Source organism: Verrucomicrobiia bacterium, assembly GCA_036268055.1.
Lineage (GTDB): Bacteria > Verrucomicrobiota > Verrucomicrobiia > Limisphaerales > Pedosphaeraceae > DATAUW01.
The window spans coordinates 1-57671 of record DATAUW010000003.1 but is presented as its reverse complement, the minus strand read 5'-3'; the positions used below and the strand labels follow the sequence as shown (position 1 = coordinate 57671).

At 55.1% G+C, this 57671-nt stretch carries 47 protein-coding genes and 1 pseudogene (1 of these 48 running past the window's edge); 17 read left to right on the top strand and 31 right to left on the bottom strand.

Annotated elements, in window-relative coordinates; all coding sequences use genetic code 11:
• The 4 genes in view from VH413_01590 to VH413_01575 are tightly spaced (at most 10 nt apart) and all read right to left on the bottom strand, a layout consistent with a single transcriptional unit that may run on beyond the window.
• Positions 1-300, bottom strand: partial view of a TonB family protein gene (locus VH413_01590; protein HEX3797365.1) — the 5' portion only. Its footprint begins 375 nt before the window's first position; 300 of the gene's 675 nt are visible here — the first part of the coding sequence; the start codon lies at positions 298-300; its stop codon lies beyond the left edge, outside the window.
• On the bottom strand, positions 297-1463 hold the full coding sequence (locus tag VH413_01585; protein ID HEX3797364.1) for a PepSY-associated TM helix domain-containing protein: 1167 nt from the start codon (positions 1461-1463) through the stop codon (positions 297-299). Before VH413_01585 ends, VH413_01590 begins: the two co-directional genes overlap by 4 nt.
• On the bottom strand, positions 1463-2155 hold the full coding sequence (locus VH413_01580; GenBank protein HEX3797363.1) for a Fe2+-dependent dioxygenase: 693 nt from the start codon (positions 2153-2155) through the stop codon (positions 1463-1465). Before VH413_01580 ends, VH413_01585 begins: the two co-directional genes overlap by 1 nt.
• A gap of 10 nt (positions 2156-2165) precedes the next feature.
• The gene (locus tag VH413_01575; protein HEX3797362.1) at positions 2166-4391 is read right to left on the bottom strand and encodes a TonB-dependent siderophore receptor; all 2226 of its coding nucleotides are present in this window, start codon (positions 4389-4391) and stop codon (positions 2166-2168) included.
• Positions 4392-4667: 276 nt separating this feature from the next.
• Here VH413_01575 and VH413_01570 point away from each other — a divergent pair.
• The 3 genes and pseudogenes from VH413_01570 (at position 4668) to VH413_01560 (ending at position 7878) form a co-directional block, all read left to right on the top strand.
• Positions 4668-5300, top strand: a pseudogene (locus tag VH413_01570) (UDP-2,3-diacylglucosamine diphosphatase).
• 133 nt (positions 5301-5433) lie between these two features.
• Positions 5434-6540, top strand: a complete 1107-nt coding sequence (locus tag VH413_01565) for a glycosyltransferase family protein (GenBank protein ID HEX3797361.1) — start codon at positions 5434-5436, stop codon at positions 6538-6540.
• Positions 6541-6618: 78 nt separating this feature from the next.
• Positions 6619-7878, top strand: coding sequence for a family 1 glycosylhydrolase (locus VH413_01560; protein HEX3797360.1), 1260 nt, complete (start codon positions 6619-6621; stop codon positions 7876-7878).
• A 351-nt stretch (positions 7879-8229) separates the two neighbouring features.
• Here the strand turns inward: VH413_01560 and VH413_01555 are convergent, their stop codons facing one another.
• The 3 genes from VH413_01555 to VH413_01545 form a co-directional block, all read right to left on the bottom strand.
• Complete coding sequence (locus tag VH413_01555) at positions 8230-10233, bottom strand: acyltransferase family protein (protein ID HEX3797359.1); 2004 nt, start codon at positions 10231-10233, stop codon at positions 8230-8232.
• 121 nt (positions 10234-10354) lie between these two features.
• Complete coding sequence (locus VH413_01550) at positions 10355-10924, bottom strand: hypothetical protein (protein HEX3797358.1); 570 nt, start codon at positions 10922-10924, stop codon at positions 10355-10357.
• Positions 10921-11736, bottom strand: coding sequence for an AAA family ATPase (locus VH413_01545; protein ID HEX3797357.1), 816 nt, complete (start codon positions 11734-11736; stop codon positions 10921-10923). Before VH413_01545 ends, VH413_01550 begins: the two co-directional genes overlap by 4 nt.
• A 375-nt stretch (positions 11737-12111) precedes the next feature.
• Here VH413_01545 and VH413_01540 point away from each other — a divergent pair, with 375 nt between their 5' ends.
• From VH413_01540 to VH413_01530, 3 genes are all read left to right on the top strand, one after another.
• Complete coding sequence (locus VH413_01540; protein HEX3797356.1) at positions 12112-15258, top strand: FecR domain-containing protein; 3147 nt, start codon at positions 12112-12114, stop codon at positions 15256-15258.
• Between the two features lie 26 nt (positions 15259-15284).
• Entirely contained in the window at positions 15285-16337 is a 1053-nt protein-coding gene (locus VH413_01535) for a hypothetical protein (protein ID HEX3797355.1), read from the top strand.
• Positions 16338-16434: 97 nt separating this feature from the next.
• The gene (locus VH413_01530; protein ID HEX3797354.1) at positions 16435-16854 is read left to right on the top strand and encodes a secondary thiamine-phosphate synthase enzyme YjbQ; all 420 of its coding nucleotides are present in this window, start codon (positions 16435-16437) and stop codon (positions 16852-16854) included.
• 134 nt (positions 16855-16988) lie between these two features.
• Here the strand turns inward: VH413_01530 and VH413_01525 are convergent, their stop codons facing one another.
• From VH413_01525 to VH413_01445, 17 genes are all read right to left on the bottom strand, one after another.
• Positions 16989-17621 carry a universal stress protein gene (locus tag VH413_01525; GenBank protein ID HEX3797353.1) on the bottom strand — a complete coding sequence of 211 codons (633 nt, stop codon included), beginning with the start codon at positions 17619-17621 and terminating at the stop codon, positions 16989-16991.
• Positions 17622-17755: 134 nt separating this feature from the next.
• Positions 17756-19135 carry a sigma-54 dependent transcriptional regulator gene (locus VH413_01520; GenBank protein HEX3797352.1) on the bottom strand — a complete coding sequence of 460 codons (1380 nt, stop codon included), beginning with the start codon at positions 19133-19135 and terminating at the stop codon, positions 17756-17758.
• 3 nt (positions 19136-19138) lie between these two features.
• Complete coding sequence (locus tag VH413_01515; protein HEX3797351.1) at positions 19139-20626, bottom strand: ATP-binding protein; 1488 nt, start codon at positions 20624-20626, stop codon at positions 19139-19141.
• Between the two features lie 103 nt (positions 20627-20729).
• Positions 20730-21968 carry a hypothetical protein gene (locus tag VH413_01510; GenBank protein ID HEX3797350.1) on the bottom strand — a complete coding sequence of 413 codons (1239 nt, stop codon included), beginning with the start codon at positions 21966-21968 and terminating at the stop codon, positions 20730-20732.
• A gap of 39 nt (positions 21969-22007) precedes the next feature.
• The gene (locus VH413_01505; GenBank protein ID HEX3797349.1) at positions 22008-23750 is read right to left on the bottom strand and encodes a secretin N-terminal domain-containing protein; all 1743 of its coding nucleotides are present in this window, start codon (positions 23748-23750) and stop codon (positions 22008-22010) included.
• Positions 23751-23755: 5 nt separating this feature from the next.
• Positions 23756-24409, bottom strand: coding sequence for a hypothetical protein (locus VH413_01500; GenBank protein HEX3797348.1), 654 nt, complete (start codon positions 24407-24409; stop codon positions 23756-23758).
• Positions 24406-24951, bottom strand: coding sequence for a type 4a pilus biogenesis protein PilO (gene pilO / locus VH413_01495; protein ID HEX3797347.1), 546 nt, complete (start codon positions 24949-24951; stop codon positions 24406-24408). Before pilO ends, VH413_01500 begins: the two co-directional genes overlap by 4 nt.
• Entirely contained in the window at positions 24935-26377 is a 1443-nt protein-coding gene (locus tag VH413_01490) for a hypothetical protein (protein ID HEX3797346.1), read from the bottom strand. The genes pilO and VH413_01490 overlap by 17 nt, the downstream gene beginning before the upstream one ends.
• Positions 26374-27744: a type II secretion system protein GspK gene (locus tag VH413_01485; GenBank protein HEX3797345.1), complete on the bottom strand. Its 1371-nt coding sequence runs from the start codon at positions 27742-27744 to the stop codon at positions 26374-26376. Before VH413_01485 ends, VH413_01490 begins: the two co-directional genes overlap by 4 nt.
• The gene (locus VH413_01480) at positions 27744-28676 is read right to left on the bottom strand and encodes a type II secretion system protein GspJ (protein ID HEX3797344.1); all 933 of its coding nucleotides are present in this window, start codon (positions 28674-28676) and stop codon (positions 27744-27746) included. Before VH413_01480 ends, VH413_01485 begins: the two co-directional genes overlap by 1 nt.
• A 68-nt stretch (positions 28677-28744) precedes the next feature.
• Entirely contained in the window at positions 28745-29230 is a 486-nt protein-coding gene (locus VH413_01475) for a prepilin-type N-terminal cleavage/methylation domain-containing protein (protein HEX3797343.1), read from the bottom strand.
• The gene (locus VH413_01470; protein HEX3797342.1) at positions 29214-29735 is read right to left on the bottom strand and encodes a prepilin-type N-terminal cleavage/methylation domain-containing protein; all 522 of its coding nucleotides are present in this window, start codon (positions 29733-29735) and stop codon (positions 29214-29216) included. Before VH413_01470 ends, VH413_01475 begins: the two co-directional genes overlap by 17 nt.
• Positions 29713-29991, bottom strand: coding sequence for a type II secretion system protein GspG (locus VH413_01465; protein HEX3797341.1), 279 nt, complete (start codon positions 29989-29991; stop codon positions 29713-29715). The genes VH413_01470 and VH413_01465 overlap by 23 nt, the downstream gene beginning before the upstream one ends.
• A 109-nt stretch (positions 29992-30100) precedes the next feature.
• Positions 30101-30532 (bottom strand): type II secretion system major pseudopilin GspG, encoded by a 432-nt coding sequence (gene gspG / locus VH413_01460; protein ID HEX3797340.1) that lies wholly within the window; start codon positions 30530-30532, stop codon positions 30101-30103.
• 19 nt (positions 30533-30551) lie between these two features.
• Positions 30552-31823 (bottom strand): type II secretion system F family protein, encoded by a 1272-nt coding sequence (locus tag VH413_01455; GenBank protein ID HEX3797339.1) that lies wholly within the window; start codon positions 31821-31823, stop codon positions 30552-30554.
• A 2-nt stretch (positions 31824-31825) separates the two neighbouring features.
• Positions 31826-33574, bottom strand: a complete 1749-nt coding sequence (locus VH413_01450) for a GspE/PulE family protein (GenBank protein HEX3797338.1) — start codon at positions 33572-33574, stop codon at positions 31826-31828.
• Between the two features lie 24 nt (positions 33575-33598).
• Positions 33599-34141, bottom strand: a complete 543-nt coding sequence (locus VH413_01445; protein HEX3797337.1) for a hypothetical protein — start codon at positions 34139-34141, stop codon at positions 33599-33601.
• A 360-nt stretch (positions 34142-34501) separates the two neighbouring features.
• Here VH413_01445 and VH413_01440 point away from each other — a divergent pair, with 360 nt between their 5' ends.
• Complete coding sequence (locus VH413_01440) at positions 34502-36835, top strand: hypothetical protein (protein HEX3797336.1); 2334 nt, start codon at positions 34502-34504, stop codon at positions 36833-36835.
• Between the two features lie 11 nt (positions 36836-36846).
• On the opposite strand, the gene VH413_01435 is transcribed toward VH413_01440, so the two are convergent.
• Entirely contained in the window at positions 36847-37776 is a 930-nt protein-coding gene (locus VH413_01435) for a sugar phosphate isomerase/epimerase (GenBank protein ID HEX3797335.1), read from the bottom strand.
• Positions 37777-37960: 184 nt separating this feature from the next.
• Between VH413_01435 and VH413_01430 the strand changes: the two genes are divergently transcribed.
• Positions 37961-40039 carry a catalase gene (locus VH413_01430; GenBank protein HEX3797334.1) on the top strand — a complete coding sequence of 693 codons (2079 nt, stop codon included), beginning with the start codon at positions 37961-37963 and terminating at the stop codon, positions 40037-40039.
• Positions 40040-40525: 486 nt separating this feature from the next.
• Here VH413_01430 and VH413_01425 read toward each other — a convergent pair whose 3' ends face one another.
• The 5 genes from VH413_01425 to VH413_01405 form a co-directional block, all read right to left on the bottom strand.
• Complete coding sequence (locus VH413_01425) at positions 40526-40873, bottom strand: hypothetical protein (GenBank protein HEX3797333.1); 348 nt, start codon at positions 40871-40873, stop codon at positions 40526-40528.
• Positions 40874-40884: 11 nt separating this feature from the next.
• Positions 40885-41181 carry a hypothetical protein gene (locus tag VH413_01420; protein HEX3797332.1) on the bottom strand — a complete coding sequence of 99 codons (297 nt, stop codon included), beginning with the start codon at positions 41179-41181 and terminating at the stop codon, positions 40885-40887.
• 625 nt (positions 41182-41806) lie between these two features.
• Positions 41807-42244, bottom strand: coding sequence for a hypothetical protein (locus VH413_01415; protein HEX3797331.1), 438 nt, complete (start codon positions 42242-42244; stop codon positions 41807-41809).
• 3 nt (positions 42245-42247) lie between these two features.
• Positions 42248-48343: an RHS repeat-associated core domain-containing protein gene (locus VH413_01410; protein ID HEX3797330.1), complete on the bottom strand. Its 6096-nt coding sequence runs from the start codon at positions 48341-48343 to the stop codon at positions 42248-42250.
• Positions 48344-48394: 51 nt separating this feature from the next.
• The gene (locus VH413_01405) at positions 48395-49807 is read right to left on the bottom strand and encodes a LamG-like jellyroll fold domain-containing protein (GenBank protein HEX3797329.1); all 1413 of its coding nucleotides are present in this window, start codon (positions 49805-49807) and stop codon (positions 48395-48397) included.
• A gap of 89 nt (positions 49808-49896) precedes the next feature.
• On the opposite strand from VH413_01405, the gene VH413_01400 reads away from it, so the two are divergent.
• The 9 genes from VH413_01400 (at position 49897) to VH413_01360 (ending at position 56777) form a co-directional block, all read left to right on the top strand.
• Positions 49897-50142, top strand: a complete 246-nt coding sequence (locus tag VH413_01400) for a helix-turn-helix transcriptional regulator (protein HEX3797328.1) — start codon at positions 49897-49899, stop codon at positions 50140-50142.
• Positions 50143-50419: 277 nt separating this feature from the next.
• The gene (locus tag VH413_01395) at positions 50420-51163 is read left to right on the top strand and encodes a hypothetical protein (GenBank protein ID HEX3797327.1); all 744 of its coding nucleotides are present in this window, start codon (positions 50420-50422) and stop codon (positions 51161-51163) included.
• Positions 51164-51234: 71 nt separating this feature from the next.
• Positions 51235-51687 carry a hypothetical protein gene (locus VH413_01390; protein HEX3797326.1) on the top strand — a complete coding sequence of 151 codons (453 nt, stop codon included), beginning with the start codon at positions 51235-51237 and terminating at the stop codon, positions 51685-51687.
• Between the two features lie 15 nt (positions 51688-51702).
• A complete protein-coding gene (locus VH413_01385; protein ID HEX3797325.1) occupies positions 51703-52305 on the top strand; it encodes a hypothetical protein in 603 nt (200 codons plus the stop codon).
• Between the two features lie 274 nt (positions 52306-52579).
• On the top strand, positions 52580-52783 hold the full coding sequence (locus VH413_01380; protein HEX3797324.1) for a hypothetical protein: 204 nt from the start codon (positions 52580-52582) through the stop codon (positions 52781-52783).
• Between the two features lie 42 nt (positions 52784-52825).
• Positions 52826-52948, top strand: coding sequence for a hypothetical protein (locus tag VH413_01375; protein ID HEX3797323.1), 123 nt, complete (start codon positions 52826-52828; stop codon positions 52946-52948).
• Positions 52949-53067: 119 nt separating this feature from the next.
• A complete protein-coding gene (locus VH413_01370; GenBank protein HEX3797322.1) occupies positions 53068-54774 on the top strand; it encodes a hypothetical protein in 1707 nt (568 codons plus the stop codon).
• Positions 54775-54786: 12 nt separating this feature from the next.
• Positions 54787-55275 carry a hypothetical protein gene (locus VH413_01365; GenBank protein ID HEX3797321.1) on the top strand — a complete coding sequence of 163 codons (489 nt, stop codon included), beginning with the start codon at positions 54787-54789 and terminating at the stop codon, positions 55273-55275.
• A complete protein-coding gene (locus VH413_01360; protein ID HEX3797320.1) occupies positions 55272-56777 on the top strand; it encodes a zonular occludens toxin domain-containing protein in 1506 nt (501 codons plus the stop codon). Before VH413_01365 ends, VH413_01360 begins: the two co-directional genes overlap by 4 nt.
• A gap of 98 nt (positions 56778-56875) precedes the next feature.
• Here VH413_01360 and VH413_01355 read toward each other — a convergent pair whose 3' ends face one another.
• Positions 56876-57337, bottom strand: a complete 462-nt coding sequence (locus tag VH413_01355) for a hypothetical protein (GenBank protein HEX3797319.1) — start codon at positions 57335-57337, stop codon at positions 56876-56878.
• Positions 57338-57671 lie beyond the last annotated feature (334 nt).

Here is a 57671-nt window from a genome sequence, read left to right as displayed (position 1 = left end):
CGCCGGTGATGGCTGCGCAACGGCGACGGGTTGAGGAATCGGCGGCGACGCAGGCGCAGGCTCAATCACTTGCGAATTGGGTGGTGGTTGAATAGTCGGCTCCGGATCGCTCGTGAGTTTGACATCGAGCATCTCGACTTTGATCGGCCCCGGCACTTCATGGCGCGGCTGCGGGCGGGAATATGCTAACACAAATCCCAGTCCGCCCACGACGAGGCAGTCGAGCCACACGACGAGCGTGAAGACGCTGACATCGCTCGCGCGATGCGTGTCGAATGCGGCTGTGCCAGATTTTTTCATTTTGCCGCCGCCGGTTGTTTGCGGCCAAAAAATCGCCGCCACGCCATCGCAAAGCCCGTCCACACCAACAACGCGCCGCCCGCGCAAGCCATCGCCGCGACACATTGGCCGGCGACGCCCAAAGCCTCGCCCGTATGAAGAAATCGCGCCCATATACGAAGCTTGCGTCCGAGATTCTGGCCAGTGAACGGTTCCCATTTCATGACTTCACCCGTCGAGGAATTTAGCGTGAGTTGCGAACGATAGAAAGCAAAAGGCGAACCGGAATTCTGGATGGAAATCGTCACCGGCGCTCCGGCGCGCTGCGGCAAACGCAAATTGATGATGCTCCAATCGGGCATCTGTTCAGCCGCTTTCGCGATCATCCCGGCAAAGCTCGCCGCCTCGTGATGATGATCCGCATCATCGTCTGCATGGCGATTTTTTTCGCGCCGCTGATTTCCACCGGAGCGTTCCGCCTGGGGCGGCGGCGGTTCGTTGCCGGTCATTTTGTAGAGCAAATTATTTGCCCATTGATACGACATGATGACGCCGCTGAGCGTGAGGACGATCAGCACCGGCGCGCACCACAGGCCAATCGTATTATGCCAATTCCAATCCCGCGCTTTGCCGCGCAAGCCATCGGCAAACCATATCGCGGGACGCAACGCGCTCGCGCTCCAGCTTCGCGGCCACCATAAATAAAGACCGCTGGCCGCAAGCATCAGAAAAACCGCGTTGCCCGCGCCCGTCACCGCCCGCGCAGCGGCGCGATGATCATCGCTCGCGCCCAGCCAGCGATGCACATTCTCGATCTGCAACAGCACACCGCGAATTTTTGAACCGTGGCCAAGTATTTGGCCGTCGTACGGATTCAAATAAACCACGTCATCGCGTCCAAAGGTGGCCATGACCGATGCCCGCGGTTCGGAACGCAACGTCACTGCCGTCGGCGAACTCGCCGGATTTTCGTTACGCACTTTGGCGAGCAGCGCGTCCACATCCAACGGCTTCGCATCCGGCCCGGGCGGTGCAACTTCGCGAAGCTCGCGCTCCTGCCAGTTGATAATCTGCGGTTCAAAAGCGAGGCACACGCCCGTCAACGACATCACGAGAATGACGATGCCCGCCAGCAAACCCGCCGTCAGATGCGCCCAAAAAATGATCTTGCGAAATTTCACCATTAGACTTCCGCCCACTGCCGCAGCAAATTGTGATAAACCCCGGTGAGTTGGACGGCTGTTTGCGAAGCAACGGCATTTCCCGCCAATTCCTGGTTCAGCCGCTGGATTCCCAGGTCCAAATCGAACAGCAGCGAGCGCCGGCTGTCTTCGCGAATCATGCTTTGAATCCAAAAAAACGAGCAGATGCGTTCGCCGCGCGTGACGGGCTTCACATGATGCAAACTCGTCGAGGGATACAAAACCATGTGCCCCGGCGGCAGCTTGACGCTGTGAACGCCGTAAGTGTCTTCCACGCACAACTCGCCGCCGTCATATTCTTCCGGCCCGGCGAAAAATAAGGTCGCCGAAAGATCCGTGCGAATCCGATGCCCCGTGCCGGGAATTTGCCGGATGGCATTGTCCACGTGCGTCCCGAATGAATGGCCGCCAGAATAGCGATTGAACAGCGGCGGAAAAACCCGCGCGGGCAACGCCGCCGAACGAAACAGGGGATTTTGCCCCAACGCCGCCAGAATCATTTCTCCCAACTGCCGCGCGGCCGGATGATTCTCGGGAATTTGCAGATTATTTTTTGTCCTCGCGGATTGGTGGCCGGCAGTGACTTTGCCATCCATCCATTCGGCCTGGTCAAGGATCTTCCTGGCCTCGCGAACCTGCTCGCCGGTCAATACGTTGGGAATGGTGATTAACATGTGCGTGCGGCTAAAATTTGAAACTGGTGCTGAACAGCGCCGAGATGGCCGGCCCGGGGATGACGTGCGAAGGATGCAACTGATCGTAATAAAAGTTGTCCGTCAGGTTGTAGATATTCGCCTGCAAGGTGACGTGTTTGTTCAATGTATATTTCGCCATCGCGTTCAAGGTCCAATAACCGCCGACGGTTTCATCGGGAGTTAGGGGGGTCAGCGTCGAGCCATTGGCCGACCGTGGGCCAACATAATTGAAGCCGCCGCCAATTTCAAAGTTCCACGGCAATTCGTAAGTCGTCCACAAGCTGAAGGTATTCTTCGGCACGTTGGAAAGAACATGACCGACGGAACTTGGATAGCCCGCTGAACTGACGGTTTCGCTAGCGAGATAATCGTAGCTCGCGATCACTTGCCATTTTTGAGTGAGGTTGCCGGTCGCCGCCAACTCGACGCCGTCCACGCGCTGTTTGCCGGCGTTGACGGTGAACAAGGTGTTGTTGGGATCGGGTTCGCGGGCATTGCTTTTCTCCGTGCGGAAAATGGAGCCGCGCACCGACAGGCGTTCATCGAGCAAATCCCACTTGGAACCAAGCTCGAAACTTTCATTTTCTTCCGGCGCATCATTGGCCGTGCTGCTGGTCAGTGAAAATGTTTCAGCGGACGGATTGAACGACGTTCCGTAATCGAAATAAATGCTGCCGATGTCTATGGGTTTATAGATCAGCGCGCCGCGCCAGGTGGGCTTGCTCACATCCTGGTTCGCCGTCACCGCGGGCGCGATGTATTGAACATAATCCGCCCCGAAATAATCCCAGCGAACGCCGCCGCTCAACTCCCAATGCTCGCCAAATTTAATCGTATCGAGCGCATAGGCGCCAAAACTATCCGCGGTGCTGCGGATGACCGTGCGATAACCGATGGAAGTCGCGGAGAAAGATTGATTTTCGTTCGGCGTCAAATAACTGGTTCCCGGCACTCCGGCATAAACGAAGCGCGAAGGGTCCGAAGTTTCCTGTCCGCCTTCCACGCCAGCGACGAGCGTGTGCTCGATGAACGACGAAGTATTGAACTTGGCCGTCACGTCGAATTGATCCCAGAGATATGTTTCCGTGCTGAAGCCGCCGAGTTCGTTCCTCGGGTCAATCGTGGTGGGAGTCAGCGCCACGGGCACGGTGCTCTTCATCGGTTCCGTGATTCGAAACACGCGCGAATAATTCGCGTAACGCGCCTGGTCGCGCAACGTCACCGCTTCATTGACGTCCTGCTCCAACTTGACCGTCGCCATGTCCACCCGGGTATTCAGGTAATCATCCTGGAAACCATAATAATTATTTCGCGCCACCGGTGCGGGCGAAGTCGCGATCCACGGCACGCCATAATCGGGAATGTCGTTCTCCGCCTGATGCAGATAACTGATCGTGAGCCGCGTGGATGTATTGATGCCAAATTCCAGCGACGGCGCGATGCCATAACGCTTGTTCTCCGTGACGTCGCGGCCCGCAACTCCCGAATCATTGCCCATCAAATTCAATCGCAACGCCGTGTGTTTTCCGAACTCAGGAACCGGCTCGTTGATGTCCACCGTCCCGCGCCGGGTTTCGTCCGTGCCCAAAGTCAGCGAACCCGCCACGAACGGATTGAGCGTCGGCGTCTTGCTGACCTGATTGATCACGCCGCCCGTCGAACCGCGCCCGAACATGACCGATTGCGGACCGTCCAGCACTTCCACTTCTTCATAATTAAACGGGTCGCGATAATAGCTGCCGTAATCGCGCATCCCATCGAGAAAAATATCGTTGCGCGCCGTGAACCCGCGCAGCGTCAAATTATCCCCCTGCGAACCGCCTTCACCCGCCGCGATGCTGATGCCCGCGACATTTCTCAGCACATCCCGCAACGTCGTCACATTCTGGTCGTCCATCACTTCGCGCGGAACCACCGTGATAGATTGGGGTGTATCGCGCAGTGGCTCGGTCAGTTTCGGCAGCGCGACGGCATCGGTCTTATAACTCTCCTGCGCGCCCTTCACGACGACATCCGGCAGTTGCTGTGCCGGGGCGTTGGTGCCCGCGTTGGTGGTGGGCGGCGTGGCCGGGACGGCATTCGTTGATTGCGCCTGCGCAACCCCCGCCAGATCATGCGCCATGATCAAAGTGGTAAGCTGCACGGCTTTTTTTATCTCTTTGCGAGTAATCTGCTGGCGCAACGGGCGTTCCGAACGATGATTTTTTTGTGTCATGCGGAGGACAGAATAGGATTTCGCGCCTCTAAACGGCTACCGATGGCTTGCTAAAGATTGTCGGTGGCTTGTTGTTTCTCGGCGGGCTTATCATCCAAAGAATGAGCCTTTCCCCGACGAATAAGCCAAGCGGGTATTACAAATTCGCGCCAAATTCGCGCGCAATGCCCCGCAAATATGTCAAACACGTTACAGCCATGCAAAATCACGCCCACCAGCCAGTTTTTGATTGGCTATAACCTGTGAATAAGTTGATGTTGACGCGCGGAGAACTTTATGATCGCCAACTTTGACGAAACCGCCAGCGAACCGAAACAATATCGTTCGATCTGGATCTCCGACGTCCATCTCGGCACCCGCCACGCGCGGGTGGATGCCCTCCTCGAATTTCTCAAGCGTGTCGAATGCCGCTATCTCTATCTCGTCGGCGACATCATTGACGGCTGGCAGTTGCGCAGCAAATGGCATTGGCGCGACAACCACAATCTCCTCATCCAAAAACTGCTGCGCAAGAGCCGCAAGGAAACGCAGATCATTTACATCCCCGGCAATCACGACGAATTTCTCGAGGAATTTCTCAACCTCACTTTCGGCAGCGTCCTGCTCGCGCGCGAGGCGATCCACACCGCCGCTGATGGCAAACGCTACCTCGTCATTCACGGTCATCAATTCGATGGCCTCACCCATTTCAACCGCCTTTTGGAACGCATCGGCACGCGCATGTACGATTGGATTCTCGACATCAATCTTCATTTCAATCGCGTGCGCCGCCGCCTGGGTTTCGGTTATTGGTCGGTCGCCGCGTATTTGAAATACAAGGCCAAGTCCGCCGTGCAATACGTCACCGAATATGAGGAGGCCATGATCCAAATGGCGCGCAAGCACGATGTCCAGGGCGTAATCTGCGGCCACATTCATCGCGCGGAAATCAAGCCGATGGGCGATCTCACCTATCTTAATTGCGGTGATTGGGTTGAGAGTTGCACCGCATTGGTCGAGGATTTTGACGGCAACATTCAACTCATACACTTCCATGAAAATAATGCTGACGATACTCGGAGAGGGCCGCGGTCACATGACGCAGGCGATGGCGGTGAAGCAGATCGTGGAACAGGCGGGACATCAAGTGACGAGCGTGGTGGTGGGCTTGGGCGCGCACCGGCAAATCCCGGCGTTCTTCTCGTCGGCCATGAAGATGCCGATTCACCGCATCGCGACGCTGGATTTCTCATATAACCAGAATCGCGGTGTCAATTTGCCAAAGACACTCGCGGGCATCGTCCGCAAAACTCCCGCGTACCTCGCCGGCCTCCGCAAAATCCGTTCTCTCGTTCGCGAAACGAAGCCCGATGTCATCGTCAATTTTTTCGAGCCGCTCACGGGCATCTATTCTCTCATCTCGCGCAAACGTCCGCCGGTCGTTTCCGTCGCGCATCAGTTCATGTTCGGCCATCCCGATTACGTTCGGCTGCCCGGCAAGCGCGTCGAGCAATTAGGCATGAAATGGTTCGTCGAACTCGTCGGCGCGCGTTCGAGCAAGGTGGCATTGTCGTTTTACGAAGCGCCCAATCAGCCGCGCAAACGGCTGCGCGTTTGTCCGCCCATTTTGCGCCCCCAACTGTTCGATCTCGAATCCCGCCACGGAAATTTCGTCCTCGCGTACCTCTTGAACCACGGTTACGCCGAGCAACTCATCGCCTGGCACAAAAAAAATCCCGGCGTCAAAGTTCATTGCTTTTACGACAAACCCGGCGCGCCGGAGGAATTTCAATTTGACGACACCCTCACCTTCCATCGCCTGGATGGCGATAAATTTCTCCGCCTGATGGCCGAGTGCCGCCACGTCGCCTGCACCGCCGGTTTTGAATCACTCGCCGAGGCCGCATATCTCGGCAAGCCGCTGTTTTTGATGCCCGTGGAAAATCACGTCGAGCAGCAGATCAACGCCATTGACGCCGTCCGCACCGGCTGGGGCGTGAGCGACACCTCGTTCAATCTCGATCGCTTAAAGGAATTGCCCGACGCTTTGGAGAACGGCAAATATCACGCGTGGCTCAACCGCGGAAATACCATTCTGCTGAAAGCGCTCGAAGACGCCGTCACCCGCAAGGCGCAATCGCACGTGGAACTCATCCCTGCGGAAGCGTGACCATCGCGAGGCATCTGAAAACTTTCCTCCGCTCGCTTGCGCAAGCTGGATTAGCCTCTCTTTAGCAAGCCCGCGATCATGCCTCCAACTCACCGAACCGAATTGATTTTTCCCAAAGACTTTTTGTGGGGCACAGCCACGGCTCCCACCCAGGTCGAAGGCCACATCCAAAACGAGTGGACCAATTTCGTCGCGCAGGACGGCAGCACCTGTCACCTCGCCTGCGATAATTATCATCGCTACCCCGAAGACATCGAATGGATGACCCGGCTCGGCGTGAACGCCTACCGCTTCGGCATCGAGTGGTCACGCTTGCAATCCGCGCCGTATGCGCCGCTGAATCAAAACGAACTCGACCGTTACATTGACCTCATAGACCAGCTTCGCGATGCCGGCATCCGCCCAATGGTCGTGCTCCATCATTTCTCCAATCCGCTCTGGATCGTCGAATCGGGAGCATGGACCAACAAAGCCACCATCGGCGCATTCGTGGATTACGTTTCCAAACTCGTCGCCGCATTGAAGGAGCGGATTGATTTGTGGAACACCTTCAACGAGCCGGACACCTACGCTTCACTGGGATATTTGCTCGGCGGATTTCCGCCGCACGAAAAATGGCGTTGGACGAGATTCCGCGCCGTCATCAAGCACATGGCCGCCGCGCATGAGGAAGCCAGCCGCATCATTCAATCCGCCAGTTCCTTTGCCAATCAAATGCAAGTGGGCATCGCGAAAAACTGGACCTTCTTCCACGGCTACCAACGCTTCTCCGCCTGGGATCACGCCCTCGCCCGAGCGTGTCACGAGACCTTCAACAAATTTGTCCTGCGCGCATTCGTCGGCGGTGGACGCCACCGTGCCTCAACCTTTATCGGGCTGAATTATTATGGGCGCGTGCGATTCCATCATCTCAACGCCATGATCCCCGCCGGTGGCGCAACCGAAAATCGTTTGAAAGATTTCGGTTTCGTCTGCGATGACATGGTTGAGCGCTACCCCGCCGGCCTCGGATACGTGCTTCACTATTTGCACAAAAAATTCCGGCTCCCCCTCTACATCACCGAACACGGCGCCGCTTCTGAAAACGAAAACTTCCGCGAAGCCGACTTGATCGGATACTTAAAAGAACTGCACACCGCCATGGAACAAGGCGTGGACGTCCGCGGATTTTTTTATTGGTCGCTCATGGACAATTTTGAATGGCAATTCGGCTACTCCAAAAAATTCGGCCTCATCGAAGTGGATTTCAAAAACCCCCAAATGCCACGAAAGATGAAACCCTTGGGCGAAGCCTACCAAAAAATCTGCCGCGCCAATATTGCTAATGGCAAGTTATAATCGCCATTAGCAAAAAGTCCACAAACCCATTGCATGGCAGGGGCGGAACTGCCGCTCCACCATCCGAAGTCCCGCAGGGACGACCGAACTTAGCCCAGCCATTTATGGCTGGGTAACCACACGATGCGAATCAAGTCCCGCAAGGGACGGAAGAAATTCCCGCATGGAACCACGCTCACACACTCGCCCCACGCTTCTCATTGACCCCCAACTTCAGTTGGGGGAATCCTCATCGAAACCACTCACCTCTCTATCGAGCGCAGCGAGGCGAGCCCGGGCGAGCATCCTTTTATCACCCCGCACGACGGAATGAAAACGGTGCCGCTTTTCAAAAACCAACCCGCATTCCTTCTACCGCCAGATTTTTTCAAGCACCTCTTTAAACGACGGATAAAGTTTTCGCCCGCCGTAATCCGTCAAATGATCTCCATCAAAAAAGAAAGGCTTTGAACCGTCAAACGCCACACAATTTGTCCCCGCACAAAAAGTCTCGAACGGATCCCACACTTGAACACTGGGAATATCCGTCTGCACCTGTTTGATGACTTCCATCGCATGCGCGCGATGAGCCAAAGAAAAATCGCGATCCACGGTGAAGCCCGGAAGGTTCACCGGGTTCATTCGGTCAAACCAATCGCTGCCGCGAAACGGCGACGCTTTATAAACCGGCATTGGCGCGGAAATGATGACCGTCAAATTCATCTGTTGAAGCTGGCGGATCAATTCTTCGCCCTGCCGAAGCGCCAGCGCCTGGTTCGTTTCCGTTTCCATCGCCGCGACTTGCGCGATGTATTCCGGCTTCAATTCGCCCCACGGCTCGCTTAGGCGATGCACCCGCAGGCTCGCCAGCAGCACGACGTCGCCCGGGCGGCTGTATTGTTTGAGATGCGCCAGGGCAAATTGCTTTAGCCCTTCCGTGTTCGCATTTTCCGGATGGACGAGTGACCCCAGATTTTCTCCCACGAACGAATCTATCAGCACCGAGACGCCATCGTTTTCCTCAAGCATCCGGCACAACCCTCCGTCCGCCTCTGCGTGCGAATCGCCGATCACAAACAGCCGTTTATCGCTCCAATGTTTTCCCGCCACGCCTGGAAACAGCGGCCCGCGATTGTGATTCCAACTCGGCTCGGGATACCAATCCTTATAGTTTTTCGTCACCACGCCCAACCCAAGAAAACGCTGGGCCTTCAGGTTGGTGATTCTCGAATAGATAATATGCGTCGTCAGGATCACGCACAGGCCCGTGATCAAAACCTGCGCCGTGCGATTTTTAAACGACCTATGCACGCGCTGGATCGGCGCTTCGAGGAAGAAATACGAGGCCGACGCCAATCCAAATGTCAGCACCAGCCCAACGACATACGACGAAATACTTTCGAGCCCGACCGTCCAGCGCAGCAGAACAAATATCGTCCAGTGCCACAGATAAACCGAATACGAGATGCGCCCGATTCCCACGACCGGCGCAAACGTAAGAATTTTTGCCGCTATGCCACCGGGATTCGGCACCACCAAGCCCGCAATGCACAATGCCGTGCCCAACACTGGCGGTATCGCCAGCGGAAAGGGAAAATCAACCGCGTTGACGCACACCACAGAAACAATCAACACCACCAACCCAACCGTCGTGAGCCAGGCGGATTGTCCGGCAGTTTTCGGCAAAAGTTTTCCCCGATGATGCGCGAGGCACAACAGCGCGCCCACCGCCAACTCCCAAAATCGGCTCGGCAATAAATAATATGCGCGATCATGGTGCGCCGATGTTTCTCGTATGGAATAAAGCACCGACGCGGCGAACAAGACCGGCAAAATCGCGCCGATGGCCCGCCGCGCCGTGGGACTTTTCTCCCGCGCGCGCAGGATCAAAAACAGCACCAGCGGAAAGATGAGATAGTATTGTTCTTCCACGCCCAGCGACCACGTGTGGGCGAACGGATTATAATCATTCGTCGGTGAAAAATAATCCTTGTGGTAAATCACCAGCGCAATATTGCTCAAGCCATACAGCGCCCACCAACCGACCCGCGTATTGCCATCGCTCAGAAACGCCCGCGGAATAAACAGTGATGATAAAATCGCGCCCGCCAGCAACAGCACGAGCAGCGCGGGGTAAATGCGCATGACTCTTCGCGCATAAAACCTCCCGATGAACGGAAGAAAACGGTCGGCGGAATCCCTCAGCAACGAACCGCACACCACGTAGCCCGAAATCACGAAGAAAATATCTACGCCAACAAAACCGCCCGGCAGATATTTGGAATTCAGGTGAAAGAAAATGACCGAAAGCACCGCGAAGGCGCGGAGACCGTCAATGCCGAGGATTCTTTTTTGGTCATGCTTTCCGGGAGCCATTTAATACGGGCGTCCAGCGGCCGAGGATATTACACGTGGATTAAAATCCGGATGTAACCGAAGCTTCGAAGCTGACTGGATTGGTCCGATGGAAACTGTTTATTGCCGGACCCGTTTTTTGTCAAGGCAGTTCAAGGACGCGCCGCTCACCCGTCGGCAGCACAATCGTCGCCGAATCTATGCCGATTGAGACCACATGCGCCTCACCCACGCGGCTGCCCGGGAAAACCGGTTTGCCATTGATCACCGCCGAAGGATGCTTGGAATAAAAAATTCCCTGGAGCTTGTAAACGACCGGTTCCGGCTTCGGCGCAACTACTGGCGAGACCGCAACTGCATTAGTCGTTATTTCCATCACCATCGCCGCCGGTTTTTCCGGAGCGGCGATTGCAGGAGCAGGCGTCGGCGCAGTCATGGCCATTTGAACCGGCTTGGCTGGTTCAACCACCGGAGCCTGCGCTTGCTCAGCGGGAAAAGAATTCGCGCGCACCTTCATCGCGCCGCCGCTTTGCGACCATGCCCAAATCAATAATCCCGCCAAAAGCAAAATCACCACCGCCAGCATCGGCAGCAAAAAATCCGGGCGCGCGTTTCGAGCGCGCATCACCGGTTGCAATGCCGGACCATCGGCGGCCACGTCTTGCGGCTGCGTTTCCTTCGCCCGTTTCAGGGCATCGTTAATCAAACTCATGCGTTAATCTTGCCTTCCAACTCTCGCAACGCCCGGCCGACCAGGCGAAAATCAATCTTGTCCCGCTGCTCCACGAATGCGGCCAGCAGAGCCTTGTCGCACACCGCGTTTATCAACCGCGGAATGCCCTGGCTGTAGCGATACACCCGCCACAACGCCGGCGTCGTGAAGTAAGGCGCGCCTTGCGCACCCGAAACTTGAAGCCGATGCTGCACGTATTGTGCCACTTCCGCACGCGTGAGGGGTGTCAGGTGGTAGCGCACGGTGATGCGTTGCCGCAACTGCCTTAGCGAATGGTCGTTCAAGCGGTCGCGCAATTCCGGTTGTCCCATCAACACGATTTGCAGCAGCTTGCGGTCGTCTGTCTCCAGATTGGACAGTAGCCGCACTTGTTCGAGCAGTTCGTTGGTCAGGTCCTGCGCCTCGTCAATGATCAAAACCGTCTCGCGATTCGCCTCCAACTGATGCAACAGAAAATCATTGATGAGCGCGATGGTTTCCAACCGGTCAAGCCCGCGCGCGTCCAAACCGAACTCGATGGCGACGGCTCTTACGAGTTGATCCATGCCCATCACCGGATTGAGGATGAGCGCTGTGGAAAAATTTTCGCCAAGCTGTTCGAGCAACGCGCGGCATAAGGTCGTCTTGCCCGCGCCGACTTCACCCGTGAGTTGGACGAACCCCTTCCGTTCGCGGATGCCATACAAAAGATGGTTGAGCGCCTCGCGATGCTTGCCGCTGAAAAACAGAAAGCGCGGATTCGGCGTTATCGTGAAGGGCGGCTCGGTCAGGCCGTAATATTCCAAATACACGCTTCATCTGTAGCAAAAAACGCCCCACAAGAAAGAAAAGAAATTTAAGGTCAGGCGTTTTGTAGTTTTGCCGACATGGGACAAGTCAATTTGACGCAGAGGCGCAGAGGTCCTTGCGGACGGCCACGGGGAGAAAGAGTCATGGATGATGAAAAATTTGTTTCCTCCGTACCATCCAATATTTGTTTTTTCTCTGCGCCTCTGCGTCAAAAAAGCCAGCACGACCGTCACCATTCCCGAACGAGTGCCTCATCCATCCTCATAACCCAAACGATTTTTTCAAATCAGTTTTTGTAAAAGGGGACTTTACATTTGGCCCATTGTGCGCTTTTCTAAAGGCACGTCTCAAGCTGCACCGGATTCGACTTACGGGTTATGAAAAAATTATTTGTTATAACAACTACTGGCGTTCTCACGGGCCTCTCATCTTTCGGAGCCATTGACCTCAAGGAATCCAAGTTCACCCAGGTCGTCAATGATGTGGAAATCATCTCCACGTCCGATAATTCCAAGCATGCCGCCTCGGTGGATGGCCTCTTCAAAATGCCGGACGTGCTGCGTACCGGCCCCGGCTCCCGCGCAGAACTCGTCGCCGCCGACAACACCATCACCCGCGTCGGCGCCAACACCATTTTCTCTTTCGATGCCGCCAATCGCAGCATCCATCTCGAGCAAGGCAGCCTCCTTTTCAATTCGCCCAAGGGCAAAGGCGGCGGCTCGATCCACACCGCGGCGGCCACGGCGGCCGTGCTCGGCACGACCATCATCGTGGTCACCACGCCCAGCGGCGGTTTCAAAGTGCTGACGCTCGAAGGCACGGCTGAAGTGAAATTTCAGCAAGGCTTCACCCGCCAGATTCACGCGGGCCAGTTGATCTTTGTATTGCCCGGCGGTTTGCCCGGCCCGGTGCTTTCCTTCCGGCTCGACCAGCAGGTCACCGGCAGCCGCCTCGTTCAAGGTTTCAACAAACCCCTGGGGTCCATCAATAAGGTGAACGCCCAGATCGCCCACCAGATCAAACAAATCGCTTCTGGCAAAGCCACGGACACCGGCCTGCTCGTCGGCTCCGAAGCCAGCTCCACCGGTGTGCAGGTCATCAGCGCCATCGCCGCACTCAACGGCGGCGACCCCGAAAATACCGGCTCCAATCCCTTGCTGACGCCCATGTCTGGCGGCAGCACCAATAGTAATAATGGCCTTCCGCCCGGTTATGTCGTTCCGAACGGCCTGACTTTCCGGAACGGCGGTTTCGTCCAGCCGGATAACTTTGTATTCATCTCGCAGGAAGGCCAGCCGATCACCGATGCCGCCCTTCCAGCCGAAGCCACCGTCGGCGCTGCCAATGACGTCACGATTTCCAGTTCCACTCTCGACAGCACCCGTGTCTTTACCGAACCGGTTACGGTTGAGGTGCCCGAATTCAGTTCCACGCCGTTCCATACCGTCACCGGTTTCATCGCGCGCAATATTACCTTCAGCACGCCATCCGTGGACTTAAGCCCTTATTCGTCGCTATCGCGGTTCACGTTCCTGGCCACCGAAGGGCTGGCTATTTCCGGCTCGCTCGATACCGGTTCGAGCGATGCCTTTTCCGGAGACATTAATTTCGCGGGCGCCACACTCACCATCGCTTCCGGCAGCAAAATCACTTCGGAGTCCGATCTGATAGATTTCGGCACCATCAATGCCCTGAACCTCAACCAGGTCAGCTTCGCCAACAGTGGCGAGGTCGAACTTTCGAGTTCGGATTCAGATGTCACGCTCACCGACTCCCCCATCAACGCTTCTCAGGTTGAAATTGACAGCGGCGGCATTCTCACTCTGACCGGCGAAACGCCAACGACCGGCCAGATCACGACCGGCGGCAATATCATTTTAAATTCCGAAAGCGGAATGACGATCAACGAGAATCTTTCCTCGGACAGTGGCGATATTTCACTGGCAAATACCGCCGGCACCCTGGCGATCAACTCCGGCGTGTCAATCTCCACCTCCGGCGATATTTCGATTGATTCCGATATCGGCGCCATCAACGTCGCCGGCGCGAACATTCAAGGCAGGGATGTCGGGCTGACTTCCGGCAACGGAATGACCCTTAACGGCGCGACCATCGGGGCCGACACCGAAGACGGCGAGTTGGATATCTTCAATGATTCCTTTAATCCGCTGACCGTTAATAACGGAACCATCCTCTCCGCCAGCGTGATTGATGTCGAATCGGATGGCCCCATCAGTTTTGATTCCTCCACCATTGGCGACCCGATGCAGGGCGCGATGAATATTACAGTTGAAGGTGATTCGTCCATTTCCCTGAATTCGACGCCTGTCACCGGCAACAATATCCTTATTTCCGCCAATGATACTCTCACGCTTTCCCAATCGGTTAATGCTCCCGGCACCATCACTGGCGGCGCATCCGTTGATTTGGAATCCGGCGACGGCATGAGTGTCGGCGTAAATATCGTCGCCAATGGAGGCACTGGCCGCCTCACTATTGACAACAGCTTTGATGAACTCCACATCCTTGGCGGCGTTCAAATGGCCGCCGGTCTCATCCAGATTAATTCGGAAGAGGGCTCCATTCTTATTGATCCCGGCGTCACGATCAACGGTTCCGGCGGCATTGGTTTTCAAGCCGATTCGGACATCACGATCGGGGCCAATGTCGCTTCCACTGGCGGCAATATTAATGTCGAAACCTTCGAGGGTAATCTTGACCTCAGCCCCGGCGCCAGCCTCAGCGGCGGAAACGTGGCCCTCATCGCGGATGACGGCAGCATCCTGATTGACGGAACCAGCACCATCGTCGGCAACTCCAGCGTCAGCCTGCATTCCTCCGACGCCATGAGCATCGGTGGCAATATCACCAGCGCGCCTTCCGGCGGCAACATCAGCCTCATCTCGGACAACGGCCCGATCACCATCAATGCGGGCGTTCAGATTTCGGGCGATAACATCGGCATTACTTCCGGCGGGTTTTTGCAAACGGCGTCTTCCACCGTGCTGAGCGGAAATTCCTCCGTCCAACTTTCCTCCATCGGCGGCGCGAATATCGGCGGCACTATCACCGCCAATGCGCAATCCGGTTCCATCTCCGTGGCGAACAGTTCCGGGCAGCTCACAATCAACAACGGCGCCAAATTCACTGCGAGTGTGATCACCTTCAACTCGCCAGACGGCATTTTGATTGATACCCCCGGACAGATCGCCGCCGGCACGCTGAACATTTCTTCCGGCACTCAACTGAGCGCGATGGCTCAAGTCCAAAACGCGGACCTTTCCGGTGTCGGCTCGCTGAACGTCAACGCCCGCACGATTGTGCTTACGGATGTGGCGCTGCCCAACAGCGGCAACACCAGCTTCGGCGTAGCCAATGGCGTCACCGCTCAAGGCGCAAATACGATGAAACAAATCATCCTTGGCGACGTCAATCTGGTCAAAGGTGTGACCTTCCAGGGTACGCTGATCACCGACGCCATGATTCAACAAGGCGCTGCCGGATACACCGTCCATGGTTTGTGAACGCCTTAACCAATAAATTTATTACCATGACAAACCAACTGACCATGCGCGCTAAATTTAAAACCGCAGTCACCGCCGTTGCGTCACTCTATCTCGGCTCGACCGGCCTGCTTTTGGCACAGGCGCCCGCCATTCAAGCCATCAATGGGCAAACCACCCCGGCTCCGGTCCTGCAATACAATCAAAACACGGCCACCCGCCAGCAGGAGGAGATGCTCAATAATCTCACCACCACCAACGCCCCCGAGCTTTATCCTGGTGAAGATGAAGATGTCGGCCCGCAGCACATTCTCAAAATCAAACCGATCCACAATTATTTTGAAGGCGTGGCCGATACGCAATATGCCTTCACCGATAATAACCGCCTCGATAATCATTTCCACGTCTCCACTCTCTACGCGGTCAATACGGTCCAAATCGCGTTTGCGCCCTCCGCTTACGATCTCGGCCCGGGCAAATTCGCGCCGCGCGTCGGATTCCGTAGCCAGTGGTATAATTACGGTCTCGGCGATAATAGCCAGGAATCCGCCCTCGATTTTAACGCGCAAACTTTCTTCGCCTCCGGCCAATATCTTTGGCATGAGAATTGGGAATTCGATACCGAATTGGATTACACCCGCCTCCTCACCCAGGCGAACTACAATCAATTTTACTACGAAGTCATGCCTGCGGTCACCGTGCAGCGGTTCTTCAAAATTCGTGACAACCTGATCGTCTCTTTGATCGGCCAGGAATCGTATCACTTTACGGGTGTCCCGAGCATTTTCGGAAGCTCTGAGGATGTCAATGACCGCCTCGATTCCGTGGTGGGCGTCTCCGCAAGCTGGCAGATCCTGGGTAAGCTGGTTTTGCAGCCGTACTATCGCTTTGACGAAACCTACTATCGGCGCGACTTCGCCGGCGTGGCTCGCAACGATTTCCAGCATATCCTCGGCGCGAGTGCCACCTGGTATTTCACTCCGCAACTTTCCGCGCGCGTCTATGCCAGTGAAAGCATCCGCACCTCGGATGACCAGTTCACTCCCAGCTACGATAAATTGGACACCGGCCTTGGCCTGAATTTGACGCTGCGTTTCTAAAAGACGTCGCTTCTGACACCATCGCCAAGCCATTGCGGCTTGGCCTTTTTGTTTTTGTCACCTTGAAAGTTGAAATTGAACCCGTGAAACATTCCCCGTGAAATCTTTAACCGAACATATGTGGTTTGAAGTTCCTGGGCGGCGCGGTTTTGTCAATATTACCGCGACCGTGGAAAAACTGGTTCGGCAGAGCGGGGTGCAGGAGGGGCTTTGTCTCGTCAATGCCATGCACATCACCGCTTCGGTGTTCATCAATGATGCGGAGTCCGGCTTGCTCGCCGATTACGATCTTTGGCTGGAGAAACTCGCCCCGCACGCGCCCACCGGCCAGTATCAGCACAATCGCACCGGTGAAGACAATGCGGACGCCCACTTGAAACGCCAGATCATGGGCCGCGAAGTGGTGGTGGCGATCACGAAAGGAAAACTCGATTTCGGCCCCTGGGAACAAATTTTCTACGGTGAGTTTGACGGCTCCCGCCGCAAGCGCGTCCTTGTCAAAATTATTGGCGAGTAGAATTAGAATGGATGCGCGCGACGGCGGGCTTCTTTTCCCGCGCCGGACGCGTTCTCAGCCACGCGTCCGAAATAATCGCGATGATCAGCGTGACCACACAAGCCCCCGCGACGAATGGCACCAGCCGGCCCGGATTATGTTCCAGCGCCCGCCCCAGCGTCACGGCCACATATATGATATTGTTCAACGTCATATCCATCTCTAACCTCTACAAAGTTAGACGGCGCGCCCCGTAATTTGTTCGATTCATCCGCCCGATTTTTTTCCGGGCTCAAAACCAGCACCGTGCAGGCGGCATTTCGCGCGACGCATTTGGTCAAATTGTTTCCGAAAAATTCGCGCCACCACCCCGCTTTCCCCGCCATCATGACCATCAAGCTCGCGGAATTTTGCTTCGCTGCATTCAGAATGGCGGCTGCCACCGGCCCTTGCCCGATCAAACATTGCACGGGAACAGCCGCCATCTGCGCAAAGCTCGCGAGTATTTTCACCTTCACGGCCGCTTCGCTCCGCAAATCGGCCATGAGCCTGTCCACATTCGCCGGGCCAAAAGGTGAAAGATTCAGATGAATCGCGTGAAACAAAATCATCCGGGCCTCCAGTTCTTTAGCCAGGTTTATGGCTGCCTTCACAGCGGGCAGCGAATCGGCCGTCACATCAACCGGAACCAAAATGACCGGCGTTTTTTTGGTGGTTTTACGTTCACAATCAGCAAATCCAGCAGTCTCCTCGCCCCGGCGTTTCCACAATCTGGTTCTAATATTCATGGAAAGAATCTCGTTCCCACTACCATGATTGAGGAATCAAAAGACCCTTTGAACCCGTTAAATAATTGTAAAAACTCCTCCGTTCGCTTCCGCAATCGAACCGCTTCGCCCACTGCTACACCGCCATCACTTTCTTAAACCGCGTCCACTTCAAATCCCTGCTCGCGCAGCCGCTGTAATTTATACAGCAGCGCGCGGCGGCTGATGCCCAGCGCCTTCGCGGTTTCCGTGCGGTTGAAATCATTTTTTCGCAATGCTTCGAGCACCGCCGTGCGTTCCACTTCTTCGAGCCGCCGCGCGTCGGCGGGCATTTCATCGGGCGTTTGCGCGCGGGCCGCTCCTGAACGCACGCGCGCCGGCAAGTGCTCCGGCAAAATCAGTTCGCCACCTGAAAGCAGCGCCGCGCGTTCCATCGCGTTCCGCAATTCCCGCACGTTGCCCGGCCAGGAATATCGCTCCAGCGATTCCGCCACGGCTTGCGACAATCTCGCGCGGCCTTTCGTCAGGTCGCCGAGAATTTGCGTCGCCAGCGGCAAAATATCTTCGCGCCGCTCGCGCAACGGCGGGATGTTCAACTCGACGACATTGAGGCGATAAAAAAGGTCTTCGCGAAAACGCCCCGCCTTGACTTCCTCTTCGAGATTGCGATTCGTCGCGGCGAGGATGCGCGCGTTGACGTGGATTTCCGTGTTCGATCCGATGCGCTGGAAACGCCCGTCCTGCGCCACGCGCAGCAGCTTCGCCTGCAACTGCGGTGACATCTCGGCGATCTCATCCAAAAAAATCGTGCCGCCGTTGGCCGTCTCAAAACGGCCGATGCGTTGCGCCACCGCGCCCGTGAACGAGCCTTTTTCGTGACCGAACAATTCGCTTTCCAGCAGCGTCTCGGGAATCGCCGCGCAATTCACCTTCACCAGCGGCCCCGCCGCACGCGGGCTCCACGCGTGGATGACTTCCGCCAAAACTTCCTTGCCCACGCCGCTTTCGCCGGTGATGAGCACGCGGCTTTCGGAAGGCGCGATGAGCGAGGTGTCGCGAAAAATCGCCTGCATCAGCGGGCTTTGCGCGATGACCCGCGGCGGCAGTTGCCGGTTGTCATTGAACTTCAGCGGCGCGGTGCGCGAAAGTCCGGTGGCCTGCCGCACCAGCGCCAGCAACTGGTCGAGGTCAATCGGCTTGGCGAGATAATCCACCGCGCCGTCACGGATCGCGTGCACGGCGTCGCGCACGTCGGTGAACGCGGTGACGAGCAGGATCGGCAGCCGCGCGTGTTCCTGGCGGGCGAGCCGCAGCGTGTCGAGCCCGGAAATTCCCGGCATGCGCACGTCCGAAATCATCATGGCGATTTCTTCGCTGCGCAAAACTTCCAGCGCGCGTTCCCCCGAATCAACGACCACAGTTTTTAATCCCTGGCTGGTGAGAAAAGTGTTGAGCAAACTCCGCTGCCCGGCGTCGTCATCCACAATCAGGATGCGCGGGGTGGTTGCGGACGGCTTGGGAGTTTCGGGGGGCATGACTCACCCTTTCGCCGTGAGCTTCACATGCGTGATGCGGAAATTCGCCCCGGCCGGCTGGTTGGCCACGCATTCAATTTCCCAGCCATGCGCGAGCACGATCTGTTGCACCACCGCGAGGCCGAGGCCGGTGCCTTCCTCGTGGGTCGTGAAGTAAGGTTTGAAAATTTCCTTGCGCTGGTCCGGCGCGACGCCCGGGCCGTTGTCGGCGATCTCGATGAACGCTTCCGCATTGCCTTGTTTTCCCGTGCGAATCTGGATCTCGCCCTTGTCCGCGACCGCTTGAATGGCATTCATCACCAGATTGAACAAGGCTTGCCGCAACAACTGTTCATCCGCCTCGATGACTAATTCCTCGGCCAGGTTCTGCACCTGCACGTGTTTTTCCTCGATGTCGTAATTCAATGCGCGCACCACTTCGCCGACGACAGAGTTCAAGCGCGTCGCCGCCCGGCGCACTTCGCGCGGACGCGAATAATTGATGAACTCGTTCAACTGCGCCGCCACGCGGTCGCTCTCGTCAATGATTTCGCGCGATTTGAGCCGGATCTCCGGCGAGGCGTCTTCCTGCTTCGAGATCATTTGCGCCAGGCCGCGCACGATGTTGAGCGGGTTGCGGGTTTCATGCGCCAAACCGGCGGCGGCCAAATTCATTTCCTTCAGATGCAGATTCGATTCGCTCGCGCGCACCAGGCGGATCTGCAATTCGGAAGTTTTGTTCGCGTTGTTCCACGCTAGTCCGTAACCCACGACTCCCACGGTCGCCAAAATCGCGATGATGAGCCGCAGCCACAAATCCTGTTCCATCACCATCGCCACCGAGCGCGCGGACATGACCATCACGAACCCATGCGCGCCTTTTTTCTCGCGTAACGTCTGCATTTCCGCCGGCGTCAGGCGCGGGCGGCGCGGGCCCCGGCGCATCCCGTTGGTGCCGTCGAAACCATTTGTGCCCGGCGGCATATTCGTCATTCCCGCCAGGTCGGGCGGCGGTGGGGGCGGCGAATTGAAATCTCCCGGAGGGCCGTTGGTATCGCCCGGCGGACGCCCGTCAAAGTCGGGTCGCGGCGGGCGGTTGGTGGGAAAGGTGCTGATGATGTTCGTGCCCAGATCCACCAGATTCTTCAGCGTGACCTTCTGCTCCTCATCATCCCAATATTCTCCATTGGGCAATTCGTCCTTGGGCAATTCGATGGGCGCACCCGCGCCGACGAGTTCCTCGCCCTGCGCGTTATACAATTTGATGGAATAAACCTCGCCCTCCTTCACCAACTCCTCGAGCCACGGTTCGATTCTTTCCTTCGGGGAAAACGGCCCGCGCGCGGTCACGCGCATGATCAAGGCCAGCGTGTTCGAGATGTCCTCCGCGCGATGCCGCAAGAGCCCGCGCGCGGCGCGGCGCACGCGCAGATGCTCCGCACCCTGCCAGCCGAGCAACGCCAGCCAGATCGCCAGCAGCGTTCCGTAAACCAGCCAACTGCGGCGCGTCATAATGAGTTATGGTTTTTCAAATCGCGTACCGCGCACGGGCATTCCTTCGCGAATGCCGGCATGCGTTATACTTGCCTCAGAGAACGCGCCAGTTCAAGGCGCGTTATTTCACCGTTTCGGGCGAACTCCAGACCGTATGAGGTTTCGTGGGCAACCGGTCAAAATATTGATCCAGCTCCTGTTCGCCGAAGGAGCGGCGCGACAAGTCCGCGGCTTTTTCCTCGTGCTTGCTCACGCTCGCGATCTGGTTCGGCATCGAGACAACATGCGGTGTCAGGAAAATCATCAATTCTTTTTTGGTGGTGGCGCTTTGCTTGTGCTTGAACAGATTTCCCAGCAGCGGAATGTCTCCCAGCACCGGAATCTTCGTATCAATGATCGTCTTGTCGTGCTCCATCAAACCGCCGATGACCACCGTCTGGCCGTCGGGCGTCACGACCACCGTGCTGGCCGAACGCAAATCAATGACCGGGGCGTTGACATTGCTGGACACCGCCACCGTCTGCGCCGACAAACTGGAAATCTGCGGCGCGACGATCATTTCCACCAACCCATCCGACGAAATGAACGGCGTGACCTGCAAAATAATTCCCACGCTCTGGTAAGTGATTTCGCTGACCGGTCCGGACGCGATCGTGGCCGCTTCCACGCCGGTAACGAGCGGCACGGATTGGCCGACCGTGATCGTCGCGGGCTGATTGTTGCGAACCATAATGGACGGACGCGACAGCACTTCGACTTTTTGCGCCGAAGCAATCGCGCGAACCGTCGCATTGAAGTCACTCGCCATCACCGAATACAAACCCGCGCCGCCGGGCACCACGGTTTGCCCGATCTGCTCGCCGCTTGCGCCTAATTGGCTAAGGCCGAAAACATTTGAAGTCCCCACGCCCGGCGCTCCCGTGCCGAACAAGGACGGATTGCTGTTGTGGTGATAGCCGCCTTCCACACCGAAATCCAGCGCGTCGTCGTGCTGCACTTCGAGGAAAACCACCTTGATCAACACCTGGGGTTTGGGACGGTCGAGATTGGAAACGACCTCGCTGATGTGCGCGAAGGTCGCGTCATCGGACATCACGACCAGACTATGCGTCTCGGGGTCGTAACTGAACGTGGCATCGCCCGGGAGAGTGGCGTTGGGATAATCGCGCGTCGAGGAACCGCTGCCCGCCGAAGAGGCTGATGATCCCGATGAACTGGTGCGAAATCCAGTGCCACCGCCGCCGCCGAATCCACCACCGCCGCCGCCGCCCCGTTGTTGCGCGTCCACGGCGACCGCCGCCGCGAGCCAAAAGGCAACGACCGCAGCCCAACGGCATTGTTTCAGTATGTTTACGATCATGATATAATTTCTTTCTGGGTTGAAATCCAATGCGGTTGATTAAAAGGCCTTGCCCGTGCCGCCGGTTGCGCCGCTGCCAAAGGCCGAGGACTGGGAGGTATTATTCTGTTGCTGCAAAAGCGTATTGGCGCGGTTCAACAGCGGATTGCTGGTGGAACTGGCCGAACTGCTGCCGATGCGCGAACTGCCGCCCGCCGCGCTCGTCGCCGGATAGATGTCCTGCAAGATCGTCTGCACGTCTATCGGGTCCGCGTAATCCAGCGGGATGATATGCACGGCCATCTTGCGGTCGTTGCGCGCATCCAGGTCGTCAATCATGACCTGGATCTGGTCCATGACGTTCGTGTCCGCAGTCACCACGAGCGACGAAGTGCGCTTGTCCGCGACGGCGCTGACGTGGGCCATTTTTTTCATGCGGTCACTCTCGGCGTTGCTGGAATTTTGCTGTCTTCCTCCCCGGTTGCCAAAGGGAAAACCACCAAAACCGAAGCGTGTTTGGCTGGCATCGGCCGAGCCGGTGTCATCGGGATACAACGCCGTGAGCAAATCCGCCATTTCCGAAGGATCGGCATTCTTGAGATGAAACACTTTCATGATCGTTGAATTTTCGACCGCCGTATCCACCTGGGCCACGAGGTCGTCAATCGTGGCGATCAAACTGTCCGGCACGCTCACGACGAGGGAATTGCTGTGGTCATCCGAAACCGCCGTGACCTTCGCCGTCGGGGTATGGCCATTGTTGACGGCATCATCGCCACCGCCACCACCTCCGCCGCCGAATGGGTTGAACCCGCCGCCACCGCCACCGCGGAAACGTCCAAAAAGCCCGCCACCGCCACCACCGCGACCACCCTGCGAATCGGGAGTCGGAAACAGAGACGTGATCAAAGTCGCCAGCGCTTTTGAATCCGCATATTTCAACGGATACACCTTGACGGTGGCGCTGCTGGAATTTACCGAATCAAGTCCGGCGATGATCTGGGCGAAGCGATGGATGTTGGCTTGCGTGCCGGTGATCACCAGCGAATTGGCGGAGTCATCCGCCGTGATGGTCGTGTCCGGCGGGCGCAACGGGTCGAGGTCTTTGACTAATTGCACGACGTTCAGGCTATGCACCGGAATGATCTGGGTCACGATGTCCGCCGTCGTAGGAATGGTCGCGGGATCGGGATTCACGATGACCGGGATATTATTAAACCTCGCGTCTGAAGTGCGGATGATCGTCAGCGTGCGGCCTTCGGGCAGCAACGTGTAACCGTTATCGTTGAGAATGCGCGTGAGTAATTTCACCGCTTCGTCACTGGTCAGCGGCTGTTCGCTCCAGACGGTGACTTTGCCGCTGATGTCGGTCTTGGGATGAATGATGAAACCCGCCGCCGCGCTCATGTAATTCAACACGGCTTCCAAAGGCGCATTGCGGAAGTTCAAATGCAACCCGCGCACACCGGTCGGCACCGGCACAATGACATTCGTGTCGGGAACATACACCGGCGCGGAGGGCGAGGTCACCGCCGGCGTAAATGACGGAGTGGATGGCGTCGTTGTCGCAGGTGTGGATGGCGTGGACGGCGCGGACACGTCGGCGGGAGCCGGCGGGGCGGCATTGTTGTCGGGCGCGGCGGCATCATCCGGCGGTGGCGGCGGCAGCGGTTGATCGTCGCCGGTCGTGGTCGGGGCGGCGACGGTTGCCGCCTCTGCTGTATTGGTATCATTGGCGGCGCGCAAAGTCGCCGTGGCGCACAACGCGCCGGCCAGTCCGATCAGTAAAAGAGTTTTTTTCATAGGTTTTATTTTTCGCTCATTCGCTTCATCATCATTCGCTTCATCACATCACTCTCCGGGCCGCTCGATTCCGGCGCGCTCGCCGGACTCCCAGTTATCGCTGTGTTGCTGCCGGTGGAATCCGACGGCGTGGAAATGGACGTCTCGTCCGCGTCCGAACCGTCCGCCTTCCGCCACGAGCCGCCTTCCTGCCGCCGCATGCGCATGCCGACGGGCAAATTAAACGTCCGGTTGCTCGACGCCGCCAGCACGATATGGTCGTCGGCGATCTGCGTGATCTTATATCCCGCAATTTTATCCATCGGTTTCAGCGTCTTGCGGTATTCCGAACTGTTGCTATCGAAAAACGCGTACCGCCCCTGCTCATAACTCATCGTGCCCACCAGGGTGAACGAATCCACGCGCGGCGGGCGTTCGGTGCGTCGAATAATTCTCGTCCCCGAACGAGTCGGATCAAAAATATTTCGTTTCGAGATCAAATCGAACGAATGAAAATCCGTCACTGCCATGCTGTTGCTGGCGGCAGTGGCGCTGGAATTGGCATTGGTGGTTGCGACCGCGTTTGTGCCCGCGACCGCATTCGTGTCCTGCGCGCGCGCCGTTGCGCTCGCGGCCAGCAAGCCCGCCAATAAAAATATTTTAAATGATTTGGGCTTCATTGGGGTTGCGGGGGCGGGTTGAGGAGCAGGCCGCTGACTTCGAGGCCGAGCGAGAGCGTGCGCCCGGAATCGTCGCGCGACGAAATTTCCACGTTATCCACTTTCACGCCCATGCGATCATTTTCCACCTCATAAAGAAACCGGGAAATGCGCGACATGTCACCGGTATAATCCACGCGGCATTCGAGCGTCATGTAATCGTCCTCGGGCTGTTTCCATTGCGGCTTGATCGAGATGCGCGTGAGCCCGGCACGGCGTTCCCAGTGGTCGAGCGCGGTCAGCATGTCGGCCTCGGCCTGCGAAACATTCGAGGGCAGCGCGTTCGTTTGCATTTCATCCCAACGCCCGCGAACGAGGTCGGCACGCCGGATCATGCGCTCGCCGTCGTCCACCTGCTTGCGCAAATCGGCGATGCGGTCGGTGCGCGCATGCCAGCTATTGATCAGCGGCGTGAGGATGACCGTGTCGCCGACGTAAAGTCCCACCGCGATCCCGGCGAGGATCATCAGGAGTTTTTGGCGATTTTTAATTTCCAGTGGCATTGTTGGCTTCCCATTGAAAGTTCAGAGTGAATTGCACCGGCGCCTGGCCGCGCACCATTTCTGTTTTTAAATCCGTCACTTCGCTGTCGGCGCGCAATTTCGCCAGCAGCGCGAGATAAGATTGATTGTCCCGCGCCACGCCGGAGCAGGTCACGTTCGACAAATCGTGGATTTCGAGATTCTTCGCGGAGACATAGCCCGCTTCAGGAAACGCCTCGGTGATGGCTTTCATGATGCGCATCGCGCGGAACGAACGGTCGTACCACGGACGAAATCGGCGGATCTGGTCCTGCGCATGGGATAATTCAGCCACTTGCGCCGACATGCCGTGCCAGCGGTTTTCGAGCCGCGAAATTTGCCATTGCTGGATGAGGAAAGCGATGATGACGATCGCCGCCGCGCCGCCCGCCGCCGCGCCGACCCAACCGAATTTCCGCGAGGCCAGATTGTTGTTGATGAATTGCTGCCAGGGATGGACTTTCGGCGGCAAAAATTCCGGCCTGGAAAGCCCGCTGCGAAGGAAATTCGCGGCGAGCGCGAGCGCGGGTGAAAGCGCGATGTCCGGCGAGGGCGCGGTGGAAAATTGCGCGTCGGAAGCGCGGTCCATCAATTCGACTTTGAGGCCCATGCCTTCGAGACGGCGGGCGATGTCGGTATTGAACTGGCGCGCGATTTCGCCGCGGCTATAAATGCGCGCGAGGCGAACATCCTTGCCGAAGGCGGCGGGCAACTGGCCGAGCGTGATGCGGATTTCGCGCGCCACGAGGTCGGCGTCAATGCCCTTGAGCGCGGCATCGGTGTCCAGCGCACCATCGAGCGAGCGCAACGCCGCGATGCCTCCGCCCGCGCTGACTTGCAAATCAATTCCGTGCGGCGCGATGCCGAGGGTCAACAGGCCGGGTTGTGATTCCGTGCCGGCGGCGGCAAGCGCGGTGATGCCGATGGAAAAAGTGAGCGGCTTCAGTTGCGCGGCTTTCAAGGCGCGCTCAAGAATCGCAATATGATTTCGCGGAATGCCCAGCAGCGTGGCGTATTGTTCGCCACCGGCGACGCGCACGCGCGAATCGGCGATGTATAAATTCTCGTGGCCCGAAGGAAAACCGCGTTCGGATTCAAGCGCCAGGAAACTGGCGATGTCTTCTTCCGGCAGGTCGGGCAATTTGGTCTGCACCGTGAGCACCCAGTTCAGCGGGAGGCACACGGCGCAACGGCGCTCGCGGATGCCCGCCTGATCGAGGTGATTGCGGATTTCGCGGCCGACGAGTTCGGGATCGCCGCTCAAGGGCGAGAGCGCCAGCGGCACGGAAAGTGTCTGCTGGATTTGCAGCGAACCATTCCGGCGCATCACGACGGCCTCAAGGCGATTGCCGTCGAGGCTGATGCCCAGCACCGACGAAGCGCGTTTGGTTTTTGGAAGTTTGATCATGGTTTCTGTTTGCCGAGGAGCCATTTGTCCCGCACGTCTTTGCCGAGCGCCCAGCCCAGCTCGCTCAAGTCCTGCCGATGCAGGACAATCGGAATCCCCTGCCGGGTGTCAAAAATAAACCGGGTGCGGCGGTAACCCCGCCCCTCATGCCCGAGGGCCGCGACGTCCGCCATGAACTGATAACTGTGCCCGGTGAGGTACGGCCCGGCGGCGACGGCGTCCTGCTGCGACAACACTTGCGTCACCCAAACCATCGAGGGCGTCTGGCTGATATTATTCGTGTTCTGCTGGCGATATTGCACGAGTTGGGCGGCTTCGCCGTTGGTCAATCCGGGCAGGCACGCGAGCACGGCCTCGCTGGCGGTGTTCACATTGATCAGGCCGACGAGCGATGCGCCGCGCAAACTGCCTTCGATTTTTGGAAATTCCGTCACGGACATTCCGCTGCGATAATAAAATTGCAACACGCTCGTGAAAGTCGTGCCGGTATTGGCAACGCCGGATGCCGCGATGATTTGATCCGCGCGATTGGCAGCGATGCCATTAGTAATCATCATGTTTTTCAGCGTGGTCTCATTGATCGCGCTCGTGACATTGATGCGGGTCGCGCCATTGCTGTCGGTCGCGGGTTCGGCGGAATAGACGGTGCAATATTCCAGCAAGCCCGGATCGAGCGTGCCGTTCATATTGTCGGAAGGTGGCAAGGCGTCGCCGTCATTTTCATTGGGATCAAGCACGCCGTTCAGGTTGGCATCCTCACCGTAGAGAGTGTCCATGTCCATGCCATAAACCAGGCGAAGCTCATCCACGGTTTCAAAGGGCGCATTCTTCGCGGTGTAAGGCGGCTGGAGCGTTTGATAGGTGTCGGACTCCGCACCGCCGGATTGCGTGGTGGTGTTCGTGCTGCGCCATGCCAGAATATTCGCGATCACCTCGGGTGTCATGCGCGGAAGATTAAACAGGACATTGCTCGAAGCGCTGTTGAGGTTGATCTTCGAGGATTCGTCAATCAACCCGAAGTGCGGCGAGGTCACGGGAGTCTGGGTATCGTCACCGCGGCCGATGAGCCAGAAATGGGCGTTGCCGACGGGCACGGCTTCGTTCTGATACGTCGCGGGATCGGGGAGGATGCCGATGGCGTTCACGTTCGAGAGCACACAGGTGATGTAGCGGCGCGCGCCTTCGATGGCTTGCTCGGCTTCCATGCCCGCCACGCGGTTGTCCGCCGTGTGCAACTCGAAGCTCATGGAGTGCGCGAAATAAAGCGTGATGCTGATGAGCCCAAAAATGATCCACAGCACAATAATCAGCACCGAGCCGTATTCCGACCCGGCGATGCTGGCAGCTTTATTTGGGCGCAGATTCATCAGTTGCTGATTTGGTTCGTGATGGAATTGGTATTCGACCACGTGACGATGGGAACCACGAAATTCACGGGCGGCTTGGTGGCCGCATCGCTTTTCGTGGTGGCGAAACTGATCAACACGCGAATGGCGATGGGGATGTTCGAGAGCGTGGTGCTCCAGGTGTCGTTCCAATTCGTGCCGTCGTAAAAGGAAAATTGCAGTGTCTGGACTCCCGGCAGAAGCACCTGCGCATCGGGCGGCAGCGTGCCGGTGGGATCGAGGAGATTGCGCGTCACGCCGCGGACAAGGTCGCGACCGAGGTTGTTACGGCCGGCCGGCGCTTGCAGTGAATAATCAATTTTTTGGACGTCGCCCCACGGCACGTCCGGCGTGATCATCGCGCTGCCGGTAAAAATTTCCAAAAGCGAGGGCTGAACCATGCCGATGCCGACGGCGTCGCTGCCCATCGGACCGGCGAGCTTGCCCACGGGCACGATATTTTCGAGGTCGCGCTTCATGATCGCGATGGCGCGGTCCACCGGCGCCGTGCGGCCCGCGGATTCACTCGCGCGCTCGCGCAAGTTCATCGCGCCGAAAAACAAGGTGCTGATGGAAATGAGCACGATGGCGGAAATGGCCACGGCGATGAGCAGTTCGATCAGGGTAAAGGCATCGCGCTCGCGCGAAAAGCTCCGAGACGATGCAGCACTGTCCCGAGGGGTAAAATTTTCCGAAACTGAACTCCCTCTCCTCCATGACCCTTCATGGAGGAGAGGGCAAGGGGTGAGGAGGGTTTTATCTTCCAACAAAACGATGGTATCTCTCAACGGGCGCACTCTCACAACTGGCGGAACGGAGGGGACCACCTCTCCCCGGCCCTCTCCCCCGCTGGCGGCGGCGGAGAAGGAGAAGAATTCTGTACACGCGTATTGTGTGGATGCGCGCGCCGGCATACACGCCACTTCGCCTCGCTCGCGGAGTCTCGCGTTGTCCGTTGCACTGGATGATTTGAGCGCAGGGTTCACGGTTGCGAGGTGTTGATGAGCGTGCTGAGGTGGACGGAAAAATTCTTGCCTTGCGCGGTGTAAACTACATCCACGGAAAGCTGGTGAATCAGGTTTTCGTTCACGACGCCCTGATTCACGCCGTTGGCATTTTCATTCGCCGCGAGTCCGCCCGCTTGCGTCCACGGTTCGTTTTTCACCGTCCAATGAAATTGAAATGGGCCTTGCTGCTCGGAACCGCTGGTCGCGGTGATTGTCTGGCCGTTGACGATGGTTTCGTTCAACACGCGGTCGGCGATGCGCGCCGCGAGGGCCTTGCGTTCGGAAACTTCACCCGCGAGCGCGGCTGTGTGCAAGCCCTGGACGATGATCGGAATCACCGCCGCCATCAATGCGAGGCAGACGATCAATTCGATCAGCGTGTAGCCAAAATACGGCACGCGCGTCGCCGCGCATTTCTGCGGGCACGCCAGTCTGTTTCGTATTTTAGTTTTGCACTTCATAACTCAACCCGTTCGCCGTCTGACCGATGATCACCGGCGCATGCTTGCCTTCCTGAAAAAACACACTCGCGAGGCTCGTGTCTTTCACCACATTTCCATCCGGCGAAAAATGGATGCCCTGCATCTTGCCGCGCTTGACCGCTTTTATGCCGTTCTTGGGGATGCCGATTTTCACGCCTTCACCCACGCTGTATTCCACGGACTTCGGGTCGGTATCGTTGTAACCCGGTTCCTGTTCCAAACCATACTGGCCCGCGCCGGGGTCCACCCACAGCAACATCGGCACGCCTTCGGACGCCGCCCGACTCTGCCCGTAATGTGTCAACGCCACAAACTGCTGCACTTCCGAATTCAGCGTGCGACCGGCAAAAAATGTTTCCAACTGCGGAACCACCAATGAAATCACAATCGTCAGCAACACCATCACCAGCATCAACTCAATGAGCGTGAATGCGCGGCGATGGCGTGGCCCGCTGTGCTGTTCATGGTTGATAAACAATATCATCTTTGGTTCCTAAACGTCCGTCCGGCCCGGCTGACGAAAGGCCAAACGTGTTGGAATCCTTTTCGCCGGGAAAAATATAGATATATGGATGTCCCCAGGGATCAATCGGAATGGCTTCCATATATTGTGTCCAATTTGTCGCTGCCGCCGGGCGCACCATCAAATCCACGAGGCCATTCGGAAACTGCCCGGTATCGTGGCGATACATTTCCAATACGGCTCCGAAAGTTTTCATTTGGGTTTTCGCGGCCTTCATTAGCGCATTTTTACTGGTATGCGAGATTGGAAAAAATATTGGTGACAATATTCCGCTAATCACAATCAGAAAAAAAATCGCGGCGCAGGTATTAAATGCCAGCCGCCATTTATTTCGTTTGCCAGTTAACGATGTCATCATCGCCTCCCGGTCTTCCATCCGGCCCCATGGACGACAGGTCATAGGAATTCGGGCGGTGCTTGCCCGGAGCCACATAAACGTAAGGATGCTGCCAGGGATCAACGGGGATGGACTCCATATATTGATGCCAGTTTTGGGAATCGCGCGGCTGCACCATAAGGTCGTTCAGCGACTTGGGATAATGGCCGTTGTCCACCTCGAACATATCCAGCGAAGTAGCGAGCGTGCTGATCTGCGTGGCCGCCGCTTTCTTCTGCGCGTTGGCGCTGACGCCGCCGAATCTCGGCACGACGATGGCCGCAAGGATGCCCAGGATGACCAGCACCAACAAAAGTTCGATCAGGGTAAATGCGGAGCGCGCGCCAGTATAGCTACGATAGTTGCTGCGATTTATTTTCATAGTTCGATGGATTTTGAATTTATTTAATATGAGACGACAAGGTAAAGATCGGCACCAGCATGCCGATGAAAATGGTTCCGATGACGGTGGCCATGAAAAACAAAATCAATGGCTCAGCGATGGAAACGGCGGTCTTCAAATTGCGGTCGAGGTCGCTTTCTGTCACCAGCGCGATACGCACCAGTTCCTGATCGAGGCGTCCGCTTTCCTCCGCAACCGCGATCATCTCAACGACGGAACTGCTGAATAGATTGCTGCACTCGGCGAGACTTTTGCCGAGTTGCCCGCCTTCCTTGACGCGGTCAATCGCGTTGGACACGGCATCCACGAGGATTTGGTTGCCGATGGATTTGCGCGCGACGTTGAGCGATTGCACGAGCGGCACGCCCGCGCCGAGCAACGTCCCCAACATGCGGCAGAAACGCGCCATGGCGAATTGCGCCATCAACGGGCCGACAATCGGCGAACGCAACACAATGCCTTCCCATGAACGCCGCCCTTTCTCAGATACGATCCAGCCGCGAATCAGGAAAACCCCGATCGCCACAGCCGCCGCCATCCATACACCATAATGAATCATCACGCGGCTGACGGCGATGATGCCACGCGTGAGCAGCGGAAGTTGCGCGCCGAAACTGACGAAGATGGTTTGAAAGCGCGGAATAAAAAACACCATCAGGAAAATCAGCACGGCGAAGGTCATGCACAGCAGAATCACCGGATAAATCATGGCGGTGGTGACTTTGCCGCGCAGGTCTTTTTCGCGCGCCTGAAAATCCGCGATCTGCGCGAGCACGAGATCGAGGAAACCGCCGGTTTCGCCCGCTTCAACCATCGCGACATACACACGAGGAAAAGTGTCCGGCGATTGGGCCATGGAATCCGCCAGCGACACGCCGTCAATCACGGAGCTGTGGACTTGCTTCCATTGTTCAGCGGCGGCAGGCGACGCGGCTTCCTTGCAAAGAATCACCAGCGCGCGGCTTAGCGGAACGCCGGCGGCGAGCAAGCTTGAGAGCAGGCGGGTGAAATTTTCCAGCATGCGCGGCGAGACTTTGCGCGATTGGAACAGCGGCTTGGATGCGGCCGAAGGCGCGGGCGCCGCGGCCGGAGCGGCGAGGCCGTTGCGCGCGGGTTTGGCGACGGCGCCACCGGATTTTTCCGAGAGGCTGATGGGCTTGAGGCCGCGCTCTTCCATCTGGCGGAAGGCTTCCTGGCGTCCGCCGGCTTCGAGTTCACCCACGGCGGTTTTGCCGTCGGTTTGCAGGGCTTTATATTGGAATACAGCCATGGCTACGCGGCTTTCGGTTCTTCAGCGGCGGCCTTGATCTCTTCCTTCGCGGTCGCGCCGAAAGTCTGGTCCTTGGTGGCGCGCATGACTTCCTCGGGCGTGGTAATGCCCTGGCGCACGAGCCGCCAGCCGTCGTCGCTGAGTGAGCGCAAACCGTTGCGCAAGGCGGCTTCGCGAATTTCGTGGCTCGAACAATTTTTCAAAATCTTTTCCTGGATTTCCGTGTTCATGTCCATCCACTCGAAGATGCCGTGGCGTCCGTGGAAACCGGTGTTGCGGCATTCGCGGCAGCCGACGGCGCGGAATACTTTCAAGTCGCGCGGAAAGCCGAGATGTTCCTTGATCGCGGCGGTGGTCTTGGAGGTGTCTTCGACTTTGCACAACGGGCAAAGGACGCGCACGAGACGTTGTGCGAGGACGGCTTCCAGCGAGGAGGCGACGAGATACGGCTCAACTTTCATGTCAACCAGACGTGTTACCGCGCCGGGAGCGTCGTTGGTGTGCAGCGTGGAGAAAACCAAATGGCCGGTGAGCGAGGCTTGCACGGCGATCTGGGCGGTTTCGGTATCGCGAATTTCCCCGATGAGCACGACGTCGGGGTCATGGCGCAAAATGGAGCGCAAACCCTTGGCGAACGTCAGCCCGGACTTTTCGTTGACCTGGATTTGATTGACGCCTTTAAGCTGATACTCAATCGGGTCTTCAATCGTGATGATCTTGGTCTCGCTGTCGTTGATGGCGCTGAGCGCGATGTAAAGCGTGGTGGTTTTGCCGCTGCCGGTCGGGCCAGTGACCAAAATAATTCCGTGCGGCAGTTGGATGACGCGCTTGAAGCTGGCGAGTTCGCGGGCATCCATGCCGAGCTGGCCCATGCCGAGGTCGGTGTTCTTGGAATTCTGGCGCAGCAAACGCAGCACGACCGCTTCGCCGTGAAGCATCGGAATGACGGACACGCGGATGTCCACTTCATTGTTCGTGAGGCGAATCTTGATGCGGCCGTCCTGCGGCAACCGCTTTTCCGCGATGTTCAAATGACTGAGAATCTTGATGCGCGAAACGATGGCCGGCTGGAAACGCTTGAGTTGTCCGGGCACCGGGACTTCCTGCAAAACACCGTCAATACGATAACGAATGCGAAATTCATCTTCAAAAGGCTCAAGGTGAATATCCGACGCGCGAAGCTCGACGGCATCAGACAAAACCTGGTTCACGAAGCGGATGATCGAGGCGTCTTCAGCGGCATCATCCAGATTGCCGTCCTCGCGATTTTCATCCACCACTTGCAGCGGGGCATCTTCCTCCAGCGTGCCGATGGTATCCGCGCCGACGCCGAGATGCTTCTTCATCTCGCGCTGGATGGATTCGCTCGGGGCGAGCACGGGCTTGACCTTGAGACCGGTCAGCGTCTTGAGCGTGTCGAGGCCTTGCGTGGCGAAAAGGCGGCTGGTGGCGACTTCCACCGTGCCGTTGACGCGCTTGAGCGGGAGGATTTCCTCCTTCAACAACACGCGCGCGGGAAAGAGCGAAAGCAATTCGCGGTCGGGCTCGATGTCATCGAGCGTGGTGTATTCGACCGCGTATTCCTTCGCCAGCCAGCGGAGGATTTCGTCCTCCGACTGGGCAGGCGAATCGGCCCCCGAGCGGTTTTGACGCGCGAGGGTCGAGGCGTCCGTTGACGATAATTGCCGCGCTTCGACCATACGATCGAGAAGCGCCTGCAAGTCACTGGTGGCTGTTTGGGTTTCGCTCATGTGAATCGTCAACGTGCGTGCAACTTACTTCAAGAGACCGCCCAACACGGCGACAGCTTCCTGGCGCGCGGTCAGCAATTTCTTCAAATCATCCTGCGCGGCGGTGAGTTTGGCGTCCTTGGCGGCGTTGGATTGGCGAAGCGCGGAGAGCTTGGCCTTGATTTCGTCAGCGGGAGCTTTGTCATCAATGGCCTTCTGGAGAGCTTCGGCTTCCGGGCTCGGAGTGCCGAAACCACCACGACGGCGCTGCTGGCCGCCATTGTTGTCAGCATTGTTGTTGTCGCCGTTGTTATTGTTATTACGACGACCACCGCGACCGCCGCCGAACTGGCCTTGCATGACTTCAAAACGGGCGTCAATCACTTTGCCGATGGCGTCCTGGAGGACTTTCCATTCGGCGTCGTCGGTGACGTCCATGGATTCCTTATAGCGCTCGACCATGCGTTCGCGCATTTGAGCGGGATCGAAATTGCCGCGTCCGCCACCCTGGGCGAAGACGCTGTTGGAACCGGAAACGAGGAAGGCCGCACAGCCCGCCGCCAGGAGGAGACTCTTAATTTTTGTCATATATATATGTTATTTGGTTAATGGTTGAGTTGACACTGCGGGGCCAAACTGCGTTCCCAACAGTTGTGTTCGACCTATGGATGCAACTGTCGTGCCAATCAGGTGTTATGGCATTTTGCAGCCAAAACCGGGGTGGTGGGAAGGGGAAATTTGAAATTCGCGCAGAAGCTGCGCAGGGAACGGCTCAGGTGCGCAGAAGTTGCGCAGCAGGGGAAGTGGCGAGGTTAAACAGGGAATGACAGGTTTATGGTTCTCGTTTATGCTCGGGCGGTGAATGAAAGTCAGGGTGAGTTGTCGCCGAGTCGCTTGCCGTTTAATAAATGTTCTCACTGGTTAAGGTGTGTTGTAACGCTGGGGGTTTTGCTTTTGAGTTTGGGCGGAGTGGAGGCGTCGCAACCGCTGGACACGTCTTCGCCGCTGAATTTTTTTACAGGCACGGCCAATTTGTTTCTTCAAAACGCGGGATATAATTTCACCGTCACCAACATCCCGATCTACCCGATAAATTTTTATACGCCCGCAGTGCATCGTCTGCTTCAACTCGCCGCGAATCTTTACGACTCGACGACGAATCGCGCGTTCAGCGATGGCATGTCACCGAACGGACCGTTTTATCCTTCGGTGTTTCGCCCGACGTTCAATCGCTCGGGCAACAATATTTTTATTTCCGGTTATGTAGAAGAAGGCGATGGCACGCTGAGTTACAATGCGATTCCGCTGACACTTCCCGATGATTTAGCTTTGGTCAGCAGCACTACCACAAATATTTATGGGATTCCGTGGGTGATCGGCGCGCGCAAAGGGTTTCCAAATTTTAATGAGATTTCGATGGCGTGCATCGCGCAGGTCACGCGCCGAGTGGAGGTGGTGAATCTAAATTTCGGCGGCACGCCACCGATGTTTCAGACGAACGTCCAATACATCGTTGGCATATCGAACACGATTGGAGTTGAAGCATGGAATTCGTATTCGAATTTTTATCCGCGAGCGGTGGATTTATTAGGCGCGTGTGATCTGAGCATGTCAGTGAGCAATGATTCCGTTCTGCTCGCTTCGTCGAACAGAACTGGCGTGAACGGGTTGGATTGGCGTTATACGATTGAATCGAATGCCTGGGCAGGAGCCGCTATCAGCCCGAACTCACCGCATCTATTTAATACTAATTCCTTTCAGGTGCCCATGCTCACAAACACGATCTTCCTTCCGGACATGGTTTATCATACGACTCCCATTCCGCATTTTGGCACAGCCACCAATTTTGATCTTAGCGTTACCATGCCGGCTCCGAATTTCATTTTGAATGCGACGAATACGCTTCGATTTATAATGTTGGATCACATAACGGGACGAGTGATTGATTATGTGCAGTTGGGTGGAATGAATTTCACGCGAAATTTGACTTCCGAACTTCCAGGAACGGACGGCGGTGGAGATGGCGGCGTGTGGCTTACGAATTTAAATCGAGGAATTTTAAATCAAATCTCAATTTCAGAGGGCGTCAACGTCGCTAATTTTTTATCTCCCGCGGATTGGATTGCGGATTCATTACCCGGTAATTCACAAATGAATGCAATCGCAGCCTTTGCCGCTTTTATCAACGGCCAAGGTGGATTAACCAACGCTTTAATCACGCCTTTTACTCCCACCCGCAAAATAGTCTCCACCTACGTGTGGCAAGCGAATGATCCGTTGGTTCATTACATGCTCAGCGATTTGACTCCTTCGCCCATTCAATTGCATCTCACGACTAACTACGTTTTGGTCGGATCTTTACCGGCTCTCACGAATTTTCTTTCGAATGTTGGCAATCCCAATCCACTCTACCGGCCTTGGGATGACATCGGAACTCCAAATGGCACCCGAACAGACCCTCTAACCACATATGCCTTCAGTCCGGCTATCAAAGACCCGCTTGTGCTCAATTCCGATAGTTGGAATTTTCCGACGAACTTGCCGCTGACACTTCAATCCATTGCCAACGTCCATCGCGGCACGCCGTGGCAGACGGTTTATTTGAAATCAACTTCCGTTCCGCTCAACATTTGGGAATCGTGGACGGGTGACACGAATGACGCTGACGCCGTGCTCTCGGAGCCGACGAATGACTGGGGAATCGTTGCGTGTCTATTGCCATATCTCGCGCCGCAGCGAGACCCGCATTTTACTTATGGCTTCAACCAATCACTGGTCAGCGCGTGGTCGCCTGCGTTTCAGGGATTGACGGTGTTTACGAATACCGGGAGTGCTCAAATGCCGCTGGTCATTGATGCCATCACCAACAGTGCAGCGATCGCGCAAATTGTTTCGGGTATTAATGCACAACGCGCGCTCGAACCCGGCGGGCTTTTCACGAATGCCATTTCGCTTTTGGCTGTGCCGCAGTTGACGGTAGCTTCGCCGTTTATTAATACCAGCAATCCCATGCTCGGCCCAGGCGACTCCGCGTACGAGGCATTGCCGGCGCAACTGCTTCCGTTGCTCCGGCCTGATGCAATCGGCTCGCTCGTTTCAACCAATGGCACGACGCAGATTCAATTTACCGGGATGAATGGCTACGCGTATATCGTGCAGGGCTCGGAGAATTTGCAGGACTGGTTTCCGCTTGCGACGAATTTTCCCAACAACGGCTCGTTTGTTTTTTCGGAGGCGGGTGTTTTTCCGCGGCGCTATTATCGCACGGTGCTGGCGCCGTAAAAAAATTTCGCTCAAAGCTCGGCGAACATTTTTTCGAGGATTTCGCGGTTGCGCTTCGCGCCGGCGGTGACGTCTTCGGGCTTTGGGCCTTTTTCGCAGCATTCGACCATTACCGGGCCGTTGAAGCCGGCGTCCTTGAGCATCGCGAAGACGCCGTGGAAGTCCACTTTGCCTTTGCCGAAATCGAGCCAGATTTCGCCTTTTACTCCGGCGCAATCTTTCGCGCAAAAGCCGGTGACGTGCTGGATGATGGGTTTCAACTGTTCCAGCGGGTCTTTGCCGGTGTAATAAATGATGTTGCCGGCGTCGTACCAAATCTTGAAGTTCGGCTGGTTGACCTTGGCCACGCAGCGCATGATTTCCTCCGCCGCGCCGCTGCCGCCGCCGTGCGGTTTTAGCACGAGCTTGAGCCCGCGTTCCTGCGCGTAGGGCGCGGCATCGGCCATCACGCGGTAGTAATCTTCATAGTCCTTGGGATGATCCACGCCGAAGGTGAGAAGATATTCCACTTCAAGAAATTTCGCGTGATCAATTTGTTTGCGCACGTCCTGAACGGAGTCGGGCACAGACAAGCTGGTCTTGGTGTGGACGGCGGCCATGATGGGCTTCAGATCGCGCGCGGCGATTTGTTTTTTGAGCGTGGCCAAATATTCCGGCGTGGCGTCGGCGCCGATGAAGGGTTGTCCCTTGAAGAGCGTGAGCAGGCCCATGATTTTATAGCCGGCGTCCTTGATGCCATCGAGGCCGGTATCGAGCGTCCAGCCGTCTTTGTCATCCACCCACGGGCGATTGTAACAACCGATGGGCCAATGCACACCTTTCTCCGCGGCGCGAAGGCTTGGCAAATTAATGGTGGTGGCAGCAGCAGCGACGGCGGTGGTGCGGATGAATTGGCGGCGGTTCATAGGGTTTTGTGACGCAGGGAAGCGTAGGTGAAGGATGAGGAGAAGGAAATTAAAAATTAAAAATGCAAAATTAAAAATGGGGACTACTAAATCTCTAATGTGGATGCGCTTTTGAATGGCAGAATATTCCTGGTTTGAGATGGCGAATAAAATTTGTGCGGTTGCAAATTGGAATTATGATTCGTTATTGCTTTACCCAACAAAATTGAAATGACTGCTTATGAAAAAAAATAAGAAATCAAATTCGCCAGCCGGGCATCGGGCCGAAACGCACCAAACCACGAGCAGCGCCGCCAATACGCTAAGGACCAACCAGGGAATTCCGATCGCGGACAATCAGAACTCCTTGAAGGCCGGGCCGCGCGGGCCGGTGTTGCTGGAGGATTTTGTTTTACGGGAAAAAATCACCCACTTTGACCATGAACGGATTCCCGAGCGCATCGTGCATGCGCGCGGCACCGGGGCGCACGGTTATTTTAAATGTTATAAATCCTGCGCGGACATTTCCAAGGCGGCCTTTCTTCAAGATCCGAAGGTGAAAACGGAAGTGTTCATCCGCATTTCGACAGTTGCGGGCGGCGCGGGGTCAGGCGATATGCCGCGCGATGTCCGGGGCTTTGCGGTAAAATTTTATACGGCCGAGGGAAATTTTGATTTGGTGGGAAATAATATCCCGGTCTTTTTTATTCAGGATGCGATGAAATTTCCTGACCTGGTTCACGCGGTCAAAATGGAGGCGGACCGGGGCTTTCCCCAATCGGCCACGGCTCACGATACCTTTTGGGATTTTATTTCGCTTACTCCCGAGAGCATGAACATGGTGGCGTGGATCATGTCGGACCGCACGATTCCCCGTTCGCTCAGAATGATTGAAGGGTTCGGAGTGCATACGTATCGCTTGATCAATGCCAGGGGCGAATCGAATTTTGTGAAATTTCATTGGCGGCCCATCATTGGCGCGCAGTCGGTTCTTTGGGATGAAAACGTAAAGATCAATGGCGCGGACCCGGACTTTCAACGCCGCGACATGTGGGAAGCGATTGAGAGCGGCAATTTTCCCGAATGGGAATTAGGCGTGCAGGTGTTCGATCAGAAAACCGCCGATGGTCTGGATTTCGATATTCTCGATCCAACCAAGATCATTCCGGAAGAAATTATTCCGTTGCGGATGATTGGAAAAATGGTGCTGGACCGGAACGTGGATAATTTTTTCGCGGAAACCGAGCAGGTGGCTTTTTGTCCGGCGAACATCGTGCCGGGAATTGGATTTTCCAATGACCCGCTGTTGCAAGGCCGATTGTTCTCTTATCTGGATACGCAAATCACGCGGCTGGGCGGGCCTAACTTTCACCAACTTCCGGTGAATGCGCCGCGCTGTCCTTTTCACAATCAACAGCGGGATGGCATTCATCAGATGGAGGTTCCCAAAGGGCGCGCGAATTACGAACCGAATTCAATCGAGCCAGCCGGACTGCGGGAAAATCCGGCGCTGGGTTATAAAGCGTTTGCCGAAGAAATGATGGGCGAAAAAAGCACTTTGCGAACGGAAACCTTTGCCGACCATTATTCGCAAGCGCGGCAATTTTTTAATTCCATGACCGAAGTGGAACAACGGCACATGATCAGCGCTTTGGGATTTGAATTGGCGAAAGTGGATTTGGTGCCGATACGCACGCGCATGCTGGGCCATCTGGCATTGATTCATCCGGCGCTTCATCAGGGGGTTGAAGAAGCGCTGGGAATGGAAGGGAAGGCGGACAAAATCACGCCGGCGGTGAAGCCGCTCGACTTGAAGCCATCGCCGACACTCAGCTTGTTGAAGAAAGCCAAGACGACGTTGGAAGGCCGGAAAATCGGGGTTTTGATCACCAATGGGTTCGATGCAAATTTATTGGCATCCATTAAAAATGCGGCCAAAGCGGAGAAAGCTGCCGTGGCGATCATTGCTCCCAAAATTGGCGGTGCGAAGGATAGTTTGGGCAAGCTCACGCCTGCTGATACATCTCTTTCGGGCGGGCCTTCCGCATTTTTTGACACGGTCGCGATTTTAACGAACGAAAAGGAAGCGGAAAAACTGGCTGGCGAGGCGGGAGCGGTGGATTGGGTGCGCGACGCTTTCGGCCATCTAAAAGTGATCGCTCACACGGAGGGAGCCAAGGTTTTACTTTCTCGCGCGGGAGTGAATGTGGATGAGGGCGTGGTTTCCATCAGCGACGCTAAATCGGTCAACGCGTTTATCAAATTGGCCAAAGGCGGAAAGATTTGGGAGCGCGAGCCGAAACTGCGTTCGCCGGGTTGAGCCGAATTTTTTCTGACGGAAATAGGTTGTGCTGAAACTTCCTCCCCGAATTGCAACGGGGAGGAAGTTTTTTTAGTTTTTAGTGGAGAGACCATTGAGCGGCAGTTCTGCCGTACACGATGATCCGCCTTTCCTGGCTGACTTGAATGGAAGATGCTCGCCTGGGCTCGCCTCGCTGCGCTCGAGATAGAGTTTGTTTTTGGGAAGATGTGTTCCCCCAACTAAAGTTGGGGGTTAATGAGAAGCGGCGGGCGAGTGCGTGAGCGGTGGTTCCAAGAGGAAAATTCTTTCGTCCCGTGCGGGACTTGAATTGCAACGGATGGAAACCCAGCAATAAATTGCTGGGCTAAGGTCGGTCGTCCCGGCGGGACGTGGTGTTCGTATTGAACATCCATTCGGAAACTGCTTCAAATAAGGAGGTTGAGAATCAAATCGCACTGCAATTATTGGTTAAAATGTTAAGGTCAACTCCGTCACAATCCAAGCCTATTTTGCTGTATTTCCCGTAACCCGGCTTAACTCCGTTGGTGTCCGTTCCGGTGTCCATAAGTGTCCGGCTTCACTTGATAAATGAACCGTAGTTATGAGGCGGTCGGCGGTGGTCAACACTTGCAATTCGATTCCGCCAGTCGCCCGATAAACCGAAAGCAACTCGCCGCCATTGCGGAGCGCACTTTCATTCGCATTGTGAACCGATTCGGAAACATCGCCCCAATCTCCGCAAATGTGCCGGTCAATCGCACGGCAAATTTCATCAACTGAGGCGGTGGAAAGGACGGCTGGCGTGATAACCAACCGTCCAAGTTGAAACTTCATCATCGAGGGTAAAATCATAAATCCTCGAATCAAGCGGCCTTTTGGTCGGCGGCGAAATAACTGCCGTAACGGTCGCGGGGGTCGTAGGTCGCTCCTTTAAGGGGTATCGTGCCGCAAGGGTGCTGCCACGTCTGACGGGTGTTGTTCCAATGGAAACCAAGCTCGGCCAAAACGCTTGTAATCTCGCTCGGCTGCTTTTCAGTGAATTGAATCCAAACCCACTTGCCTACTACTTCGGCCAATTCAAAGAATCGAGGCGTTTCCTCTCGAAGCAACGCCAGCAATTTCTCGGTTTGCAATCTGCGATTGACTCGGCGCAGTTTCATATCAATTTTCGGTCGGCTTTCCGTGCTCGATTGTTCGGGACGGTTCAGGAGCCCAGCTTTTTGATTCGAATTTTTAGATTTAGTTTTCATGGTCTTTTTTTTGTGCTCTGCTGTTCGGTTTCGGTCTATCGCCCTTCAACGAAAAAGCCCGCGCAACCGGGTGGCCAGTGGAGGTTGCCTTCAGGAGGAACCACGTCCGGCCCCCGGTGGAGCGGGCGGTTGAGGGCGAGAGATCGAACCGATGCAGAGGAGAGCGAAGCGGAAAAAGACCTGAAAACGGTTAAAACTCCTTCATCTAACTACGCGCAGCGTGCGCAACTGGCGGGGATCATTGCGAAAGCATGAGGCATGACAGATGCGTTTCACTCCTGCCTGTCTCTAAATTGAAATGTGCCGGAAGCGAAGTGGAGCGTTACGCGGAGTCAGAGAAGCGGATGCGCAACGGAGTGAAGGTCATTTCAATTTAAGAGTCAGGCATTCCGATTGGAGGAGTCAGTCTGGGATTTTGCCAGCACAGGCACAGTCTCGCTGGCGCACGTGGCCGAAGCAGCAAAATCGCAGTCTGACGACGAAGCGGTTAATCAGAAAAATAATGTGCCAAGTCATTCGCTGCCGTTTGTCTCAGTCATAACGACGCAGGAGTAAAACTAAACTGTTCCCAGTCTTGCTCTGAAAATCCGTCCAGTCTTATGATAAAATCGTCTTTGTGGTTGAGGAGAATTGCAGCTTCGATCTTATTCATGTCGTATTCTGTAATATAAGCCGATGGTTCGATCAGGACTGATATGTAGTAGTAATCGCCTTTTTTATCAAGGCTTACGTTGGTAGCATGGTTTATGAAGCGAGCCGACAAGACATTTTTTTCTAAATAGTCGTCCTTTACAAACGGAACGATTTTGAAACCTATTATTTTATTGAAAGCATTTCGTAACGAGACCCAATCACCAAAATAAACATTGTCGTGCTCAAAATTATCAGGGCCGAACTGAAACGTCCTAACTGGAGCTTCCACCGCCCCAACCTTCACAATATTTTTACTGCAATATAAAATGAGTGACTTCATAATCTATTTTCGATATTTGGCTCGCCACGCAGTTATTTGTCCCGGGGGTGGCCCGAGCCCCTTTAAGGCTTTAGCTCGGGCTATTTGATAAGCGGCATCTACCTCATCTCGTGCGGCCGGTGCGATAACATTTTCCAAATGGTCCGCAGCCTGCGTCGCTTCTGCTGGAGGCACGTCGGATAGGGGTATGTCCCCCGCGAGAAAGTTTCTAACTGCGGGACTAATCGCCTCTGTAGTAGTTAAAGTTGTAGATGTTGTTGCCGTTAAACCCGCAAGGGAGCTAACTGTGCTTCCCAGCCCTACACCTTGAAGAACTCCCAAACCTGTGTCGACGACACCAAAAGCTGCAGATACGGTTCTGCTTCCGGTCGAAAGCGGTTGGCCTACATTGCTCGGCTGATAACTGAGCCCATCATAGGATTCCCCAAATCGCTCTTCCGCTGAAGTGAAAGGGTTGAGCGTCTGATTCAGTGCCATCGGGACGCTGTTGTCGAAGAACTGGTAGTTAGCAGCAAAATTCGCGAGTGTCTTTGTGCCGGCACCACCATTTAGCCCTTGATCAAGGGCTACGGCTCCTGTCGTCAATGCACCTATCCAAGAAAAACCTCCAGACGAGCCCGTCGCCCCCAAACCAAACGGATCCGTCAGGCTAATGGGATTACCATCGGAGTAGGCGTACATATTCAGACCACCATTAAAACCAGACGGGTCAGCGTTTATAAACCTGCAAATATACGGGTTATAGTATCGCGCCCGCATGAACAGCAGCCCGTTGGGATCAGTCTGGACACCATATTTTCCATTGTAAAGGAACGGCGTGTCATTTGTTCCGGCACGATAGGTCGTCATTCCGTAAGCCGAATATTGAATTCGGTCGGTGACATTGCCGTTTACGTCGGTAAGCGCAATCGTGCTGCCGCGATAATCAAAATGGTACGTCAACGCGTTTGTGCTCGTGGCGGTATCGTCTTCCTCGTAAACCAAACCCAAGCCGTACACATAATAATTCGTGACACCGTTTTGTATCCGCATCAAAACCTGCGGGCCTAGCGGATCAACAACATAACGGGTCACGGTTGGGGCGTTGACCACCGCCGTGCGTTCGTTGTTTGGATCGTATCCATAAGTCAAACTGCCGGCAGTGGTCAAACGATTGCGGGCATCATATGTATAAGCTATGAGGTTTGTGCTTCCCACCAACGGGCCGGAGGTCATGTTCCCATTAGTGTCATTCACGATTGTCAATCCGTTGAAAGTCGCGAGCCGGTTGTCCTTGTCGTAAGACATTGAGCGCGATGGCAGCGAATAGGGATGGTTTGTCGGGGCCATGAATTCATAGTCCACTCGCGCGGCGGCGTTCCACTTTAATTTGAAAAATGTGATGGGAGCATGCGAAGCCGCCTGTTCAATCGTGTTTGTCAATTCGCCGTCCAGGTCATAAAAGTTGGAACATGTCGTCCCATTGGGCCGGGTGACACTGGTCACGCGCGAATCCAGATCGTAGGTGTAAGTGGTCTTTCGACTTGCCCAATCGGTGATATTCGTCAAGCGATTGAGGTTGTCGTAAAAATAAGTGACCAGTCGAGGGCCAGGATAAACCAGGGTGGTAAGATTTCCGTTGGTGTCATAACCGTACTTGATTTGGTTTCCAAGGGAATCAACGTAAGTGATCGGGCGGTCGTACGCGTCAAAAGCCCACACATTCGATTTTCCTGATTCGATAACACCAATTCGATTTCCGTTGAAATCGTAGAGATAAGTTGTGGCTGCCACGTTGTCCGTCCGGTTGGTCAATCGTCCGCGAGCGTCGTACAAAAGCGTGTTAGTCTGGTTCTTGGCATCCACGATTTTTTGCAGCAAGCCGCGATTATTCCAAACTTGGGCGGTAGTGGCGCCCATTGGACTGATCGTATTCGTCAATCGGTTTGCGGCATCAAACTGAAATGTCCAAGCATTATTCAGGCGGTTCGTGAGGTAAATCAGGTTGCCGGAAGCATCGTACTTTCGGGAGATATTTTGGGCCAACTGATCGGCTGTCCTGACCAATTCACCTCGGCCATCCCACGACTGCGCGATGCCCTGCATCATGGCATTGGTTATCGTGATGTTTCGGCCATCATTGTCGTATGTCAGTTGGGTCGTTCTAAGCATTGGATCTGTGACGCTAAGTGTCCGGCCCGCCAGATCGTAAGCATTGGTTGTCGGCAGTTGCAGCGGGTCGAGCGTTTTGATCAACCAATCCCGATTGTCGTAAATATTAGTGATGGATGGCGTTCCTTGCGAGGTCGCGGGCAGCGTCGTGGTCAGAAGATGCCGTGTGGGACTCCATGTGTAAGTGGTGCTGTGATTGAGCGCATCAATATTGGTGGCCACGTTTCCCACAGGATCGTAGATGATTTTGGTCGTGCGATTCGTGGGACCGATGCTTTGGACAAGCTGGCGGCGGGAATTGTAGGTGAAGGCATTCGTGACATTGTTCGCGTTGATGGCAAACAAGACATCGCCGTTGGTGCTGTTCACGAAGAGATTCGTGCCCAAATTGCTCGGGCTCGTAACGCTGCTTAATTGGCCGAAAGAATCATAACCGTAGCTCGTGGTGCCACCGGCATCGCTTCGCCCCGTCAGCAATCCCGTACCGGAATCGTAGGTATTTGTGACGGCATCGCCCGCGCCATTGGTGGTCGTTACGACTTGGAATTTGGAATTGTAGCCAAAAGAATTCGTATGGCCTAGTGGATCGAGTGTTTTGATAAGATTAAAGCTGGCATCATAAAAGAATACGTTGCTGGCCCCTAACGGATCAATGGTCTCGACGAGATTATTATTACCGTCATAAATGAAATCATTGGATTCATTCAGAGGAGAGATCGTTTCAATCACGTGATCCTGACCATCGTAAAAAGATTCGGAAAAATTACTGAGCGCGTCCTGCATCCCGATCTGGCGTGATTTTGAGTCATAAAGAAATTGTTGTTGCCCGCCAGCCGGGTCAATCAACGTGTTTTGAACCCCATTCCAAAAGCCTTGCCACATTTGATTGGTGAGTCCCTGGCTGTATTGGCGGATGACGTGCCCGAATCCATCGTAATTATTGCTACTGACAACTTGGCCAAGGTTATTTTTCGTCACGATGACTTCATGATTGGTATCGTACGCGAAAGTGTTGGTGAATCCCTGCACGTCAATGACTGAAGTTAAATCTAGTTGATTGTTGCTATTGGTCGAATAGCCATACGTTACGGATCGCCCGGTGCTGTCGGCCACGCTGGTCAGGCGCAGAGGGGTGCCGCCATAAGTGAACGTCAACGAGCGATTCGTCCAGTCGGTCACGGTCGAGACAAAGTTGCTGGAATTGTAGGCAACCGAAAGCGAGCGGCCGTATTGATCAACGATATTCGTCAAATGGCCATTGCCGAACTTAAAAAGATTGCCGTGGCGCATTTGCAGATTGTAACCCGCATTGGTCGCGGTCAGGACCATCGTGATTCCAGCGGGTGGTGTAAATGAACCGTCGGGCTGCTTGATAAATTGAATAGACGACGTTCCCAGAGTTACGTTGACGGCGTTGCTTTTCAAATTATCAACCGCCCATTCAGCGCACAGTGCGGCAGTTGACCAGCATTCCGATAGCGGTTTGTTGGTCTGCGCGGGGTTGTAAGTGAACATTTCATAACCGATGCGCTGGCTGGTCAGGAACGCGGCCATTTCCTGGGCGGTGTTTCTTCCCAGTCCGGCATCGGGATCGCTTCGAGTGACAGCATTTACTATATAGTTGTGTATCCAGCCATCGGCCATCGTTGCGGCGTTCACGTTCCGGCGATTGCTATCGTAATGGCGGGAAAGGGTGAATCCGCGTGGAGCGGCTTGGCCCACGGTTAAGTCGTCCGCATCAACATTGAAAGAGCCGTCTAAAACATTGATTGGATCGGCATTAAACGCAGGCGGTAGCGAGGGGGGACTAATCGAAACTTCGGTCGGAGAAGAACCGAATGTAAAGGAATTGGCTGCCGTTCCGCTAATAGGAACTTGAGTTCCGGCATCGCCACCGTTAAAAGCTCCGTTAGCTCCATTGATGATAAAGGCACTTCCTGGCCCATTGATTAATACAAATCCGTAACCATTCCAAGTCCCTACCGTATTAATTCCGCTGGGAATAAGCATAGTTCCGAAAGGCAAATCATCACTTAATATTGTGTTTTTGCTGGCCACGTACGGACGGATAGTTTCCGCATTGAATAGAGATGAAACCGCCGAATAGTCGGGCGATCCTTGAGAGAGAATAAGTTTTTGACCACTTTGGTTTGCCAGATAGAGCATTTTCATCGTGGACGAAGAAAGATTGGTTTGGATTTGTTCAATCACTCCGTGTTCCAACGCACTTTTCCCGAAGAGCGCATATTGGGTGACCGGAACTGTCGGATCGCCACTAGAGTTAGGAAGATCATCCCGCCAAAAGTGATCGGATATATCGAGAGCTAAATCAACGTAGTAGCCAGCTTCAGCCGCCACGCGTCCGGCGCGATGATGATGAAAAATGTTCTCATGCTTTTGCGCACCCAGTAGATTCTCTTCAAGATAAGACTGGTTTAGCCAGCTAAGGCCCAAAACATTGAGGGTTTCAGTGACGATGCTGGCGTTGGTTGCGTTTAGGTTCTGTTGAAGCAGTGAATTAAGTCGTTTTTCTCGATGCAATAAAAGCTGCGACACATCATCGAAACCGTACACCGTCACGTACCCATAAGCTTGTCTTTGATAAGACCTCGGTGTGGTGCCAAAAATAACATCATTCTGATTGTTACCACTTGCCGGGGTCAAAGAATTCCCGGAATAATTCCAAATTCCCGTCGGATGAATGATGGTATTCGTCATAGGAACCGATCCACTGCCCGAGCCAGTGGTTGAAGTCGCCTGCACTACGTCGTCCAAGGAGATTTGCGACTGATAGTTTCCACTAATGTTCGTGAAAGTCAGCGAAATTTTTCGGCCGAGAAGGGACGGGAATGGATAGGTCAAATTTATATTGTCAATTTGAATATTGATAAATGACATGTAATTGGTGGGAATGTTGTCCCATTCCAGAATTGGCATGCTGGCCGAATATCCCCCATTAAAGGCGTCAACAAAAGTGCCGGTAAACGGTGGGAAATTCAGACAAGGAAACGTCTGGGAATTGGTGGTTTGAATGTCATACCCGCCGGTGACTTGTTCCGAAGACAAATTGGGATGGTTCGTCAAATAGGTAAGCAGGTTGGAGGTATTGGTCTGTATTTGACCGGAGAGATTGCTGTAATTCAAATTTTTGACATAGAGATTTGAGATGGTCGCCCCTCCCGATTCCACAGCGCTGAAAACGGTAGCCATGTTCAGATTCATCGCATTGGTCACATCAATTCCAGCAACTTGAGTGGAAATCTTGAAAGCTGGATCGAGATAATAGTCAGTGCCGCTGATGGTTAACCGCACCCACACCCTCTGAAATAGAAAAGTATTACCAGTTCCATCATTGTACTCGATAATATGAATGTTTCCTCCGGACTCGTAGTCAGGATAATTCCTTGAGCCGAAGACATTTTTCAAATAATTCCAAAATAAATAGTTGTTAGCTGATGGCCACGAAAGGCCGAGCCAATGGGCCATATCCAGGTTGTTCGCATTTGTATAGGGCATTTGCATAAATCCGCATTGCAAATGCACTCCGTATGAAATTCCCGAGTTGGTGGAGGCGGCCCGAATCAACGCCACCAAAAGAGCGCACTGATCAAAATCGTTGCCGCTGCCTTCCAGCATCGTCAAATAAGCGCCCTTTTTTGACCCAAAATAATGAACATATTTGATATTGTTATGAACGTAGTCATAAATTCGCTTAGGGTCGTTTTGCAGGTTGGCGGCAAGCGAGGTGATCTCGGGAGTAACCGCCTCACTGATTATTGGCTGCCCGGTTTGTGAAGTCACGGTGAATGGACCGCAGATGTTAGGCAAACCCGTGAGACCAGGAGGCACATTTCCAGTGGGGGTGCTATTGGTAGAGAGAGGTTCGCGGATTGAAGTGAACCAGCCACCGCCAAAGTCTATGGTTTGTGCCTGAGCACTTAACGACACGAGCAACAATCCCCAAAAAAGTAATCGTAATGTTTTCATTTGTCGCTTGGTTCACTGTGCGTTAAGCACATTTCCTTCAAAATCATTCGTTAAAGATTCAGACCGGACGCCGATAATTAATTCGAGCCGTCCTACCGGGTCATAGGTAAAGTTGGAGCGCTGAGCGGTTTGTTGTGAATCATCTATTAGCGGGTTTGTACCGTAAACGACCTCCCAACCATCCAGCATTCCATCGCCATCGGTATCGGCGTTGTGAGGATCGGTATGACTTACCAGCATTTCGTATGCGTCGGTGAGTCCATCTTGATCGGAGTCCTGTGCGGTTCCCAACATCAAATACACGGCGGCGTTGGTAAGGTTCGCTATCGTGTAATTCGTGCAATGGTAGCCTTGGCCGAGCCAAGTCCAAATGGCGTTGGTTGCGGGAGAAACCAAAGCCGTGGTGCCGAAGACATCGTAGGAAATTCCGTTTGAGCCCCCTTCAATGCTAAAGCTGATGCTCGTAGCGCCATTGGTGAACCACGCGACTGCGTTGGTTATCCAAATCTTGTTGCTCGTGATACATGTTCCCGAGGCGACGGCATTGGTGAGCAATCCCGCGCCGCTGACGGCTTGGAAAACGGGAAGCACTGCGGGAGTGGAAGGTGCGATGGGCAGCGATAACGGGCCAGTTGGAGTTGCGTCCCCGTAAAAGATGGAATACATGGCGAAATTTCCGGAGATCAGAAGCGGATCAAGTTGATAGTTGTAAGTATTCAAATCATCGAATTGACCGCCTGCTTGAAAAAATCCATTCGTGTCGCTGCCAACGGCAAAGAATGAAATATTGGTCGAAGGCCAGAAAGAGACGCCGTTGCCATTTGTGACCAAAATGCCATTGGTGTAAACCGTCGAATTGGTCCGGCTGTAAGACAGAACGAGGTTGTACCAATAATTAGCAGCGAAACTTACCGGGGCCGTGAGAAAATTGGTGGCCGCGCCGCCATTAGTCTGCTCCGAAAAATACATGGTCGTGCCGGTCGGGTCCACATACCACGCCCACCAAGGCCCGTTCGTTCCTGCCAGACCGACGCTGATCAAATTACCCCATGCGCCGGGGCCACTGCCGCCCTGATTCGTGCTCGACCAATCGGGACTAAACCAAAGGGAAATTGAGCCGTTCGTAAACGTGAGATTCGTTGAACCGTTGGTTTCGATTATTCGGTAAAAAAGGTAAGCCGGTGATACGTTGGTGGTATCAAGTGAAAGATCGTTTCCGTTGCCGCCTCCAAAGACACTAATCAAATTAGTGAATGCGACGGGAAGATTGCCTTTGGCGCTCAGCCAATTTGTGTCGGAAAAGCCCCATGAGTTTAGGAGTTGGTTGGGATTCGGGCCGGGCGCGGGCTGCGCGTGGCTTATTTGCAAACCCAAAAGCAATGTCAGAAGTGAGACAATAAGACGTGGCAAAAAAGGGGTTTTCATAAAACAGTTTGTTGGGCCGGGGATTCTTACGCGAGCCACATGGCTTTCACAAGAATAAAATACAGTCTTCAGACGGTGGAAGGTTTTGGATGTTCCTGCTTTTGTGCCGCTGCGTGGCTGGAAATCAAAAGCATCATAAAGTGTTAGGCGAGACGATCCGTTCGTATAGAAAACAATCGGGTTTAAGCCAGGAACAACTGGCCGAGCGCGCTGACCTGCATCACAATTTTGTGGGCGAGATCGAGCGGGGCGAGAAAGCGGCCACCATTGATACGCTGTTGAAGATTGCCAAAGCCCTGGGAGTGCGTGCGCGGGATCTGGTGCAGAAGCTTTGAGAGCGCGTCTCGATTGATTCATCATTCTGCCAGTTTATTTGCGGGCTAAAGCCCCCGGTTTGTTGTTCAACGCGCCTTCATCGAGGCAGCCCGTCATATTTCGAGCGAGAGGGTGAACTATTCGCCAAAAAAATAAATACGATTATTTGACCTTTCATCGTCGGTAATTTGACTACACAGACACTTGTATCATTGGACATCAAATGTCCAACCCGTTTGATAGGCTTGTTGACGCAAGATGTCAAAAAGTCGTACTGAAAGATCGGAACAGGGGAGAGTGGAGCAAACAGGAGGTCAAGCAGGCCAGGCCGCATACATTCGCTGTGCCACGCGCCTGCTGGCCGTTGTCAAAGGGCTATATCAGGCGTGTGATTTGCCCATCACCGGGACAGGCGATTTAGAAAATGTTCCTCCGCTTCCCAGTTGGGCTGGGAACATTTGCGAGCAATTACATCGCACCATTTTCAAGCGGCTGGTGGATTTAAAGCCGGGCGGCGAACAGGTGGATTGGCGCAACTTTGGCCGGTTGCTCGGTGTGTGGCAAAGGCAATTTACTTTTCTGGATGATGCTTGGGAAGGCACTGAATCCGTTTCACCCGAAGAGGCAACCGCGCCGCCCACTGAACCGCCCGATAGTTTTAAAATCGTTCCGCAAAGCGATTTGCTTCAAGCCGTCCATGATTCCCTTAAAGATTCCATCTTCAACAGTCTTTCCGAAACACCGGTTCACCTGAACGACTTCCTTTCCGGCCTGGCCGAAGGACACGAATTATTTCTCGATCCGCAAGGCCAGTTCACCGGCGACCGCGGGCGCACGGCAATTTATTTCATTTTGCTAGGCCGCTGGATGGAGATTGAGGAAATGCGCAGCGTCCATCCGCCCAAAACCATTCTCAACCTTTACGAAGTGCTTGCGCCCAGCCTCGGTGATCCCCGCCTTGAACGCTTTGATTGGTTTTGTGATGTCTGCAACGAGATCGGACTGTTTGTGAAAGGTCGCGGACGGCCCCGTAAATATTGAGGAAATAAATCTCGGTTTCGAGTTTTCACAGTCCGGTATTTTCCGATTCGGTCATGTGTTTTAGTGCTCACATGACGGTGATTGAAAATAAAAGAGTGACCGTGTCGAACGCGGCACTGACCAGGAATCCAACCACCCGCCCAATTTCCCTTCGTTGTTCCGCCAGCGTTGTGGATTCACCAACTGCGGAAACCTGTTCGGCGTTCGCTGGCCGTGAGCAGGAAAAAACCAAAGTCAGCCACCCAAGGAAAAAAATGACAATCAAAGCGTTAGTAATGAGTGACCGCTCGGACGAGTACACCGGCAAGCGGGGTCTGGTCAAACAACAGATCATCACGGTCATGGACCAAAGCGAAGGCGAACGACTGGCGCAGCCAGTGGAATACGCCCTGAGCGATGAAGAAAAAGCCGTCCATGCCGGCAAGCTGCAAGACAAGCTGATCCACCTCGGCATCCGGGAACTCCTGCCGTTTGGCGGCCGTCTTCGCGCACGCGGGAAGATTGTCGGCCTCGTCGGCAAATAAACGAGGAAACGACTCATGCACAATCCAGAACTTCACTCCCTGGCTGCGGTCAACTGGCAATACTTCTGCACCCTGACTTTCAGAGGTGAGAAGCAATGCAAACGATTCGGGCCGCAAATGTTCGTAGCGCTGCTGCGAGTCCAGGCGAAGAACTGGAAGGTGCATTTCAAAAAAGTGCTTTGGTGCCTGCGGCGGGAAAGTGGGGAAACCACTGGCCGCTGGCACCTGCACGCAGTAATCGCGGGGCTGCCCCCTTCGGCTGGCTCGCGCAACTGTCTCGCCCTGATGTCTCAATGGGAGACCCTGGGCGGCGGTATGGCGCGGGTCACCCGGTATGATTCTTCACTCGATGGACTGGATTATATCCTGAAGGGAAGCGGTTTGACCGAGTCGAGGGCCACACGTTGGGCCGGAGACTATCACGAATTGGCAAAGTTTGGTCATTCGTGCGACGTGACGCTATCCGAGAGCGTGATCCGATACCTGGGGAACCGGCAAAAGCCGGGCCAGCGGGGAACCGGAGCACGCAAGACGGGTGGGATAGACACGGCGTCGAGCACAGAGCAAAGCGGAGTAAGCAATACCCCTCCATTGATCCAGTCACCATCCCGGCGATAACGGGCTGAACTGATCTTTACCGTCATCAGGCAATGACACCAGCTCCATACGGAGCCGCAAACGATGACGGATGGACGATAGCGGGTGCTGAGGCTGCGGCATCACTGCCAACTGTGAAACGCAATGTGGTGCCTCCCACCGCCCCGCGCAGCGGGGCGGTGGGAGGCTCGCTTGAAGATTTTTTATGCCCTGATGAGGTCACGAATTTCCCGAACGCGGGAACCGATACTCCTTCGGTTTCTGAGCCGGTCGGGGAAAAGAAAGGTAAGTCAGTATGAAAAACTGGATGAAGAAAGCGGCGGTCATCACCGCCACCGCGGGCGGGGTAGTTGCCGCTCAAGCTCAAACCGATGCCAATGTGGCTGCGGTCACGTCGGGGGTTACCACCCTCACGACCGTGTTTGCAGCGGTGTTCGGCCTGGGTGTGGCCGTGGTGATTGCCATGATCGCCAAGAAGTACCTGCGCCGGGCGGCTTAAACCCAACGGCGTGCCGGGGTGGGAAACCACCCCGGCCTTCGTATGAAACTAAAAACATTAATGGCGGTCTGGAAATTCCTGTTCGGTTCCGAGGATGACGAGGAAGAAATCGAAACCGAGTTGGAACTGGAGAAAGAAGAGGACCGCGATGGAAAGGATGAATGATTTTGTGTCTGGCATTTTTTATGGGGTTCCTGTCGGGGGTAGCCATGTTCAAACTGTTTTAACCGTAGGAGATTTTTATGCGTTGTTTTATCGCGTTCTTATTATTACTATTTTCCTTATTGTCTTCACGCGCCGACGTTCCGATTTCTAATCCGTCGGGAGTTTGCCTGAACGTGGTGCAATGGATCGGCAATGGTTGTTACCCGTGGTATGGCTCGGTGGTTTCGTACAACATCACCCATTCGCCACCTTGCCCCGGTTCCTCGGAGTTGGAAGTAGTCCCATGCAGCGGGCCGGTGTCCGTTCTCGGTGGGCCGCTGAATTCGGGATTACCTGACGGAAGTACCGTTACCATCAATCCCGATGGTTCGGCAACGTCGAGTCCCCCGGTTTCCAACGGATCTCAACCCGTTCCCAATCCCGGTAGCGCACCGATTCTGGTCGGCCAAACTCTCAACGGCCAGTTGACCGGCAATTATGTGAGTGTGCCTCCCGGTTCCACCGGTAGCTTGCCAGTGCAAGGCAGTCCTGGTGACGGAAATAATTGGGGCATTATGCCGATGCCTCCGGGCACTTCGATTACCTCGCCTGACCCCGGCGTTCCCGGTCCCGGTGGTTCCATTAATATTGGCAATGGCACTCCGGTGTTTCCTCCCAACTCCGGCATTGGCTACATTCCGGGCGGTTCCGGTTCCTCCGGTGGTTCCATCATTCCAATCATCGGTGGCGGGGGAAACAGCGATTATCCTTTTCCTGAGCCCATTCCTGATCCGCCCGATTGGGGTTCCGCTCCGGGTGCGCCTGCTCCTGCACCGGTTTTGACCAATGGTCTGCCGGACATTCCGCCCGGCTACGTCGTGCCGACGAATATCAACGGCGGAGGAACCATCGGCTTTCCAAGTACACCGACGAACAGCCTGGGCTCGAATGTCGAAGCGGGGTTCTCGGCGCTCGCCCAGCAGGATTCATTGGACTCGCAAGCCATCGTGAAGGCGATTCAGGCGATGGACTCGGCCAATCAGACGGGCCATGCGGGCGTGAGTAACGCCATCAATCGCGGGGACAACATTCTCACCGGCATGTCGAATCATCTCGGCAACATTGATAACAGCACGCAACAACTGACGAACCAGGGAAACGTCACTTCCAACCAACTGTCGCAAATCATCAGCAACACCATTCCGCGTACGAACGGAAATTATAATCCTGATGACAACACCGCTGCGGCCAATGGAGCGACAGCGGAAGGAGCCACGATGTTGCAAGGCTTGGGCGATAAATTCGCGATTGATCCCGGAACGGTTGGCGGATCGCCAGGTAGTTTCCTGTTCTCGGTTCCGGGCCAGGGCAGTTGGGACATCAATCCTTTGAATGGTGGACAGTTTCCTGCCGTGGCTCTCGCCGCTCCGTGGGTTCGCGCCTTGTCGCAATGGGCCATGACGGCTTGGTTCCTGTTTTGGCTCGTGGGTGAAATCAATCAGGTGGTGCGGGATGCTACGCATCTGCCGCAAGGAACCAGCGCCGAAGGTGCGCCGGTGTTCGGCAGCGCCAGCGCTTTGATTGCAACCGGCGTTGTCTTCGTCGCTTTGACTGTCCTGGTCACTTACATTTCGAGTCTGGTAGTCAACTCCGTGGTCGCCACTTTCATTGCGCATCCGTTTGGGAGCGGTGGAGGTTCAGCGGTTCAGGCCGGAATTTCTCTGCTGGATGCGGTGTTTGACATTGGTCTGTGCGTGTCGCTCATGGCGCAACGGCTCGCGCTCTCGTTTTATTTGAGCAAGGCTTACTTCATTTGCGCCGGTGTGGTTCGCTTCGCGGTCGGATAACTCAAGCTCACCATGAAAAAACTTTTGCCTTTCCTACTTTGTTTCATGGCAGTCATCGAAGTCCGGTCGCAAATCGCGCCGACACCAACTCCGGTTCTGATCGAAAACTTTTCGACGAATACGGTGGTCATCACGCAGGCGGATTTCTTTGGCAACTCATCGGTGTTGTCCATTGCTGCGGGCAGAACATTTTCCAAAGTCATCACGGGTGGAACTTTCACCGCCTCGTCCTGGTCTTCGTTGACACCCGACAATGGACAACAGCAAACCATCATCGTTTCTGGTCCTTACACGGATTCGGGAACGGTGGATGCTCAGGGGAAAGAAATTTATTTCCCGACCTTTGTTTCCACCGTCGCCAACTTCCCGTCCTGGGCACCGGCTTCAGCGGACATCGTCGAGTATTGGGTTTGGGGTCTTTGCACGGCGATTGCCTTGGGCCTTGCGGGTTCCATGCGCCGGATGCTCGGTCGTGTCCATGAGGTGAACACCGACTTATGAGCATCCACGCCATATCCGGCAAGCCAGGTGGTGGTAAATCGCTGTTCGGCATGAAAGCGCTGGTGAATGAACTGCGTACCACACACCGTTTTGTCGTCACCAATCTGGCGGTGAAGCCGGCGGAGTTGGCGGCTTATCTGCATCAGCTTTACGGCCAGACCTTCGATCTTAATCAACGTCTGACGATTTTGGATGAGGAACAAACCGCCAAGTTCTGGCTGTATCGCGGGAATGGCGTGGTTCTGCCGGACCGTGAAAAAAATGATTTTTCATCCGAGGATGCCGCCAATATATATTATGTGCCGGACGTGGAACGCGGAGTCACGCTGGACGGTCAATCTTTGCCGATGCGCAAAGGCGGTGGTGAGGGCGTCTGTTTCATCCTCGATGAGTTGCATTTGTTTTTTAATTCGCGGGAATGGGCCAAAACCGGCAAGGCGGCGATTTTCTACCTGTCGCAACATCGCAAGTGCAACAATGACGTGATCTGGATCACGCAGCACATTGAAAACGTGGACAAGCAGTTTCGCAGTCTCACCCAGGATTTTACCTACCTGCGAAATTACCGGCAGGAAAAGTTCATGTCGGCTTTTCAATCGCTGCCGTGGTTCAGTTTTAAAACCTTTCAAAGTCCGGTCACGGTGGCGTCCGGTTTGATGGCGCCCACAGAAAGCGGTCGGTTTCTTTTGGACGCGAAAGGATTGGCGGCGTGTTATGACACTGCCAAGGGTGTCGGATTCGCGGGCAATGTCGCTGCCGATACGAAGAAAGCTCGGCGTGGTCTGCCGATGTGGGTCTTGATTGCGAGTTGTATTGGCGTCTGCATTGCCGCGCCGTTCCTGTTGATCGGAATTATTCATTTCATCTCGAACACGGTAGCGTTCAAGCCCAGCAAAGGGCTGTCCAGCCTTTCGCGGACCAATGCGATTGTTTCCCACGTTACAAAAACAGCACCGCCAACTTTGCCAATCACGGCCCCGTCTGCGTCCTCCGCCGTCACGCCGGTGGACATAGCGTTGGCAGCGGCCAAGCCTTTCGTTTTGCCGTTATCGGATACGAACTCTTTGACGATGTGTGGTTTTATTAGTCTGCCGGGGAACGGCTACGAAGTGGCCTTGTCAGACGGTCGCGTGCTGTCCTCGGCCAAACGTGAAGTTGTTTTTGTGGACGCCAACCGTTGTGTTGTGGATGGGGGCTGGGTTTACCGTCGTGTTATATCACCGGCTGCTTCGATGAGTCCGCGCCCGGTTGTGCCTTCCGAATATCATCCTTCTTTCACGGTCGGAGAATCGCATCTGCCGACGGCGGATCATCGCACGCGAAAAGTCACCATTCATTTTGCCGATGGTCAGACCATTACCAAATTGCTGGAACCGGCTGCGGAACCGCAACCATCGGAAACGATCCAGCAAATGGACCAGCCGGGTAATGCTGCCACTCCCGCAAACTCCGAACCTCAAGGTTTTGGCAACGGCGTTCGCAACATTCTCGAAAGGCGGTGAAATATGAAAGACGTGCAACACCAATTTTTGGCTTTGGTTGGATTGCCTCCGGCAAGGCTCAATGTTGAGCAAGTGGCGTGGCTGCTCGGCTGCCAGCCTCATGACGTGCCGGTTCTGGTTGCGGCAAGGTTGCTCAAGCCGCTGGGTAATCCTCCGCAAAATGGGACGAAATTCTTTGCCACAGCGGAATTGATTGAACAGACGAAGGAAAGGAATTGGCTTGTGGTTTCGACCAATGTTCGATTACGAATGAGGTCAAAGGCTTTGTCTCGGCTGGCGCATGCCCACCGCGCTTGCGTTGTGCCGTGCTTCTTCGCGATGATAGTTTCAAAGACGTGTTGCCAAGTGCGCGTTGCCATAGCCGGGTCACTGTGCTGTAAATAAACCTGAGCGATTTGCAGGTTCATTCCGACGTGAAGCACGGCTTCATTCTTGGCAGCAATCAACCGTTGGGCTTCGGCCTTGTCGCTGGTTCCAAGACTCTCGCGCTTGTTAACGTGAGTGTCGAAATAGTAAAACATGTTGCGGCTGCCGCGATAAACTAAACGATAGCGTTTCATACGATTTTTAGTGTAGTGAAGCGCGACTTGTCCTCGTTAGAACCTTGTGACAGACTTTCGACAGATGCTTGACAGAGTTTTGAAAGACTTTCATTTTCAGCATCCGTTTCGGTGTCCGTAGTAAAGTTCTGCCTCTTTAAATCCCTGTGTAACAACACAGAGCGAATGGAAAAAAACGTCCCTGCGGGACTTGGGACGTTGTTATTTGGACGCAATGATGATTCGGATAAGACGGCCCCTCTCTCCGGCTCTCTCCCCGCGCGGTCGCGGAGAGAGAGGGACGGAGTGCGGTGGGTGGGCGGTTGTGCGTTGGCGAAGGAGCGCGGGCGGTGGG

Bases quoted from the DNA above. Each gene is read 5' to 3' on its own strand.
- VH413_01390 (HEX3797326.1), top strand. From the start codon at position 51,235: ATGACGGTGATTGAAAATAAAAGAGTGACCGTGTCGAACGCGGCACTG.
- VH413_01500 (HEX3797348.1), bottom strand. From the start codon at position 24,409: ATGAAGCCCAAATCATTTAAAATATTTTTATTGGCGGGCTTGCTGGCC.
- VH413_01365 (HEX3797321.1), top strand. From the start codon at position 54,787: ATGAAAAAACTTTTGCCTTTCCTACTTTGTTTCATGGCAGTCATCGAA.
- pilO (HEX3797347.1), bottom strand. From the start codon at position 24,951: ATGCCACTGGAAATTAAAAATCGCCAAAAACTCCTGATGATCCTCGCC.
- VH413_01450 (HEX3797338.1), bottom strand. From the start codon at position 33,574: ATGAGCGAAACCCAAACAGCCACCAGTGACTTGCAGGCGCTTCTCGAT.
- VH413_01580 (HEX3797363.1), bottom strand. From the start codon at position 2,155: ATGTTAATCACCATTCCCAACGTATTGACCGGCGAGCAGGTTCGCGAG.
- VH413_01405 (HEX3797329.1), bottom strand. From the start codon at position 49,807: ATGAAAACCCCTTTTTTGCCACGTCTTATTGTCTCACTTCTGACATTG.
- VH413_01490 (HEX3797346.1), bottom strand. From the start codon at position 26,377: ATGATCAAACTTCCAAAAACCAAACGCGCTTCGTCGGTGCTGGGCATC.
- VH413_01535 (HEX3797355.1), top strand. From the start codon at position 15,285: ATGACAAACCAACTGACCATGCGCGCTAAATTTAAAACCGCAGTCACC.
- VH413_01420 (HEX3797332.1), bottom strand. From the start codon at position 41,181: ATGAAACTGCGCCGAGTCAATCGCAGATTGCAAACCGAGAAATTGCTG.
- VH413_01475 (HEX3797343.1), bottom strand. From the start codon at position 29,230: ATGAAGTGCAAAACTAAAATACGAAACAGACTGGCGTGCCCGCAGAAA.
- VH413_01455 (HEX3797339.1), bottom strand. From the start codon at position 31,823: ATGGCTGTATTCCAATATAAAGCCCTGCAAACCGACGGCAAAACCGCC.
- VH413_01360 (HEX3797320.1), top strand. From the start codon at position 55,272: ATGAGCATCCACGCCATATCCGGCAAGCCAGGTGGTGGTAAATCGCTG.
- VH413_01480 (HEX3797344.1), bottom strand. From the start codon at position 28,676: ATGCCGGCGCGCGCATCCACACAATACGCGTGTACAGAATTCTTCTCC.
- VH413_01430 (HEX3797334.1), top strand. From the start codon at position 37,961: ATGAAAAAAAATAAGAAATCAAATTCGCCAGCCGGGCATCGGGCCGAA.
- VH413_01425 (HEX3797333.1), bottom strand. From the start codon at position 40,873: ATGATTTTACCCTCGATGATGAAGTTTCAACTTGGACGGTTGGTTATC.
- VH413_01355 (HEX3797319.1), bottom strand. From the start codon at position 57,337: ATGAAACGCTATCGTTTAGTTTATCGCGGCAGCCGCAACATGTTTTAC.
- VH413_01515 (HEX3797351.1), bottom strand. From the start codon at position 20,626: ATGACGCGCCGCAGTTGGCTGGTTTACGGAACGCTGCTGGCGATCTGG.
- VH413_01465 (HEX3797341.1), bottom strand. From the start codon at position 29,991: ATGAAGGCCGCGAAAACCCAAATGAAAACTTTCGGAGCCGTATTGGAA.
- VH413_01510 (HEX3797350.1), bottom strand. From the start codon at position 21,968: ATGATCGTAAACATACTGAAACAATGCCGTTGGGCTGCGGTCGTTGCC.
- VH413_01565 (HEX3797361.1), top strand. From the start codon at position 5,434: ATGCTGACGATACTCGGAGAGGGCCGCGGTCACATGACGCAGGCGATG.
- VH413_01520 (HEX3797352.1), bottom strand. From the start codon at position 19,135: ATGCCCCCCGAAACTCCCAAGCCGTCCGCAACCACCCCGCGCATCCTG.
- VH413_01540 (HEX3797356.1), top strand. From the start codon at position 12,112: ATGAAAAAATTATTTGTTATAACAACTACTGGCGTTCTCACGGGCCTC.
- VH413_01505 (HEX3797349.1), bottom strand. From the start codon at position 23,750: ATGAAAAAAACTCTTTTACTGATCGGACTGGCCGGCGCGTTGTGCGCC.
- VH413_01585 (HEX3797364.1), bottom strand. From the start codon at position 1,463: ATGGTGAAATTTCGCAAGATCATTTTTTGGGCGCATCTGACGGCGGGT.
- VH413_01470 (HEX3797342.1), bottom strand. From the start codon at position 29,735: ATGATATTGTTTATCAACCATGAACAGCACAGCGGGCCACGCCATCGC.
- VH413_01380 (HEX3797324.1), top strand. From the start codon at position 52,580: ATGAAAAACTGGATGAAGAAAGCGGCGGTCATCACCGCCACCGCGGGC.
- VH413_01555 (HEX3797359.1), bottom strand. From the start codon at position 10,233: ATGGCTCCCGGAAAGCATGACCAAAAAAGAATCCTCGGCATTGACGGT.
- VH413_01400 (HEX3797328.1), top strand. From the start codon at position 49,897: ATGTTCCTGCTTTTGTGCCGCTGCGTGGCTGGAAATCAAAAGCATCAT.
- VH413_01415 (HEX3797331.1), bottom strand. From the start codon at position 42,244: ATGAAGTCACTCATTTTATATTGCAGTAAAAATATTGTGAAGGTTGGG.
- VH413_01485 (HEX3797345.1), bottom strand. From the start codon at position 27,744: ATGAATCTGCGCCCAAATAAAGCTGCCAGCATCGCCGGGTCGGAATAC.
- VH413_01550 (HEX3797358.1), bottom strand. From the start codon at position 10,924: ATGAGTTTGATTAACGATGCCCTGAAACGGGCGAAGGAAACGCAGCCG.
- VH413_01525 (HEX3797353.1), bottom strand. From the start codon at position 17,621: ATGAATATTAGAACCAGATTGTGGAAACGCCGGGGCGAGGAGACTGCT.
- VH413_01575 (HEX3797362.1), bottom strand. From the start codon at position 4,391: ATGACACAAAAAAATCATCGTTCGGAACGCCCGTTGCGCCAGCAGATT.
- VH413_01375 (HEX3797323.1), top strand. From the start codon at position 52,826: ATGAAACTAAAAACATTAATGGCGGTCTGGAAATTCCTGTTCGGTTCC.
- VH413_01445 (HEX3797337.1), bottom strand. From the start codon at position 34,141: ATGACAAAAATTAAGAGTCTCCTCCTGGCGGCGGGCTGTGCGGCCTTC.
- VH413_01560 (HEX3797360.1), top strand. From the start codon at position 6,619: ATGCCTCCAACTCACCGAACCGAATTGATTTTTCCCAAAGACTTTTTG.
- gspG (HEX3797340.1), bottom strand. From the start codon at position 30,532: ATGAAAATAAATCGCAGCAACTATCGTAGCTATACTGGCGCGCGCTCC.
- VH413_01385 (HEX3797325.1), top strand. From the start codon at position 51,703: ATGCACAATCCAGAACTTCACTCCCTGGCTGCGGTCAACTGGCAATAC.